General features: G+C 69.5%; 55 protein-coding genes (2 of these 55 cut by a window edge). 18 read left to right on the top strand and 37 right to left on the bottom strand.

The window, feature by feature from the left end; translation table 11 throughout:
• The 5 genes from K0H49_RS06785 to K0H49_RS06805 all read right to left on the bottom strand — a co-directional run.
• Window positions 1–513, bottom strand: partial view of a GspE/PulE family protein gene (locus tag K0H49_RS06785; protein ID WP_219210549.1) — the 5' end (the start) only. The gene continues 1,281 nt to the left of window position 1, outside the view; only the first 513 of its 1,794 coding nucleotides appear in the window; the start codon lies at window positions 511–513; the stop codon falls past the left edge of the window.
• On the bottom strand, window positions 510–1,262 hold the full coding sequence (locus K0H49_RS06790; RefSeq protein ID WP_219210552.1) for a spermidine synthase: 753 nt from the start codon (window positions 1,260–1,262) through the stop codon (window positions 510–512). Before K0H49_RS06790 ends, K0H49_RS06785 begins: the two co-directional genes overlap by 4 nt.
• Window positions 1,262–1,750 carry a DNA-deoxyinosine glycosylase gene (locus tag K0H49_RS06795; RefSeq protein WP_374122311.1) on the bottom strand — a complete coding sequence of 163 codons (489 nt, stop codon included), beginning with the start codon at window positions 1,748–1,750 and terminating at the stop codon, window positions 1,262–1,264. Before K0H49_RS06795 ends, K0H49_RS06790 begins: the two co-directional genes overlap by 1 nt.
• 106 nt (window positions 1,751–1,856) lie before the next feature.
• Window positions 1,857–2,207: a hypothetical protein gene (locus K0H49_RS06800; protein ID WP_183024619.1), complete on the bottom strand. Its 351-nt coding sequence runs from the start codon at window positions 2,205–2,207 to the stop codon at window positions 1,857–1,859.
• Between the two features lie 127 nt (window positions 2,208–2,334).
• Entirely contained in the window at window positions 2,335–3,195 is an 861-nt protein-coding gene (locus K0H49_RS06805; protein ID WP_219210556.1) for a TatD family hydrolase, read from the bottom strand.
• A gap of 87 nt (window positions 3,196–3,282) precedes the next feature.
• On the opposite strand from K0H49_RS06805, the gene K0H49_RS06810 reads away from it, so the two are divergent.
• The 4 genes from K0H49_RS06810 (at window position 3,283) to K0H49_RS06825 (ending at window position 7,568) form a co-directional block, all read left to right on the top strand.
• Window positions 3,283–4,248: a S1C family serine protease gene (locus K0H49_RS06810; protein WP_219210558.1), complete on the top strand. Its 966-nt coding sequence runs from the start codon at window positions 3,283–3,285 to the stop codon at window positions 4,246–4,248.
• A gap of 46 nt (window positions 4,249–4,294) precedes the next feature.
• The gene (locus K0H49_RS06815; protein ID WP_219210560.1) at window positions 4,295–5,311 is read left to right on the top strand and encodes an AAA family ATPase; all 1,017 of its coding nucleotides are present in this window, start codon (window positions 4,295–4,297) and stop codon (window positions 5,309–5,311) included.
• 189 nt (window positions 5,312–5,500) lie between these two features.
• On the top strand, window positions 5,501–6,502 hold the full coding sequence (locus K0H49_RS06820; RefSeq protein ID WP_219210561.1) for a DUF58 domain-containing protein: 1,002 nt from the start codon (window positions 5,501–5,503) through the stop codon (window positions 6,500–6,502).
• Window positions 6,503–6,527: 25 nt separating this feature from the next.
• Window positions 6,528–7,568, top strand: coding sequence for a VWA domain-containing protein (locus K0H49_RS06825; RefSeq protein ID WP_219210563.1), 1,041 nt, complete (start codon window positions 6,528–6,530; stop codon window positions 7,566–7,568).
• A gap of 43 nt (window positions 7,569–7,611) precedes the next feature.
• Here K0H49_RS06825 and K0H49_RS06830 read toward each other — a convergent pair whose 3' ends face one another.
• Window positions 7,612–8,355 carry a response regulator gene (locus K0H49_RS06830; protein ID WP_219210566.1) on the bottom strand — a complete coding sequence of 248 codons (744 nt, stop codon included), beginning with the start codon at window positions 8,353–8,355 and terminating at the stop codon, window positions 7,612–7,614.
• A gap of 150 nt (window positions 8,356–8,505) precedes the next feature.
• Between K0H49_RS06830 and K0H49_RS06835 the strand changes: the two genes are divergently transcribed.
• The 6 genes from K0H49_RS06835 to K0H49_RS06860 all read left to right on the top strand — a co-directional run bounded on the left by K0H49_RS06835 (window position 8,506) and on the right by K0H49_RS06860 (window position 15,904).
• Window positions 8,506–10,602: an MSCRAMM family protein gene (locus K0H49_RS06835; protein WP_219210567.1), complete on the top strand. Its 2,097-nt coding sequence runs from the start codon at window positions 8,506–8,508 to the stop codon at window positions 10,600–10,602.
• Window positions 10,603–10,706: 104 nt separating this feature from the next.
• Window positions 10,707–11,303 carry a YqiA/YcfP family alpha/beta fold hydrolase gene (locus K0H49_RS06840; protein ID WP_219210569.1) on the top strand — a complete coding sequence of 199 codons (597 nt, stop codon included), beginning with the start codon at window positions 10,707–10,709 and terminating at the stop codon, window positions 11,301–11,303.
• Between the two features lie 46 nt (window positions 11,304–11,349).
• Window positions 11,350–13,407, top strand: a complete 2,058-nt coding sequence (locus K0H49_RS06845; RefSeq protein ID WP_219210571.1) for a ribonuclease catalytic domain-containing protein — start codon at window positions 11,350–11,352, stop codon at window positions 13,405–13,407.
• Between the two features lie 26 nt (window positions 13,408–13,433).
• Window positions 13,434–14,294, top strand: coding sequence for an energy transducer TonB (locus K0H49_RS06850; RefSeq protein ID WP_219210572.1), 861 nt, complete (start codon window positions 13,434–13,436; stop codon window positions 14,292–14,294).
• A 4-nt stretch (window positions 14,295–14,298) separates the two neighbouring features.
• Window positions 14,299–15,138, top strand: coding sequence for a shikimate dehydrogenase (aroE, locus tag K0H49_RS06855; protein WP_219210574.1), 840 nt, complete (start codon window positions 14,299–14,301; stop codon window positions 15,136–15,138).
• A 4-nt stretch (window positions 15,139–15,142) separates the two neighbouring features.
• Complete coding sequence (locus K0H49_RS06860; protein WP_219210575.1) at window positions 15,143–15,904, top strand: transglycosylase domain-containing protein; 762 nt, start codon at window positions 15,143–15,145, stop codon at window positions 15,902–15,904.
• A 7-nt stretch (window positions 15,905–15,911) separates the two neighbouring features.
• Here K0H49_RS06860 and K0H49_RS06865 read toward each other — a convergent pair whose 3' ends face one another.
• Complete coding sequence (locus K0H49_RS06865; protein WP_219210577.1) at window positions 15,912–16,424, bottom strand: GNAT family N-acetyltransferase; 513 nt, start codon at window positions 16,422–16,424, stop codon at window positions 15,912–15,914.
• Window positions 16,421–16,834: a ribosomal maturation YjgA family protein gene (locus tag K0H49_RS06870; RefSeq protein ID WP_219210579.1), complete on the bottom strand. Its 414-nt coding sequence runs from the start codon at window positions 16,832–16,834 to the stop codon at window positions 16,421–16,423. The genes K0H49_RS06865 and K0H49_RS06870 overlap by 4 nt, the downstream gene beginning before the upstream one ends.
• Before the next feature lie 19 nt (window positions 16,835–16,853).
• Between K0H49_RS06870 and K0H49_RS06875 the strand changes: the two genes are divergently transcribed.
• From K0H49_RS06875 to ruvC, 3 genes are read left to right on the top strand one after another with little or no spacing between them, the layout of a single operon-like run.
• Entirely contained in the window at window positions 16,854–17,501 is a 648-nt protein-coding gene (locus tag K0H49_RS06875) for a lysophospholipid acyltransferase family protein (protein ID WP_219210581.1), read from the top strand.
• On the top strand, window positions 17,498–18,550 hold the full coding sequence (locus K0H49_RS06880; RefSeq protein WP_219210583.1) for a phosphatidate cytidylyltransferase: 1,053 nt from the start codon (window positions 17,498–17,500) through the stop codon (window positions 18,548–18,550). The genes K0H49_RS06875 and K0H49_RS06880 overlap by 4 nt, the downstream gene beginning before the upstream one ends.
• Window positions 18,551–18,554: 4 nt before the next feature.
• Complete coding sequence (gene ruvC, locus K0H49_RS06885; protein WP_219210585.1) at window positions 18,555–19,103, top strand: crossover junction endodeoxyribonuclease RuvC; 549 nt, start codon at window positions 18,555–18,557, stop codon at window positions 19,101–19,103.
• Between the two features lie 18 nt (window positions 19,104–19,121).
• Here ruvC and K0H49_RS06890 read toward each other — a convergent pair whose 3' ends face one another.
• The 28 genes from K0H49_RS06890 to K0H49_RS07025 form a co-directional block, all read right to left on the bottom strand.
• Window positions 19,122–19,298, bottom strand: a complete 177-nt coding sequence (locus tag K0H49_RS06890; RefSeq protein WP_183024637.1) for a hypothetical protein — start codon at window positions 19,296–19,298, stop codon at window positions 19,122–19,124.
• Between the two features lie 18 nt (window positions 19,299–19,316).
• Window positions 19,317–20,240 carry a UDP-3-O-acyl-N-acetylglucosamine deacetylase gene (gene lpxC / locus K0H49_RS06895; RefSeq protein WP_219210586.1) on the bottom strand — a complete coding sequence of 308 codons (924 nt, stop codon included), beginning with the start codon at window positions 20,238–20,240 and terminating at the stop codon, window positions 19,317–19,319.
• Between the two features lie 187 nt (window positions 20,241–20,427).
• Window positions 20,428–21,636: a cell division protein FtsZ gene (ftsZ, locus tag K0H49_RS06900; protein WP_219210588.1), complete on the bottom strand. Its 1,209-nt coding sequence runs from the start codon at window positions 21,634–21,636 to the stop codon at window positions 20,428–20,430.
• Window positions 21,637–21,799: 163 nt separating this feature from the next.
• Window positions 21,800–23,029, bottom strand: a complete 1,230-nt coding sequence (gene ftsA, locus K0H49_RS06905) for a cell division protein FtsA (RefSeq protein ID WP_183024640.1) — start codon at window positions 23,027–23,029, stop codon at window positions 21,800–21,802.
• A gap of 20 nt (window positions 23,030–23,049) precedes the next feature.
• Window positions 23,050–23,832: a cell division protein FtsQ/DivIB gene (locus K0H49_RS06910; RefSeq protein WP_219210589.1), complete on the bottom strand. Its 783-nt coding sequence runs from the start codon at window positions 23,830–23,832 to the stop codon at window positions 23,050–23,052.
• A gap of 4 nt (window positions 23,833–23,836) precedes the next feature.
• Window positions 23,837–24,820, bottom strand: coding sequence for a D-alanine--D-alanine ligase (locus tag K0H49_RS06915; RefSeq protein ID WP_374122312.1), 984 nt, complete (start codon window positions 24,818–24,820; stop codon window positions 23,837–23,839).
• On the bottom strand, window positions 24,817–26,274 hold the full coding sequence (gene murC, locus K0H49_RS06920; protein ID WP_219210591.1) for a UDP-N-acetylmuramate--L-alanine ligase: 1,458 nt from the start codon (window positions 26,272–26,274) through the stop codon (window positions 24,817–24,819). The genes K0H49_RS06915 and murC overlap by 4 nt, the downstream gene beginning before the upstream one ends.
• On the bottom strand, window positions 26,271–27,356 hold the full coding sequence (gene murG / locus K0H49_RS06925) for an undecaprenyldiphospho-muramoylpentapeptide beta-N-acetylglucosaminyltransferase (protein ID WP_219210593.1): 1,086 nt from the start codon (window positions 27,354–27,356) through the stop codon (window positions 26,271–26,273). Before murG ends, murC begins: the two co-directional genes overlap by 4 nt.
• Window positions 27,353–28,651: a putative lipid II flippase FtsW gene (gene ftsW, locus K0H49_RS06930; protein WP_219210594.1), complete on the bottom strand. Its 1,299-nt coding sequence runs from the start codon at window positions 28,649–28,651 to the stop codon at window positions 27,353–27,355. The genes murG and ftsW overlap by 4 nt, the downstream gene beginning before the upstream one ends.
• Window positions 28,648–30,798 carry a UDP-N-acetylmuramoyl-L-alanine--D-glutamate ligase gene (gene murD, locus K0H49_RS06935; protein ID WP_219210595.1) on the bottom strand — a complete coding sequence of 717 codons (2,151 nt, stop codon included), beginning with the start codon at window positions 30,796–30,798 and terminating at the stop codon, window positions 28,648–28,650. The genes ftsW and murD overlap by 4 nt, the downstream gene beginning before the upstream one ends.
• A gap of 7 nt (window positions 30,799–30,805) precedes the next feature.
• Window positions 30,806–31,984 carry a phospho-N-acetylmuramoyl-pentapeptide-transferase gene (mraY, locus tag K0H49_RS06940; RefSeq protein ID WP_219210596.1) on the bottom strand — a complete coding sequence of 393 codons (1,179 nt, stop codon included), beginning with the start codon at window positions 31,982–31,984 and terminating at the stop codon, window positions 30,806–30,808.
• A gap of 15 nt (window positions 31,985–31,999) precedes the next feature.
• The gene (locus tag K0H49_RS06945) at window positions 32,000–33,466 is read right to left on the bottom strand and encodes a UDP-N-acetylmuramoyl-tripeptide--D-alanyl-D-alanine ligase (protein WP_257624613.1); all 1,467 of its coding nucleotides are present in this window, start codon (window positions 33,464–33,466) and stop codon (window positions 32,000–32,002) included.
• Entirely contained in the window at window positions 33,463–34,965 is a 1,503-nt protein-coding gene (locus K0H49_RS06950; RefSeq protein ID WP_219210597.1) for a UDP-N-acetylmuramoyl-L-alanyl-D-glutamate--2,6-diaminopimelate ligase, read from the bottom strand. The genes K0H49_RS06945 and K0H49_RS06950 overlap by 4 nt, the downstream gene beginning before the upstream one ends.
• Window positions 34,965–36,719 carry a peptidoglycan D,D-transpeptidase FtsI family protein gene (locus tag K0H49_RS06955; RefSeq protein ID WP_183024649.1) on the bottom strand — a complete coding sequence of 585 codons (1,755 nt, stop codon included), beginning with the start codon at window positions 36,717–36,719 and terminating at the stop codon, window positions 34,965–34,967. Before K0H49_RS06955 ends, K0H49_RS06950 begins: the two co-directional genes overlap by 1 nt.
• Entirely contained in the window at window positions 36,719–37,045 is a 327-nt protein-coding gene (gene ftsL, locus K0H49_RS06960; protein WP_219210598.1) for a cell division protein FtsL, read from the bottom strand. Before ftsL ends, K0H49_RS06955 begins: the two co-directional genes overlap by 1 nt.
• A gap of 1 nt (window position 37,046) precedes the next feature.
• Window positions 37,047–37,970 carry a 16S rRNA (cytosine(1402)-N(4))-methyltransferase RsmH gene (gene rsmH / locus K0H49_RS06965; protein ID WP_219210599.1) on the bottom strand — a complete coding sequence of 308 codons (924 nt, stop codon included), beginning with the start codon at window positions 37,968–37,970 and terminating at the stop codon, window positions 37,047–37,049.
• A 14-nt stretch (window positions 37,971–37,984) separates the two neighbouring features.
• A complete protein-coding gene (mraZ, locus tag K0H49_RS06970; RefSeq protein WP_219213087.1) occupies window positions 37,985–38,416 on the bottom strand; it encodes a division/cell wall cluster transcriptional repressor MraZ in 432 nt (143 codons plus the stop codon).
• A 261-nt stretch (window positions 38,417–38,677) separates the two neighbouring features.
• Window positions 38,678–40,003 (bottom strand): ATP-dependent protease ATPase subunit HslU, encoded by a 1,326-nt coding sequence (gene hslU, locus K0H49_RS06975; protein WP_219210600.1) that lies wholly within the window; start codon window positions 40,001–40,003, stop codon window positions 38,678–38,680.
• Between the two features lies 1 nt (window position 40,004).
• A complete protein-coding gene (hslV, locus tag K0H49_RS06980) occupies window positions 40,005–40,550 on the bottom strand; it encodes an ATP-dependent protease subunit HslV (RefSeq protein ID WP_219210609.1) in 546 nt (181 codons plus the stop codon).
• 47 nt (window positions 40,551–40,597) lie between these two features.
• Entirely contained in the window at window positions 40,598–41,170 is a 573-nt protein-coding gene (locus K0H49_RS06985) for a DUF3841 domain-containing protein (protein WP_219210610.1), read from the bottom strand.
• A gap of 45 nt (window positions 41,171–41,215) precedes the next feature.
• The gene (locus K0H49_RS06990; RefSeq protein WP_219210611.1) at window positions 41,216–42,802 is read right to left on the bottom strand and encodes an STAS domain-containing protein; all 1,587 of its coding nucleotides are present in this window, start codon (window positions 42,800–42,802) and stop codon (window positions 41,216–41,218) included.
• Window positions 42,803–42,915: 113 nt separating this feature from the next.
• On the bottom strand, window positions 42,916–43,590 hold the full coding sequence (gene dksA / locus K0H49_RS06995) for an RNA polymerase-binding protein DksA (protein ID WP_257624614.1): 675 nt from the start codon (window positions 43,588–43,590) through the stop codon (window positions 42,916–42,918).
• A 799-nt stretch (window positions 43,591–44,389) separates the two neighbouring features.
• Window positions 44,390–45,448 (bottom strand): CobW family GTP-binding protein, encoded by a 1,059-nt coding sequence (locus K0H49_RS07000; protein WP_219210613.1) that lies wholly within the window; start codon window positions 45,446–45,448, stop codon window positions 44,390–44,392.
• Between the two features lie 82 nt (window positions 45,449–45,530).
• Window positions 45,531–46,733 carry a class I SAM-dependent rRNA methyltransferase gene (locus K0H49_RS07005; protein ID WP_219210615.1) on the bottom strand — a complete coding sequence of 401 codons (1,203 nt, stop codon included), beginning with the start codon at window positions 46,731–46,733 and terminating at the stop codon, window positions 45,531–45,533.
• A complete protein-coding gene (locus K0H49_RS07010) occupies window positions 46,730–47,737 on the bottom strand; it encodes a tyrosine recombinase XerC (RefSeq protein WP_219210621.1) in 1,008 nt (335 codons plus the stop codon). The genes K0H49_RS07005 and K0H49_RS07010 overlap by 4 nt, the downstream gene beginning before the upstream one ends.
• Window positions 47,738–47,775: 38 nt before the next feature.
• On the bottom strand, window positions 47,776–48,468 hold the full coding sequence (locus tag K0H49_RS07015; protein WP_219210622.1) for a DUF484 family protein: 693 nt from the start codon (window positions 48,466–48,468) through the stop codon (window positions 47,776–47,778).
• 72 nt (window positions 48,469–48,540) lie between these two features.
• Window positions 48,541–49,413: a diaminopimelate epimerase gene (gene dapF / locus K0H49_RS07020; protein ID WP_219210623.1), complete on the bottom strand. Its 873-nt coding sequence runs from the start codon at window positions 49,411–49,413 to the stop codon at window positions 48,541–48,543.
• Window positions 49,414–49,447: 34 nt separating this feature from the next.
• Window positions 49,448–50,338: a LysR substrate-binding domain-containing protein gene (locus K0H49_RS07025; protein WP_219210624.1), complete on the bottom strand. Its 891-nt coding sequence runs from the start codon at window positions 50,336–50,338 to the stop codon at window positions 49,448–49,450.
• A 123-nt stretch (window positions 50,339–50,461) separates the two neighbouring features.
• Between K0H49_RS07025 and K0H49_RS07030 the strand changes: the two genes are divergently transcribed.
• The 5 genes from K0H49_RS07030 to K0H49_RS07050 all read left to right on the top strand — a co-directional run bounded on the left by K0H49_RS07030 (window position 50,462) and on the right by K0H49_RS07050 (window position 54,634).
• Complete coding sequence (locus K0H49_RS07030; protein ID WP_219210625.1) at window positions 50,462–51,664, top strand: MFS transporter; 1,203 nt, start codon at window positions 50,462–50,464, stop codon at window positions 51,662–51,664.
• Between the two features lie 134 nt (window positions 51,665–51,798).
• Window positions 51,799–52,614: a 2,5-didehydrogluconate reductase DkgB gene (gene dkgB, locus K0H49_RS07035; protein ID WP_219210627.1), complete on the top strand. Its 816-nt coding sequence runs from the start codon at window positions 51,799–51,801 to the stop codon at window positions 52,612–52,614.
• 5 nt (window positions 52,615–52,619) lie between these two features.
• Window positions 52,620–52,955, top strand: a complete 336-nt coding sequence (locus K0H49_RS07040) for a MoaF-related domain-containing protein (RefSeq protein WP_219210630.1) — start codon at window positions 52,620–52,622, stop codon at window positions 52,953–52,955.
• Window positions 52,952–53,380 (top strand): PPC domain-containing DNA-binding protein, encoded by a 429-nt coding sequence (locus K0H49_RS07045; RefSeq protein WP_257624615.1) that lies wholly within the window; start codon window positions 52,952–52,954, stop codon window positions 53,378–53,380. The genes K0H49_RS07040 and K0H49_RS07045 overlap by 4 nt, the downstream gene beginning before the upstream one ends.
• 84 nt (window positions 53,381–53,464) lie before the next feature.
• On the top strand, window positions 53,465–54,634 hold the full coding sequence (locus tag K0H49_RS07050) for an MFS transporter (protein WP_219210631.1): 1,170 nt from the start codon (window positions 53,465–53,467) through the stop codon (window positions 54,632–54,634).
• Between the two features lie 13 nt (window positions 54,635–54,647).
• Here K0H49_RS07050 and K0H49_RS07055 read toward each other — a convergent pair whose 3' ends face one another.
• A protein-coding gene (locus K0H49_RS07055) for a LysR family transcriptional regulator (RefSeq protein WP_219210633.1) crosses the window boundary here: on the bottom strand, window positions 54,648–55,474 show its 3' portion. It continues 106 nt past the right edge of the window; only the last 827 of its 933 coding nucleotides appear in the window; the start codon falls outside the window, past its right edge; its stop codon occupies window positions 54,648–54,650.

Here is a 55,474-nt window from a genome sequence, read left to right on the forward strand (position 1 = left end):
CGCGAAGAACTCGGCGGTGTAGCGCTGGATGTCGGTCGGGTTGGCGACCACGCGGCGCACCGAGCGGCGCGACTGGCGCTCGACCTCGGACACCCAGTCGACCAGGAAGGGCTCGGCCGTGGCCACCACCACCTCGCTGGGCGTGACCTGCACCGGCAGCACCTTGTGGCGCTCGGCATAGGCCGCGCTCATGGTGTCGGCCACCTTGCCCACGTCGACCTTGAGCGGATCGATGCGCAGGTAGCTGAGCCCGGCGCGGCCGGCCAGCCATTCGGTGAGCATCTCGAGGTCGAGCGGCTTGCCGTCGCGCTCGCGCGTCATCGCCACATTGGCCAGGCGCACCAGCGGTGCCTGCCGGCTCTCGGCCTGCGCACAGCGCGCGATGGTGCGCTGCGCCTCGTGCGGCGAGATCACGCCGTCGGTGGCCAGCCAGCCGATCAGCAGCCGCAGGTCGAGCGGACCTTCGTGGCGCGAAGGCGCAGGCGCGGGCACGGGCGGCGAGACGGCATTCATGACATGGCTTTGAAGACCCGCAGCCACTTGGGGGCCGGCAGGCCCCAGCGAGTCTGGATGGTTTGCGCACGCTCGGCAAGCACGCCACGCGCCGGCCGGGCCGGCGTGCGCTGGGCCAGCACCACGGTGTTGCCCTCGCGCGTGGGCTTGAAGGCCCACACCGCGTCGGCACCGAAGACCGCGGCGATCTTCTCGAGGCTGCGCTCGTAGCTCGACGAGCGGCCGAACAAATTGACCGTCATCGCGCCGTCTTCCGTGAGCAGCGCGCGGCAGTCGGCATAGAAGCTTTCGCTGTCGAGCACCGGCGCCGCCGCCTCATGGTCGTACAGGTCGACCTGCAGCGCATCGACGGTGCCGTGCCACTGGGGCTTCTGGATCTCGAGGCCGGCGTCGGCCAGCACCACGCGGAGCTTGGCATCGTCGGCCGGCAGCTTGAACCAGCCGCGGCAGGCCGCGAGCACCTGCGGGTTGAGTTCGATCGCGGTGGTGCGCATGCGCAGCTGCTTGCGGCTGAACTTGGTCAGCGTGGCCGCGCCCAGGCCCAGCTGCATCGCATGGCGGCTCATCACGCTCGAGGGTTCGACGAACAGCAGCCAGGCCATCATGCGCTGCACGTACTCGAGCTCGATCTCGAAGGGCGCATCGATCTTCATCGAGCCCTGGACCCATTCGGTGCCCAGGTGCAGGTAGCGGATGTCGCCCCAATCGGAAAAGTTGACCTCGGGCAAGGCCGGTTTGCGCGCCGCCATCAGGCCACCAGCCCGTGCTGCGCGAACACCTCGCGCCAGGCGTCGCGCTTGCGCTCGAAGGACCAGGTGGCATGGGCCGGGCTGGTCGAGGGCAGCTTGTAGGCCGGCAGTTCGCCATGGCCGCCGGCGCGCAGCGCCTCGACCACCTTGGGCGCATGCCGGAAGCTCTCGGCGCCGTTGTGCGCCACCGCCGCCAGGCGCGGCAGTTCGAGGCCGGCGAAATCGTTGAGCACCGCGTCGCGGATCGAGGCGTCGAGGCTGCCTTCGCGGGCACAGGTGCCGTAGACGTCCCAGACGCCGAGACCGCGTTCGAGCAGCCAGTCGGCGCGTTGGGAGAAAGCCGTGCCGGGCGGCAGCGGGCTGGAGGGCCAGAGGGCTTGCAAGATCTTCCAGAATTGGTTTTGCGGGTGGGCATAGTAGCGCCCCTCCGCCAGCGAGCGCGCACCCGGGAAGCTGCCGAGCACCAGCAGCACCACATCCGGCGACACGATCGGCGCCAGCCCTTCGAGCGTCCGGCCTTCGGCGGGCCCACGAGAAAAAACCCGCCGAGGCGGGTTTTCGCTGGGGCCGTTGCGGCTGTCGCCGCCCGGACGATCAGGGCTTGGCGGCTGCATTCTCGGCGGTGCCGGGGATCTTCTCGCCGATCTTGTGGCCGGCGCTGCGCATGCCGTCGGCAGCCTTGTGGCCCACGCCGGCGACGGCGTGGCCGGTCTTCTTGGCGGCGTTGCTGGTCGCGTGGCCGGCCTTCTTGGCGGTGCGCTTGGTGGCCTTGTAGGCCTTCTTGGTGCCGGTCTTGGCCTTGTCGACCACGGTCGGCTCAGGTGCGGCGGCCGGTGCCATCGTGGTGGTCGCCGGTGCCGGCTGCTGCGCCATGGCGGAGAAACCGATGGACGCGATGCCCAGTGCGAGGATGGCGGGGACGGTACGGATGAAAGACGAGGTCATGAAGATTCTCCTTGAAGAGTTGTAGTCACGGACTGGGCCGCACTGATCGAACAACGGACGACATGGCGATCAGGATGACAGCAAAAACACAAGGAGTAAGGGTCGAAACACAAATCAGGCCGCGCGCCTACAGCCCAAGCTGACCGGAGGCTGACTCGGCTGTCAGCGCGCGCAGACGGGGCATCGCTTCCAACGCATTGCGGGTGGTGGCCTCGGCCAGTGTTTCCAGCGAGATCCCACGCAATTGGGCCAGTTCCCGCGCGATGCGCGGCAGCTCGCCCGGTTCGTTGCGGCCTTGTGGCGCACCGGCCTCGCGCTCCTCGCGCGTGCGGTAGAGCCAGTGCGGCTGGATGTCGGGCGCATCGGTCTCCATCACGATCGCCTCGAGCGGCAGCGTCGCGGCCAGCCGGCGCACCTGCAGCGCGCGGTCGAAGGTCAGCGTGCCGCCGAAGCCCAGCTTCAGCCCCAGGTCGAGGCAGGCCTGCGCCTGCTGCGCACTGCCGTTGAAGGCATGGGCGATGCCGCGCCAGGGCCGGCCCGCGCCGACCTGGCGCAGCTGCTTGAGCACCTTGTCGACCGAACGCCGCACATGGATCAGCACCGGCAGGTCGTGCCGGCGTGCGAGCTGCAGCTGTGCATGGAAGAAGTGCTCCTGCCTTGCCCAATCCAGACCGGGCACGAAACCGTCGAGGCCGATCTCGCCCAGCGCCACCAGCCGCGGGTCCGAGAGATGGTCCTGGAGCGCGGCATCGAGCGTCGCGAGGTCCGTGTCGTCGGCCTTGCCGGTGAACAAGGGATGGATGCCCAGGGCATAGGCATCGCCCTGCACATGCGCCAGTGCACGCACGGTTTCGAAGTTGAAGGCCGCCACCGCGGGAATGACGCACAGTGCCACGCCGGCCGCCGCGGCACGGGCGCGGACCGTCGGCATCTCGTCGCCGAATTCGGGGGCGTCCAGGTGACAGTGTGTATCGATGAAGGCGACCATCGCTTCATGATGCCCGAACGCATGCAAAGGGCCACAAAGCGTGCTACCGTGATTTCCTTCACAGGTCACTCTTTGCCGGAGGTGCCGATGCGCAGGACTGCACTCTACAGCCGCTCGCCGCAGGCGTCGAAGGACGCCCAGGCGCCTGTGGCCGACGCACCGGACGCCCTCGCCACGCCGACGGCGCCCCCCGTGCGATGGCAGCCCGGACGGCGTGCCTTCGGCGCCTTGCTGGTGCTGACCCTGGCGCTGGGCGCGGGCGGTGTCGCGCTCTGGCCCCGCCAGGCCGCCCACACGCTGACCCAGAAGGACATCGACGCCGCGGTGCTGCGCACGCTGCAGACCGCCACGCTGCCGTCGCCCGCGGCCCGGGCGGCGGCCCTTGTCCAGCCTTCGGTGGTGCGCGTGGTGAGCTACGGCCCCGAGCGCACCTCGCCCGAAGCCAAGACCGAAAAGCGCGGCCGCAACCTCGCGCGCGGCAAGCCGCCCGAGGCCGACGGGCCGCCCGGCGAGGTCGAGCGCGGCATCGGCACCGGCGTGGTGATCGTCGACAAGGGCGTGATCCTCACCAACCTGCACGTGGTGGCCGGGGCCCAGACCATCAAGGTGACCTTTGCCGACGGGCTGGAAGCGCTCGCCACCATCACCGGCGTCCAGCCCGAGAACGACCTGGCCGTGCTGCAGGCGCGCAAGATTCCCGACGACCTGATCCCCGCCACCCTGGCCTCCACCGCCAACCTCCAGTCGGGCGACCAGGTGGTCGCGGTCGGCTTCCCCTTCGGCATCGGCCCCTCGGTGTCGGCCGGCGTGGTGTCGGGCCTCAATCGCTCCTTCCGCTCGCCCGAGGGCAAGCAGGAGCTGGGCAACCTGATCCAGTTCGATGCCGCCGCCAACCCCGGCAACTCGGGCGGCCCGCTGGTGAACATGGAAGGCCAGGTGGTCGGCATCGTCACCGCCATCCTCAACCCGACCCAGCAGCGCACCTTCATCGGCATCGGTTTTGCCGTGCCGATCGAGAACGCCGCCTCGGCGATCGGCTCGCCGCCGTTCTGACGCGCTCGCCCTCCGTCCTCCTCACCCTCAACCCGAAAGCCGTCGCATGAGCCCAGAGACCACGCCGCCGTCGAATCCGCCCGCCACCGCCGAGCTGATGGAGCAGATCCTCTACCAGGTCAAGCGCGTCGTGGTCGGGCAGGACCGCTTTCTCGAACGCGTCATGGTGGCGATGCTCGCCGGCGGCCACCTGCTGGTCGAGGGCGTGCCCGGACTGGCCAAGACGCTCACCATCAAGACGCTGGCCGACACCATGCGCGGCCAGTTCAAGCGCATCCAGTTCACGCCCGACCTGGTGCCGGCCGACCTGGTGGGCACGCGCATCTACAACCAAAAGACCGGCGAGTTCAGCACCTCGCTGGGCCCGGTCTTCACCAACCTGCTGCTGGCCGACGAGATCAACCGCGCGCCGGCCAAGGTGCAGAGTGCGCTGCTGGAGGTGATGCAGGAACGGCAGGTCACGATCGCGGGCGAGACGCACAAGGTGCCACGCCCCTTCCTCGTGATGGCCACGCAGAACCCGATCGAGACCGAGGGCACCTACCCGCTGCCCGAGGCCCAGGTCGACCGCTTCATGATGAAGGTGCTGGTCGACTACCCGACGGACGAGGAGGAGTTCGTGATCGTGCAGCGCGTGATCGGCCCGCCGGTGGAGGCCGTGGCCGTGGCCAGCACCGAGCAGCTCGCGGCATTGCAGGCCGAGGCGCGCCGCGTCTACGTCGACCCCTCGCTGATCCAGTACGCGGTGAAGCTGGTGTCGGCCACGCGCAACCCGGAGAAGCACGGCCTCAAGGAGCTGCGCCGCTTCATCACCTTCGGCGCCAGCCCGCGCGCCACCATCAACCTCACCGAGGGCGCGCGCGCACTGGCGATGCTGCGCGGCCGCAGCTACGCGCTGCCCGAGGACATGACGGCGCTGGTGCCCGACGTGCTGCGCCATCGCGTCACGCTGTCGTACGAAGGCCTGTCGGAGGGCCTGACGCCCGACGGGCTGATCGACAAGATCATGCGGGCCATCCCCGCGCCACCGAAGCCGCTCGAACATGAAAAACTGGTGGCCTGAACATGACCCACCCCCGATGCAGCTCACTTCGTGTAGCCGCCTCCCCCTCGAGGGGGCGATACCAGTGGCCCGGCAAAGCCGGTTCCACGGTATCTCTGGCCCACCCCCGAAGCGCTGCAGCGCGTGTAGCCTCCTGTCCCTCGAGGGGGCAGCCCGGCAAGGCCGGTTCTGCGGTGTTCTGGAATGGACATGAAAAACTGGTGGCCTAGCAAGCGGGCGCGCGCAGCCAACGACGCGCACCTCGCAGCCGTCGCCGAGACGGCCGCGGGCGCTGCCGAGCGCCTGCTGCGCCGGCTCGAATGGACCGTGATCCGCCGGCTCGACGGCCTGCTGCAGGGCAACTACCGCACGCTGATGCGCGGCACCGGGCTGGACCTGGCCGACCTGCGTGAGTACCAGTTGCACGACGACGTGCGCCACATCGACTGGAACGTCACGGCGCGGCTGCAGACGCCCCACGTGCGGGTGTTCACCGAAGACCGCGAGATGGCCGCCTGGTTCGTGCTCGACCTGAGCCGCTCGGTCGACTTCGGCTCGGGCCTGCGGGCCAAGCGTGAGATCTCGGCCGGCTTCGTGGGCGTGCTGGCGCGCCTGCTCACGCGGCACGGCAACCGCGTGGGCGCCCTGGTCTACGGCAGCGACCTCGAGGCCGTGATCCCGCCGCGCAGCGGACGCCGCCATGTGCTGCACCTGCTGCATTCGATGGAACGCCGCGCGGTCGAAGGCCCGGCGGCGCAGGGCATGACGCGGCTGGCCGACCTGCTGCATTCGGCGGCCACGCTGATGCCGCGGCGCGCCACCGTGTTCGTGGTGTCCGACTTCCTCAGCGAGCCGGGGTGGGAGAAACCGCTGGCGCGCCTCGCACAGCGCCATGAGGTCATCGCGGTGCGCCTGTTCGACCCGCTCGAACTCGCGCTGCCCGACCTCGGCCTGGTGCCGCTGCGCGATGCCGAGACCGGCGAGCAGCTCTGGGTCGACACGCACGACGCGGGTTTTCGCCGACGCTTCGCGCGCATCGCGGCCGAACGCGAGGACACGCTGCGCGCGGCGCTGGCCAAGGCCGGCGTCGATGCGCTCGAGCTGTCGACCGACGACGACCTCGCCGAAGCCATCCTTCGTTTTGCCGACCTGCGCAAGCGCCGCGTGCGCGCCGGCAACGCGGCCCGACCCCTGAAGGCAGCCACCGCATGACCCCCCTGCCAACCCGGAGCACCCCATGAGCTTCCTGTGGCCCCAGTTCCTCTGGCTGCTGGCGGCATTGCCGCTGCTGGTGCTGCTCTATGTCTGGCTGATGCGCCGCAAGAAGAAGCTGGCACTGCGCTATGCCAGCCTCTCGATCGTGCGCGAGGCCATGGGCGCGGGCCAGACGGTGCGCCGCCACATTCCGCCGCTGCTGTTCCTGCTGGCCATGGCCGCGATGCTGATCGCCGCGGCCCGGCCGATGGCGGTGGTGGTGCTGCCTTCGAACCAGCAGACCATCATCCTGGCGATGGACGTGTCGGGCAGCATGCGCGCCACCGACGTGCAGCCCAACCGGCTGGTGGCCGCGCAGGACGCGGCCAAGGGCTTCATCAAGGACCTGCCGCGCACCGTGAAGGTCGGCATCGTGGCCTTCGCCGGCAGCGCGCAGGTGGCGCAGCTGCCGACCACCAACCGCGACGACCTCGTGACCGCCATCGACGCCTTCCAGCTGCAGCGCGCCACCGCGACCGGCAACGCCATCGTGGTCTCGCTCGCCACGCTGTTCCCCAACGAAGGCATCGACATCGCGAACTTCGACCCGCAGAGCCGGCAGCGCGGCGTGCCGATCGAGCTGGCCGGCAAGGCGCCGCCCAAGGACTTCGTGCCGGTGGCACCCGGCTCCTACACCTCGGCCGCGGTGATCATGCTGACCGATGGCCAGCGCACCACCGGCGTCGATCCGCTCGAGGCGGCCAAGGTGGCGGCGGACCGCGGTGTGCGCGTCTACACCGTGGGGATCGGCACCGTCGACGGCGAGACCATCGGCTTCGAAGGCTGGTCGATGCGCGTGCGGCTCGACGAGGAGACGCTCAAGGCCATCGCCAACAAGACCCAGGGCGAGTACTTCTACGCGGGCACGGCGGCCGACCTGAAGAAGGTCTACGACACGCTGAGTTCGCGCCTCACGGTAGAGAAGAAGGAAACCGAGATCTCCGCGCTGTTCGCACTGGGCGCGGCGCTGCTGGCCTTCCTGTCGGCCGGCCTGTCGCTGTTCTGGTTCAACCGGATTCTCTAGCGGCCGCCAGGGCGGCGGCGCGATCGGCGAGCGCAGCCGCGACTCAACCTCCGCCGGGATGGCGCAGCAGGCCCAGCCGCGTGGCTTCGAACACCGCCTCGTTCTTGGAGTGCACCGCCAGCTTGCCGTAGAGGCTCTTGATGTGCGTCTGCACGGTGTGCACGCTCAGGGACTTGAGGCGCGCGATCTCGGCGTACGAAAAACCCCGCGCGATCAGCGTCAGCACCTCCTGCTCGCGCCCGGACAGCAGCGAGGGCGATGCGGGCGTGACAGGGACCGGCAACGCGGCTCGCGCGGCGTCGGCCGCCTCGCTGGCTTCGGTCTGCAGGCTCCGGTACTTGGCCAGCACGCGGCGCGCGATCATGGGCGAGATCGGCGAGGCGCCGGCCTTCATCTCCAGGATGGTCTGGGCGATGTCTTCGGGCGGGGCGTCCTTGTGCAGGTAGCCGACGGCACCGGCCTCGATGCTGGCCAGCACATTGTCTTCGTCCCCGAACACCGAGATCACCAGCGGCTCGCATTGCGGGAAGCGCGCGACCGCGGCACGGATCACCTCCAGCCCGCTGCCGTCGGGCAGGCCCAGGTCCGACAGCAGCACATCGGGGGTCTCGGTCGTCGTCGCCAGCCAGGCCAGCGCCTCGCGCACCGTGCCCACCCCCGCCAGCCAGCGCAGCCGGGGGCTGGCGCGCACGCTGCGCTCGAAGAAGGCGCGCGTGCCTTCGTCGTCTTCCACCACCAGAACGCTGAACGGGCGCCCCACGTCCGACGCATCGACCTCGGTTTGCATAGGCACCGAGCATAAGCCGCGAAAGCGCGGGAAATCCGCTGGAACTCACCGATTCATGGGATGCGCGAGCGCGGGCACCGCTTCAGACTGCGCGGGCGCCGGTGTGTAACGCCGCCGTTACTCCCTCGATCCCCCAAGGAAGGACCTCCGATGAAGAACCCCACCCCCTCCAGAGCCCCCATTGCCTGGGCCGCCGCCCTGCTGCTCACCCTCGCCGCCTGCGGGGGCGGAGGCGGGGGCGATGGCGCCTCCGGTGGAGGTGGCTCCGCGGGCGGCGGAGGCGGCACCGAGCAACCGGTGGCGCTGGCGCAGCTGCACGGCGTCGCCGCCACCGGCGCGCCTTTCAGCAACGCCGAGGTGACCGTGACCGACCAGACCGGCGCCGTCGTCTGCACCCGTACCACCGATGCGAACGGCACCTACACCTGCGAGCTGCCCGCGGGCACCAAGGCCCCGCTGGTGATCCGCGCCAGCCGCGACGACCTGACCCTCTACAGCACCACCGCCAGCGCCACCGGCGGCATCGTCAACGTCACGCCCCTGACCACGATCATCGTTTCGCAGCTCTCGCCCGACGGCAACCCGGCCAGCCTGGCCGGTGCGATCCAGACCCGCCCCGACACCGTGACGGCCGCCACCATCCAGACCCAGGTGGCGGAACTCAGCGCCGCGCTCAAGCCGCTGTTCGATGCACTCGGCCAGAGCGGCCTGGACCTGATGAACGGCGACTTCGCCGCCGACGGCACCGGCCAGGACCGCCTGCTGGACTCGATCGCCGTCAGCGTGCAGCCCGACGGCACCGCCGCCAACATCCAGATCACGGTCAAGAGCGTGCCGTCCAGCGGCAGCCCCGAGCCCCTGTCGATCAGCTTCAGCACCGCCGACACGGGCACGCCGGTGCTCGCACCGGTCGATGCCAGCACGCTGGTGCAGCCGCCGACACCGGCACTGATCGCCTCCTTCCTGGCCCGCCTCAACGCCTGCTACGCCCTGCCACTCGCCCAGCGCGTCACGGCCGTGAACGATGGCGTGAACGCCACCGGCACCGCCGCCGACCTGGTGGCCCCGGCCTGCCGCACGCTGTTCGTCGGCGACGACCCGGCCACCTACCAGGCCAACGGCGCCAGCGTGGGCCGCAACGCCAGCGGCCGCGGCGCCTTCGAAAGCCTGTTCCGGTCGGGGCCGACCGGCCTGGTCAACGACCGCGGCAACTTCGAGTTCTTCCGCAACGCGACCGACGTGGTGATCACCTACCGCTGGACCGACACCCTCGGCAACACCGACAACGACACCTTCCTGCTGCGCACCGAGAACGGCGTGCTCAAGCTGACCGGCAACGGCAACACGTACCGCGTGTCGGTGCGCGCGATCTCCGAGAAGCGCGAGATGATCAACACGCCCAACTTCAGCTACAGCGCGACGGGCTACAACGTCAACATCGAGAACCGGCTCGACGAGAGCTTCCAGCCCGTGCTCGACAAGGTGGTGGTCACGCCGCCCTTCGGTGCGCCGCAGACCTACCGGCCCCAGCCGGGCTTCTCGTACCTCACGGTGGCGCGGCCGAACGGCAACGCCGCCAACGCCAGCGGCAGCGTGATCTACCTGGCAGGCCGCTTCGACAACCCGGCCACGGCCGGCACGCCGGCCGACAAGGAAGGCAACCTGAACTTCGTCAGCCCGGCCCTCGGCGATGCGGAACTGCGCGCGCTGAAGGACCAGAGCGTGTGGAAGCTCGAGTTCTATCGCGTCGGTGACACCGTGCCGTCGACCACCCAGAGCGCGCGCACCATCGCCCGGGCCCAGACCCTCGACGAGATCAGGCAGCTGGCCTTTGCCGCGATCACGCCCGCCCTGCGCGACGAACTGCGCGCCGAGACGGTGAACAACACGGACAACGTGCTGGTGTTCGGCACCAGCACGCCGCAGGAGCCGAACCTCATCGACTTCAGTGCCGACGGCAACAACCCGGGCTGGGCGGTGCCGACCGGTGCACTGGCGCCCACGCTGTTCACCGCCTACGGCCGGAACAACGGCACGCGCTGGGAAGACTCGGTGACGGTGCGCAACACCGCGCGCACGACGATCCTCAACTGCTCGCCCTATGCAGCCACGGATGCCCACTGCGTGACCCTCAACAACGCCCGCGAGTACCGGCCGGGCGCCAGCCTGAACACCTTCGACCTCTGGGCTCGCAGCGCGCGCCAGGTCGAGCTCAGCAGCAAGATCGGGCTCTACAGCATCCAGTAAGCCCCTTCGGCACCACGAAAGCCCCGCCCCGGCGGGGCTTTCTTCTTGCAGAATCGACACCCGCCCACCCTGGTTCCATCGCGATCGTCGACAGCTTCCCTCGCATGCCAAAGCGTCCCGCCACCCACCTGCTCTACCTGCACGGTTTCCGTTCTTCGCCGCAGTCCATGAAGGCACGGCTGGTGGCCGAGCACGTGCGGCAGCATCGCCCCGACATCCAGTGGTGGTGCCCGCAGTTGCCACCGTCGCCGCGCGAAGCCATGGACGGGGTGATGCGCGGCATCGCCGACTGGCCGCGCGAATCGATGGCGGTCATCGGCTCGTCGCTCGGCGGCTTCTATGCGACCTATGTGGCGGCCATGACGCGCTGCCGCGCGGCACTGCTGAACCCGGCCGTCAACCCGGCGCGCGACCTGGCCCGGTACATCGGCGAGCAGACGGCCTGGCACGATCCGCAGCAGCATTTCTTCTTCCGCCCCGAATTCATCGACGAACTGAGGGCACTCGAAGTCGGCGAGCTGTCGCGCCCGGAACGGGTGTTCGCCATCCTCGCCAAGGGCGACGAGGTGCTCGACTGGCGCGAGATGTCGGCCCGCTACCCGGGCAGCCGGATCCGGCTGCTCGAGGGCGGCGACCATGCGCTGTCGGACTTCGCCGCGAAGCACCTCGACGACGTGATGCGCTTCGTCGATCCGCGCTGAGGACGGCCTCGGCGTCGGTGCCGAGGCCCGTGGGACAATCCGCCCCATGTTTGTATTGTTCGAAGAAGCCGGAAAGTACCTCGGCGGCCGCGTTTTGTCGGAGGCCGAAGCGTCGGCGCAGGTCGAGCTCGACACCGGCAAGCGGCTCAAGGTCAAGAGCGCCCACATCGTGCTGCGTTTCGAGAAACCGGCCCCGGCCGAGCTGATCGTCGAGGCACGCGCGCTGGCCGCCACCATGGACCTCGACCTGGCGTGGGAATTCGCGGCCGAGGGGGAATTCGGCTTTGCCGACCTCGCGGCCGACTATTTCCAGGCCAACCCGACGCAGGCCCAGCAGGCGGCCGCGCTGTTCGCGCTGTTCGAGGCGCCCCACTACTTCCGGCGCGCCGGCAAGGGCCGCTTCAAGAAGGCCCCGGCCGAGATCGTCCAGCAGGCGCTGGCCGCGATCGAGAAGAAGAAGCAGGTGCTGGCCCAGATCGCCGAGTGGGCGACCCAGCTGGTGGCCGGCGAATGCCCGGCGCCGGTGCGCGAGCAGCTCTACAAGATCCTGTTCAAGCCCGACAAGAACGCCCCCGAATACAAGGCCGTGGTCGAGGCCTCGCGCACCGCGCAGCGCGCGCCGCTCGAGCTGCTCGAGCGCGCGGGCGCCATCGACTCGGCCTACCAGTTCCACTGGAAGCGCTTCCTGTTCGAGAACTTCCCCAAGGGCACGGCCTTCCCCGCGCTCGCGGCCCCGCCGATCGCCGACGACCTGCCGCTGGCCGAAGGCGTGCAGGCCTTCTCGATCGACGATTCGCAGACCACCGAGATCGACGATGCGCTGTCGGTGCAGGGCCTGGGCACGGGCACCGTCACGGTCGGCGTGCACATCGCGGCGCCCGGCTTGGCCTTCGCGCCCGGCACGCCGCTCGACCAGGTGGCGCGTGCGCGCATGTCCACCGTCTACATGCCGGGCCACAAGATCACCATGCTGCCCGACGCGGTGGTGCAGACCTACACGCTGCTCGACGGCGGCGACCGCCCGGCCGTGTCGCTCTATGCGCGCTACGACGAAGCCACGCTCGAGCTGCAAGGCACCGAGACGAAGATCGAGCGCGTGCCGATCGTCGCCAACCTGCGCCACGACCAGCTCGACAGCGTGATCACCCAGGCCTGGCTCGAGGACGCCTCGGTGCCCGGCGCCGACGCCCCCGCCATCGTCACGACGCTGCGCGACCCGCTGATGTTCCTGTTCCGCCTGGCCAAGACGCTGAAAGCGCAGCGCGAGGTGGTACGCGGCAAGCCGGAGAACTTCAACCGGCCGGACTACAACTTCCGCCTGGTCGGCAACGAGGGCGAGCCCGAGGGCAGCGAGCAGGTGCAGATCAGCACCCGCCAGCGCGGTGCGCCGCTCGACCTGATCGTCTCCGAGGCCATGATCCTGGCCAACAGCACCTGGGGCAGCTGGCTGGGTGAGCTGGGCGTGCCCGGCCTCTACCGCAGCCAGGCCAGCCTGGCGCCCGGCATCAAGGTGCGCATGGGCACGCGCGCGTTGCCGCATGCGGGCCTGGGCGTGAAGAGCTACGCCTGGAGCACCTCGCCGCTGCGCCGCTACACCGACCTGGTGAACCAGTGGCAGATCATCGCCGCGGCGCGCCACGGCAAGACCGCCGCGCTGGCCGCACCCTTCAAGCCCAAGGATGCCGACCTGTTCTCGATCCTCTCGGGTTTCGATGCGGCCTACAGCACCTACAACGCCTACCAGGGCGGCATGGAGCGCTTCTGGACGCTCAAGTACCTGGCGCAGCAGGGCATCACCGAGCTCACCGCGACGGTGATCAAGGACCTGCCCAACGGCGCGCTGGTGCGGGCCGACACGCTGCCGCTGGTGTTCCCGGTGGCCGGCCAGCAGGAACGCGGCGCCCACCTGCGCGTGAAGCTGGGCGAGATCGACGAGATCGCGCTCGACGTGCACGGCACCGTGCTCGAACGCCTCGACGCACTGGTCGATGACGCCGCGCTGGACGACGGCGCAGGTGAGGACGACGAGGAAGTGGCCGGTCCGATCGCCATCGCCGTGGACCTGAGCGACAGCGAGGCCGGCACGGAAAACACGCCGGGCTGAGCGCCACCGCCACCGACGCAAGCCCGATGAACCTGAAAGACCTGAGCACCCTGCAGATCGCGCTGGGCCTGTCGGTGGTGGCCCATGCCCTGCTGCTCACGGTGCGCTTCATCGACCCGGAGGCCATGAACCGCGTGTTCCGCGACACGCCGCTCGAGGTGATCCTGGTCAACGCCGCCACGCAGGAGCGGCCCGACAAGGCCCTGGCCATCGCGCAGAAATCGATGGCCGGCGGTGGCGACCTCGAGCGCGGTCGCGCCACCAGCCCCCTGCCCCCTTCGACCTTCACCGCCGTCGGCGACGCAATGGAAGACGCCGAGCGCAAGGTCGAGGCGATGCAGGCGCAGCAGCAGCTGTTGCTGGCGCAGATCAAGCAGCAGCTCGCGGCCATGCCGGCCCCCGATCCGCGCCAGACCGGCCAGCCGAACGACGCCGCGGCGCAGGAGCAGAAGCGCCGCCAGCTGCTCAACCTGCTGGCCGAGATCGAACGCCGCGTGAACGAGGAGAACGCGCGCCCCAAGAAGCGCTACATCAGCCCGTCGACGCGCGAGGAGGCCTACGCCGTGTACGTCGATGCGCTGCGCCGGCGCATCGAATCACGCGGCACCGAGAACTTTCCCGAAGTCGCGGGCCGCAAGCTCTACGGCGAACTCACGATGCTGGTCACCGTCAACTTCGACGGCAGCGTGCTCGGCACCGAGATCGTCCAGACCTCGGGCAACCTGGCGCTCGACCGCCGGGCCCAGGCCATCGTGCGCAGCGTCGGCAACTTCGGCCGCTTCAGCGACGCGATGCGGCGCCAGGCCGACCAGATCGTGCTGCCTTCGCGCTTCCGCTTCACCCGCGACGAGACGCTGGAAACGCAGCTGTCCGCGCGCCAACCCTGAGACCATGGACCTCTACTGCGTCATGGGCAACCCGGTCGCGCACAGCCGCTCGCCGTGGATCCACGCCCGCTTTGCCGAACTCACGGGCCAGGCCCTCAGCTACGGCCGCCGCCACATCGAGATCGACGGCTTTGCCCGGGGCATCGCGGCCTTTCGCGCCGACCCCGAGGGCACGGCCCGCGGCTGCAACGTGACCGTGCCCTTCAAGTTCGATGCAGGCGACATCGCCCAGCACGTGAGCCCGCGCGCGGCATTGGCCCAGGCCGTGAACACGCTGAGCTTTCGCGACGATGGCGTGCACGGCGACAACACCGACGGCGTGGGCCTGGTGAACGACATCCAGCGCAACGCGCACGTCGCGATCGCGGGCCGCGAGGTGCTGCTGATCGGTGCCGGCGGCGCGGCGGCCGGCGTGATCGGTCCGCTGCTCGAGGCCGGCGCGCAGCGCATCGTGCTGGCCAACCGCACGCTGGCCAAGGCCGTGGCGCTGGTGCAACGGCACGCGGTGCTCGCGCTGTCGCATGGCGCGGTGCTCGAGGCCCACGAACTGCACACGGTGCCCGGCGACTTCGACATCGTGGTCAACGCCACCGCTTCGAGCCTGTCGGGCGGCGCGGTGCCGGTGGCCGCCAGCGTGCTGCGCCCGGGGGCACTGGCCGTCGACATGATGTACGGGCCGGCAGCCGCGGGCTTCATGGACTGGGCCCGCGCCCACGGCGCGGTGCCGCGTGACGGGCTGGGCATGCTGGTCGAGCAGGCGGCCGAGTCCTTCGCGATCTGGCGCGCCGTGCGGCCGCCGTCGGCCCAGGTGCTGGCCGAGCTGCGCGCGCAGCTCGAGGGCTGAGTCCGTGCGCGCGCTGCTGCGCCTGATCGCCTGCCTCGCCGCCGCCGGTCTGGCGCTGCAGCTGTTCTTCATCGGCCGCATCGCGTTGATGATCGCCATCGATCCGCAATCGACCACCTTCCAGCGCTCCGAAGCCTGGCGCATCGCGACCGCGGGCCGCGACAACGCCACGCAGGGCGCGTCGCGCGCCTGGCAGCAGGAGTGGGTGCCCTACGACCGCATCGCCGACACCCTCAAGCGCGCGGTGATCGCCAGCGAGGATGCCGATTTCATCTCCCACGGCGGCGTCGAATGGGAGGCCATCGAGCGGGCGCGCCAGCGCAATGCCAAGGCCGAGGAGATCGCGGCCCGCCGCGCCGCCCAGGCCCGCGCGCGTGGCAAGGAACCCGCGCCGGCCAAGATCCGCGGCGGCTCGACCATCACGCAGCAACTGGCCAAGAACCTGCTGCTGTCGGGCGAGCGCACGCTGCTGCGCAAGGGCCAGGAGTTGATGCTTGCGACCACGCTCGAGTTCCTGCTGGGCAAGCGCCGCATCCTCGAGATCTACCTCAACAACGTCGAATGGGGCGAAGGCGTGTTCGGCGCCGAGGCCGCCGCGCAGCATTACTTCAACAAGCCGGCCGCGCGCCTGAGCGCCAACGAGGCGGCGCGGCTCGCGGTGATGCTGCCCAGCCCCAAGTTCTTCGAGCGCCGGCCGGGCTCGCCCTACGTCAGCGGCCGGGCCGCGACCATCATGGCGCGCATGCCGGCGGCCGAGCTGCCCTGAGCCTGCGTCAGGCGCGCTCGAACACGATGCGCGAGACCGCGGTGCGGCCCGAGCCATGCGGCCGGCGCGCCGGCTCGGCGAAGGTGTCGATCACGGTGAAGCCGGCCTTGCGCATCATTCCCGCGGAGGCTGCGTTCTCTTCGTGGCGGTCGATGTAGACCTCGCGCAGGCCCTGCGCTTCGAGCGCGCCCAATGCGGCCTTGAGCAAGGCCGCGCCGATGCCGCGGCCCGTGCCCTCGCGGTGCACCGCGGCCTCGCAGACGTAGCCATGCACCGCCTCGCGCCGGTCCTCGGTCTGGTAGCGCGCGAAGTGCGTCGTGCGGCAGAAGCTGACCACGCCCAGCAGGGCATCGTTCTCGCGTGCCACCACGGCGCCGACCTCGCCGGTCGCGATCTGCGCCAGGTGGGCCGCCACCTCCTCGGGCGGCAGCCAGTTCCAGACGTTGGGGCCGTGCGTGAGGATCAGCGCGGTCAGCACGGGAATGTCGGCGGCCGTCGCCGCATCGATCTGCCAGGTCATCGTTTTTTCCCCTTGGAGATGGCCGTGTCGATCATCCACACCGCCGCGCCGCCGAGCGCGTAGGCCAGCACGTCCAGCCAGTCCGGCGTGCTGCCCAGCAGGATGCGCAGCACCGGGTTCGGGATCTGCCATTGCCAGAGCCTCGCCAGGTACTGGCCGAGCTCCAGCAGGCAGCCGCAGCCGAAGGCCGCCAGCGCCAGCTGCCAGGGCCGCGCGGCCACCACGGTCTTGAAGACGAAGTAGAGCCACGCGACGGCCAGCACGTCGCCGAAGAAGCTGCGCAGCCAGCCGGCGCGCGCCCCCACGGTGGCCAGCAGTGCCAGCAGGATGAACAGGATCAGCGCCGCCAGGCCCGCGCGTGGATCGAAGCGCCAGGCCGCGGCGGGCCGGTCGAGGGAATGCCATGTCATGGCCCGTATCATCGCCTCCATGTTTGCTGCGAAGTTGCTGGGGTGGGTCTTGCTGGGCGTGGTGCGTTTGCTCACCGGGGCACAGGCACGCTGGTGGGGCTGTCCGCCCAAGGCCGAGCAGCGCATCTACTTCGCCAACCACCAGAGCCACCTCGACCTGGTGATGATCTGGGCTGCATTGCCCGAGGAGCTGCGCACCATCACGCGGCCGATCGCGGCGCGCGACTACTGGGCCAACACGCCGATGAAGCGCTGGATCACCACCGAGGTGTTCAACGCGATCTACGTGGAGCGCGGCGGCACGCCGGCGCCGGCCGAGGAAGGCGCCCCCGCCCCCGACCCGATGGCACCGCTCATGCCGCTGATCGAGGCGCTCAAGAGCGGCGACTCGATCATCATCTTTCCCGAAGGCACGCGCGGCCACACCGGCGAGCCGCAGAAGTTCAAGTCGGGCCTGTTCACGCTGGCCCAGATGTTCCCCGAGGTGGTGCTGGTGCCGGCCTGGATCGACAACGTGCAGCGCGTGATGCCCAAGGGCGAGATCGTGCCGGTGCCGATCCTGTGCTCGGTGACCTTCGGCGCGCCCATCGCGCTGGGCGCCGACGAGGAGCGCCGGGCCTTCCTGGACCGCGCGCGCGAAGCGGTGGTCGCACTGCGCAACGTATGAACGCCTTCCTGCGCAACCTCACGCCGACCCAGCAGGTGGCGGCCCTGTTCGTGATCGTGTTCGGCCTGCTGACCGTGGTCAGCATCGTGACGCTGCTGGTCGGCTTCCGCGAACGGCGCAATGCCGCGCACGGCGAAGGCTGGCTGCGCGAATTCAACGACTTCCGCGCGCTGCTGAACACCACCTGGTTCATGGTGGTCGTGTTCTGGATCGGCTGGGCGCTGGGCCCGAGCGTGGCGACCGTGCTGTTCGCGATCATCTCCTTCTTCGCGCTGCGCGAGTTCATCACGCTCTCGCCCACGCGCCGCGGCGACCACCGCAGCCTGATCCTGGCCTTCTTCGTGGTGCTGCCGATCCAGTTCCTGCTGGTGGGCACGGCGCGCTTCGACCTGTTCACGGTCTTCATCCCGGTCTATGTCTTCATCGCCATCCCGGTGGTGAGCGCGCTGGCCAACGACCCGAGCCACTTCCTCGAACGCAACGCCAAGCTGCAGTGGGGCATCACGGTCTGTGTCTACGGCATGAGCCATGTGCCGGCGCTGCTGCTGCTGAGCTTTCCGGGCTACGAGGGCAAGAGCGCCTTCCTGGTCTTCTTCCTGGTGTTCGTGGTGCAGACCTGCATGGTGGTGCAGCACCTGATCGCGCGCCAGTTCGCCCATCTGCCGGCCGACGCGCCGCAACCCGCCGGCCTGCGCGGCCGGCTCCAGCGCCTGCTGGGCCGCGCGCCCTTCGCACCCAACGTGAGCCGCAGCTTCAACTGGGCCAGCTGGGGCGTGGGCATGGCGATCGCGAGCGTGGTGGGGGCGCTGATGTCCTTCATCACGCCCTTCAAGTTCGGCCAGGCCCTGGCCATGGCGCTGATCGCCTGCGTCGCGGGCTCGATGGGCCACCTGGTGATGAAGGCCCTCAAGCGCGACCGCGGCATCCCCAACTGGGGGCCGAAGGGCGTGGGCGTGACGGGCGCCAACGGCCTGCTCGACCGGGTCGATGCGCTGTGCTTCGCGGCGCCGATCTTCTTCCATTCGGTGCGCTGGTACTTCGGCGTCTGATCGCGTGCGCATCCTCGGCATCGACCCCGGCCTGCAGACCACCGGCTTCGGCGTGGTGGACCTCGATGGCCACGCGCTGCGCTACGTGGCCAGCGGCACCATCAGCACGAGCAAGCTCGAGCGCGGCAACCTGCCGGCGCGGCTCAAGGTGCTGTTCGACGGCATCGGCGAGATCGTGACGCGCTACCAGCCGACCACCTCGGCGGTCGAGATCGTGTTCGTCAACGTGAACCCGCAGTCCACGCTGCTGCTGGGCCAGGCCCGCGGCGCCTGCCTGACCGCGCTGGTCTCGCACGACCTGCCCGTGGCCGAGTACACGGCGCTGCAGATGAAGCGCGCGGTCGCGGGCCACGGCCAGGCGGCCAAGGCGCAGGTGCAGGAAATGGTCAAGCGCCTGCTCGACCTGCCCGGCTTGCCCGGCAGCGACGCGGCCGACGCGCTGGGCATCGCGATCACGCATGCCCACGTGGGCAGCTCGATGGCGCGGCTGGGCGAGGCCTCGGCACTGGCGCGCAGCACCAGCGGGATGTACCGGCAGGGACGAACCCGCTAGGCGACGCCTGGACGACGCCTAAGCGACGCGTTCGGCGATCAGCACCGCGAAGAAGCCGAAGGCCGCGAGCAGCGTCCACTTGAGCACGATCCAGCCGAAGCGGCGGTACTTCATCTGGCCCGTGCCCGCGTAGAACGCGAAAGACACGCCGGCGATCAGCAACAGCAGCAGGATGGCCCAGCGGAACAGCAGCATCGGTCGTCGGCGCCTGCGTTACCAGGCGCGCGCGACTTCGGCGAAACCGACCGGCGCGCGCTTCTCGTCGTCGAAGGTGACGATCTCGAAGGCATCGGGATGCGCCAGCAGCTCGCGCAGCAGCTGGTTGTTCATCGCATGGCCCGAGCGGAAGGCGCTGTAGGCGGCCAGCAGCGGTCGGCCGACCACGTAGAGGTCGCCCATCGCATCGAGGATCTTGTGCTTCACGAACTCGTCGTCATAGCGCAGGCCGCCGACGTTCAGCACCTTGGTGTCGTCCATCACGATCGCGTTGTCGAGCCCGCCGCCCAGGGCCAGGCCCTTGCTGCGCATGTACTCGACTTCCTTGGTGAAGCCGAAGGTGCGCGCGCGCGCGATGTCGCGGCTGTAGGAGTCGTGCCCCAGATCGAACTCGACGCGCTGGCCGGTGGAATCGACCACCCGGTGGTCGAAGTCGATCTCGAAGCTCAGCTTGAAGCCGTGGTAGGGCTCCAGCCGTGCCCACTTGGCGTTGGCACCCTCGCCTTCGCGCACTTCCACGGGCTTGAGCAGCTTGATGAAGCGCCGCGGTGCGTTCTGCAGCGCGATGCCCGCGCTCTGCAGCAGGAACACGAAGGAAGAGGCGGAGCCGTCGAGGATCGGCACCTCGTCGGCCGTGATGTCGATCAGCAGGTTGTCGATGCCCAGGCCCGCGCAGGCCGACATCAGGTGCTCGATGGTCTGCACCTTGGCGCCGCCGTTGGAGACGGTCGACGCCAGGCGCGTGTCGGTGACGGCCTCGGCCGTCATCGGAATGGAAACGGGTTCGGGCAGATCGACGCGGCGGAACACGATGCCCGTGTCCGGCGCCGAAGGCCGCAGCGTGAGCTCCACCCGCTGCCCGCTGTGCAGCCCCACGCCGACGGCGCGGGTGATGGATTTGAGGGTTCTTTGTTGCAGCACGGACGTGATTTTAAGAGCGCGCCGTTCCCCGCGGGCCACGCTCCAGACTATCTTGCCCATAGTGCACGGGATTGATGGGATGGGAAGCGTCGCGAGCGGCCCGAGCTCACGCCGAGCAGCGCAGCCGTACGCAGGTACGGCGAGCAGCACAGGTGCGAGATCGGGTCGCGCAGCAGCTTCACACCCATCAATCCGCTTGGCGGCGCAGGAAGGCGGGGATCTCGAAATCGTCCATGCCGCCCGAAGACAGCGCGTCGACCTTGGCCGCGGCCATCGTGCGGTTGGTGCGCCACACGCTGGGCACCGCCATGCCTTCGTAGTTGGGCTGGCCGTGCGCGCCGGCGTGGCCCATGCCACCCATGGTCGGCACATTGAACGGGATGTTGTCGGTGCCGGTGCGGATGACTTCGAGCAGCGGTGCCTGGCGACGTGCGTCGGCGCGCGACAGGCCGGTGGCGACCACCGTCACGCGCATCTCGTCGCCCAGGGCCTCGTCGTAGGCTGCGCCGTAGATCACGTGCGCGTCGGGCGAAGCGTAGGCGCGGATGGTGTTCATCGCCAGCTTCGATTCCGACAGCTTCAGCGAGCCCTTCGAGGCCGTCACCAGCACCAGCACGCCCTTGGCGCCCGACAGGTCGATGCCTTCGAGCAGCGGGCAGGCCACGGCCTGCTCGGCGGCGATGCGCGCGCGGTCCGGGCCGCTGGCCGCGGCCGTGCCCATCATGGCCTTGCCGGGCTCGCCCATCACGGTGCGCACGTCTTCGAAGTCGACGTTCACGCCGCCGTACTCGTTGATGATTTCCGAGATGCCGCCCACAGCGTTCTTCAGCACGTCGTTGGCATGCGCGAAGGCCTCGGCCTGCGTCACGTCCTCGCCCAGCACTTCGAGCAGCTTCTCGTTCAGGATCACGATCAGCGAGTCGACGTTGGCTTCGAGCTCGGCCAGGCCGCTGTCGGCGTTGGTCATGCGCTTGCCGCCTTCCCAGTCGAAGGGCTTGGTCACCACGCCCACGGTCAGGATGCCCATTTCCTTGGCGATGCGCGCGATCACGGGGGCCGCGCCGGTGCCGGTGCCGCCGCCCATGCCGGCGGTGATGAACAGCATGTGCGCGCCGTCGATGGCCGCGCGGATCTCGTCGACCGCCAGTTCGGCCGCTTCACGGCCCTTGTCCGGCTTGCCGCCAGCGCCCAGGCCGTTGTTGCCCAGCTGGATCAGCTTGGGCGCGTTGCTGCGCGACAGCGCCTGCGCGTCGGTGTTCGCGCAGGAAAACTGCACGCCCTGCACGCCGCGCTCGATCATGTGCGCGACCGCGTTGCCGCCGCCGCCGCCCACGCCGATCACCTTGATCTGGGTGCCTTGGTTGAACTCTTCCATTTCGATCATTTCGATGGCCATTTGGAACTCCTAATTTCTTGCTACTGCAGTTGCTGTTGTTTCAATGAATTTTTCTTGTCTGTCGCCGGATGCATGTCATGAGGGCGGGCCGGTTCGTCGCCATCGCTCATTGAAATGCCGGGGGGGACTTCCGCGCGCCAGCCAGAGGGGGTAATGGGTCATCTCAGAAGTTCCCCACGATGAAGTCCTTGAAGCGGCCGAAGGCCGTTTTCACGGAACCGTTTTTCTGGGCCACCTTGTAGCCGCGCATGCGGGCAAAGCGGGCTTCCTCGAGCAGACCCATCACCGTCGCGGCACGGGGCTGGGCCACCATGTCGGACAGCGCGCTCGCATATTTGGGGATGCCGCGGCGCACCGGCTTGAGGAAGATGTCCTCGCCCAGTTCGACCATGCCCGGCATCACGGCGCTGCCGCCGGTCAGCACGATGCCCGACGACAGCACTTCCTCGTAGCCGGATTCGCGGATGACCTGCTGCACCAGCGAGAAGATCTCCTCGATGCGCGGCTCGATCACGCCGGCCAGCGCCTGCTTGCTCAGCATGCGCGGGCCGCGGTCGCCCAGGCCCGGCACTTCGACCTGCGTGTCGGGGTCGGCCAGCAGCTGCTTGGCGTAGCCGTTCTCGACCTTGATGTCCTCGGCGTCCTTGGTCGGAGTGCGCAGCGCCATCGCGATGTCGCTGGTGATCAGGTCGCCCGCGATCGGGATCACCGCGGTGTGGCGGATCGCGCCGTTGGTGAAGATCGCCACGTCGGTGGTGCCGGCGCCGATGTCCACCAGGCACACGCCCAGTTCGCGCTCGTCCTCGGTCAGCACCGCCTGGCTCGAGGCCAGCGGGTTGAGCATCAGCTGGTCGACCTCGAGGCCGCAGCGGCGCACGCACTTGATGATGTTCTCGGCCGCGCTCTGGGCGCCGGTCACGATGTGCACCTTGGCCTCCAGGCGCATGCCGCTCATGCCGATCGGTTCCTTGACGTCCTGGCCGTCGATCACGAATTCCTGCGGCTCGACCAGCAGCAGGCGCTGGTCGCTGGAGATGTTGATCGCGCGCGCGGTCTCGACCACGCGGGCCACGTCGGCCGGCGTGACTTCCTTGTCCTTGACCGCCACCATGCCGCTGGAGTTGATGCCGCGGATGTGACTGCCGGTGATGCCGGTGTAGACCCGGCCGATCTTGCAGTCGGCCATCAGCTCGGCCTCCTTCAGGGCCTGCTGGATGCTCTGCACCGTGGCGTCGATGTTGACCACCACGCCGCGCTTCAGGCCATTGCTCGGCGCCACCCCCAGGCCGGCGAGCTTGAGTTCGCCGTTGGGCAGCACCTCGGCCACCACCACCATCACCTTGGCGGTGCCGATGTCGAGGCCGACAACCAGGTCTTTGTATTCTTTGGGCATGAAATGTCCTCGGTATTCGCTTATTTCTTCTTGGGGTCGTTGACGACCGTGGTGACGCCGCGCATGCGCAGCGCATAACCCTCGTTGTGACGCAGGTCCGCGCCCTCCACCGAGGCCACGGTGCGCCCGTACTGCGCGGCCACCTGCTTCACGGTGCGCAGGAAACGCTCGGTGCGCACCACCACCTCTTCGCTGCGCCCGCGGCCGAGTTCGACCGTGGCGCCGTTGTCCAGCAGCACATGCCAGCTGCCGCGGCTCGACAGGCCCAGTTCCTCGACCGCCAGGTCGTAGGGCTTGAACAGCGGCGCCAGCAGCCGGTACATGCCCAGCACCTGGCCGGCCTGTTCGATCGGGCCGTCGAGGCGCGGCAGGTCGTCGTCGACCTCGGCCGTGTTGGCTTCGAACACCTCGCCGAAGCCGTTGACCATCTTCGAGGCCGTCTCGTCGCCCCAGTGCGCGACCGGCACGTGCTCGGTCAGCGTGGCGCGCAGCCGGTTCGGGAACTCGCGCCGCACCACCGCCTTGCGCACCCAGGGCACCGACTCGAAGGCGCTGCGCGCGCGTGCCAGGTCGACCGTGAAGAAGTTGCCGGCCAGCTGCGGCGCCACGTTGGCGCGCAAGGTGACCGCGTTGTTGTGCGTGACCTCGCCGTCGACCTTGAGGCCGGCGATCGGGAAGAAAGGCTGCCGCAGCACCCACCACGCGCCCGCCGCCAGCAACACCAGCGCGAACGACACGAACACCAGCGTGGCCGTGAAGTTCATCAGCTTGACGTCGAAGGGGACGGGGGCGGTGGTGGCCATGGGGTTAGACCTTGCCTTCCGAATCCAGGGCCGCGGAAGCGAGCACGCGCACGCACAGGTCCTCGTAGGCGATGCCCACCGCGCGCGCCGACATAGGCACCAGCGAATGGGTGGTCATGCCGGGCGAGGTGTTCATCTCGAGCAGGAAGGGCTTGCGGTCGCTGGCGCGGATCATCACGTCGGCGCGGCCCCAGCCGCGGCAGCCCAGCGTGCGGTAGGCGGCCAGCGCGATGCGCTGGATCTCGCGCTCCTCGGCCTCGGGCAGGCCGCTCGGGCAGTGGTACTTCACGTCGTCGGTGAAGTACTTGTTCTGGTAGTCGTAGGCGCCCTCGGGGGCGGCGATGCGCACCACCGGCAGCGCCTGCGCGTCGAAGCCGTGGCCCAGCACCGCGCAGGTGACTTCCTCGCCCTCGATGAATTCCTCGCACAGCACGTCGGCGTCGTACTTCGCCGACAGCGTGACCGCGTCCTGCATCTCGGAGTAGCCCTGCACCTTGGTCACGCCGATCGACGATCCCTCACGCGGCGGCTTGACGATCAGCGGCAGCCCCAGCACATCGGGCACCACGCGGACCTGCTCGCGGCTCTGCTGGTCGGCGGCCAGGCGCACGTACTTGGGCGTGGGCAATCCGTCGGCCACCCAGATGCGCTTGGTCATGACCTTGTCCATCGCCACGCTCGAGGCCATCACGCCCGAGCCGGTGTAGGGAATGCCCAGCAGTTCGAGCGCGCCCTGCACCGTGCCGTCTTCGCCGTGGCGGCCGTGCAGCGCGATGAAGCAGCGCGCGAAGCCTTCGCGCTTGAGCTCGACCAGCTCGCGCTCGGCCGGGTCGAAGGCATGGGCGTCGACGCCGCGCGCGCGCAGCGCCTCCAGCACGCCGGTGCCCGAGAGGATGGAGATGTCGCGCTCGGCCGAGGTGCCGCCGAACAGCACGGCAACCTTGCCCAGGGAGGAAACGGAAGAAGTGGAAATGGATGGTGTGCTCACAGTGCACGCCCCTCGGAGGTGAAAGAAACCGTCTTCGGCGAGGCGGCCGCGCCGCCCAGCTCGACCACCCGGCCCGGCACCGCGCCGATCGAACCGGCGCCCATGCAGACCACGACATCGCCCGCACGGGCGTTGTCCAGGATGGCCTGCGCCATCGCGCCGATCTCGTCGACGAACACCGGCTCGACCTTGCCGGCCACGCGCAGCGCACGCGTCAAGGCCCGGCCGTCGGCCGCCACGATCGGCGCTTCGCCGGCCGCATAGACCTCGCTCAGCAGCACGGCGTCGGCGGTGCCCAGCACCTTGACGAAGTCCTCGAAGCAGTCGCGCGTGCGGGTGTAGCGGTGCGGCTGGAAGGCCAGCATCAGCCGGCGGCCCGGGAAGGCGCCGCGCGCGGCGGCGATGGTGGCCGCCATCTCGACCGGATGGTGGCCGTAGTCCTCGATCAGGGTGAAGGCACCCGCGGCCGCTGCGTCCTTCGCCGGCACGTCGCCGTAGCTCTGGAAGCGCCGGCCCACGCCCTTGAAGTCGGCCAGGCCGCGCTGCACGGCTTCGTCCGGCACGCCGAGCTCGACCGCCATCGCGATTACCGACAGCGCGTTGAGCACGTTGTGTTCGCCCGCCAGGTTGAGCACGATGTCCAGGTCGGGCAAGGTCACGCCGTTGCGGCGCTGCGCGGTGAAATGCATCTGCGCGCCCACCGCGCGCACATTGACCGCGCGCACCTGGGCTTCGTCGTTGAAACCGTAGCTGGTCACCGGGCAGGTCACCTGGGGCACGATGTCCCGCACCGCGGCGTCGTCGGTGCACAGGATCGCCACGCCGTAGAAGGGCATGCGGTGCAGGAAATCGACGAAAGCCTTCTTGAGGTTGCCGAAGTCGTGCCCGTAGGTCTCCATGTGGTCGGCGTCGATGTTCGTGACCACCGCCATCACCGGCAGCAGGTTCAGGAAGGACGCATCCGACTCGTCGGCCTCGACCACGATGTAGTCGCCGCTGCCCAGCTGCGCATTGGCGCCGGCGCTGTTGAGCCGGCCGCCGATCACGAAGGTCGGGTCCAGCCCGGCCGCGGCCAGCACGCTGGCCGCCAGGCTGGTGGTGGTGGTCTTGCCGTGCGTGCCGGCGATCGCGATGCCCTGCTTGAGGCGCATCAGCTCGGCCAGCATCATGGCGCGCGGCACCACGGGAATGCGCTTCTCGCGCGCGGCCAGCACTTCGGGGTTCTCGGACTGCACCGCGGTCGAGGTGACGACCGCGTCGGCACCCGCGATGTTCGCCGCGCCGTGGCCCACGTAGGTGGTGATGCCCAGGCCGGCGAGCCGGCGCAGCGTGGCGCTGTCGCTCAGGTCGGAGCCGGAGATCTGGTAGCCCAGGTTGAACAGCACCTCGGCGATGCCGCTCATGCCGGCGCCGCCCAGGCCGACGAAGTGGATGTGGCGGATGGCGTGCTTCATGCGCGGCTCCCCTTGTTCTTTTTGTCGGCGAGTTCCTCGCAGGCGCGGACCATGAGGTCGACGGCCTCGGTCTTCTGCATCGTCTTGGCCTTTGAGGCCTTGTCCACCAATGTGGTTCGTTCGGTTTTCTGTAGCAAGTCAGCCAGCAATTCGGGAGTGAGTTCGGTCTGCTGGACGAGCCAGCCGCCACCCGCGTCGACCAGGAATCGCGCGTTGGTGGTCTGGTGGTCGTCCACCGCCGAGGGGAAAGGCACGAACAGCGCTGCTGCGCCGACGGCCGCGATTTCGGTGACGGTGCTGGCACCGGCGCGCGCGACGATCAGGTCGGCCATGGCATAGGCCTCGGCCGTGTCGTCGATGAAGGGCGTGAGCTCGGCGTCGACGCCGGCGGCCGCGTAGTTGGCGCGCAGTTCGTCGATCTGCTTGGCGCCGCTCTGGTGCAGCACGATCGGGCGTTCGCCGGGCGCGATGCGCGCCAGGGCCTGCGGCACGATGGTGTTGAGCGCCCGCGCACCCAGGCTGCCCCCCACGACCAGCAGCTTCAGCGGACCGCTGCGGCCCAGGAAGCGGGTAGCCGGATCGGGCTGCGAAGTGAAGGCCGCGCGCAGCGGGTTGCCGACCCATTCGGCGTTCTTCAGCACGTTCGGGAAGGCGGTGAAGACCCGGTTCGCGACGCTGGCCAGCACCTTGTTGGCCAGGCCCGCCACCGAGTTCTGCTCGTGCAGCACCAGCGGGCTGCCCAGCAGCACGCTCATCAGGCCGCCGGGGAAGGTGATGTAGCCGCCCAGGCCGATGACCACGTCGGGCTTGACGCGGCGCAGCACGCCGACGCTCTGCGCGAAGGCGCGCAGCAGGCGCACCGGCAGCATCAGCACCGTGAGCGGGCCCTTGCCGCGCAGGCCACCGAACTGCACCGGCTCGAAGGCGAAGCCGCGCGGCGGCACCAGCTGCTGCTCCATGCTGCCGGGCGCGCCCAGCCAGTGCACGGCCCAGCCGCGCGCGCGCAGCGCCTCGGCCACGGCCAGGCCGGGGAAGATGTGGCCGCCGGTGCCGCCGGCCATGACCAGTGCGGTGCGGCTCATATGCGGCCTCCGCGCATGAGGACGCGGTTTTCATAGTCGACGCGCAACACCACGGCCAGCGCGATCGAGATCATCAGGATCGCCGAGCCGCCAAAGCTCATCAGCGGCAGGCCCAGGCCCTTGGTCGGCAGCGCGCCCAGGTTCACGCCCATGTTGATGAAGGACTGGAAGCCGATCCAGATGCCGATGCCCTGCGCCACCAGGCCGGAGAACACGCGGTCGAGCGCGATCGCCTGGCGGCCGATGTGCATGATGCGGCGCGTGAGCCAGAGGAACAGGCCGATCACCAGCAGCACGCCGATCAGGCCGAATTCCTCGCCCAGCACGGCCAGCAGGAAGTCGGTGTGGGCCTCGGGCAGCCAGTGCAGCTTCTCGACGCTGCCGCCCAGCCCCACGCCAAAGATCTCGCCGCGGCCGATCGCGATCAGCGAGTGCGAGAGCTGGTAGCCCTTGCCCAGCGCGTGCGCTTCGCTGAAGGGGTCGAGGTAGGCGAAGATCCGCTCGCGCCGCCATTCGCTGGTCATCACGATCAGCGCGAAGGCCGCCACCACCAGCGTGGCGATCACGAAGAACATGCGCGCATTGACGCCGCCCAGGAACAGGATGCCCATGGCGATGACCGCGATCACCATGAAGGCGCCCATGTCGGGTTCGGCCAGCAGCAGCATGCCGACCACCACCACCGCCACGCCCATCGGCAGCACGGCGCGGAAGAAGCGTTCCTTGATCTCCATCTTGCGCACCATGTAGCTGGCGGCATAGAGCACCATCGCGAGCTTGGCGAGCTCGGAGGGCTGGAAGTTCATGATGCCCAGCGGCAGCCAGCGGCGCGCGCCGTTGACCACGCGCCCGACGTGCGGGATCAGCACCGCCACCAGCAGCAGCAGCGACACGACGAACAGCCAGGGCGCGATGCGCTCCCAGGTCTGCATCGGGATCTGGAAGGCCAGCAGCGCCGCCACGAAGGCGATCGCGATGAACAGCACATGCCGCAGGAAGAAGAACATCGGCCCGTAGCCGGCACGCGCGAAGCGCGGGTTGTCCGGCAGCGCGATCGAGGCCGAATAGACCATCACCGCGCCCCAGGCCAGAAGCGCCAGCGTGACCCACAGCAGCGCTTGGTCGAAGCCCAGCACGCGCATCGGTGCGGCCTTGGTCTGCGACATGGTGCCGCCGCTCAGCCGCACCGGCAGGTGCATCGGCAGCGCATCGATGCCGGTCTTGGCGGCACGCGTGAACCAGCCCTTGAGGCGGCCCGGCGTTTCGTTGGGGGTGGCGGCGCTGGCGTTGCTCATGCCGAATGCCCCTCGTCGATGCCGTCGTAGGACGACTCTGGCAAGGCCTGCACCGCCTCGCAGAACACCGCGGCGCGGTGGCCATAGTCCCTGAACATGTCGAAGCTCGCGCAGGCCGGCGACAGCAGCACCGCGTCGCCCGGGTGGGCGCGGCGCGCGGCCAGTTGCACGGCCTGTTCCATCGAGTCGGCATGCACGATCGTGACGCCGGTGTCGGCCAGCGCGGCCTCGATCACCGGCGCGTCGCGTCCGATCAGCACCACCGCACGCGCGAACTGGCGCACCGGCGCGGCCAGCGGCGCGAAGTCCTGGCCCTTGCCGTCGCCGCCCAGGATCGCGACCACGCGGCGCTCGGCACCGAGGCCGCCCAGCGCGGCCACGGTGGCGCCCACGTTGGTGCCCTTGCTGTCGTCGAAATACTCGACCTGGTCGAGGATCGCGACCGACTCGACGCGGTGCGGCTCGCCCTGGTATTCGCGCAGGCCGTAGAGCATCGGGCCCAGCTGGCAGCCGGCCGCGCTGGCCAGCGCGAGCGCGGCCAGGGCGTTGAGCGCGTTGTGCTGGCCGCGGATGCGCAGTGCATCGGCTGGCATCAGGCGCTGCAGGATGATGTCCTCTTCCTGCGCCGCCGCGCCACGCTTGCGCTTGATGGTTTCGTCGGCCTCGAGCGCACGCACCAGCCAGCTCATGCCGTTGATGCGCTCGATGCCGAAGTCGGAAGGCCGCATCGGCAGGCCGGCGCCGAAAGTGATGTGGGTGCGGATCTGCGGGCGCTGCAGCTTGACGCGCACCGGCGGCGGCAGCATCGCCATCACGCCGGCGTCGTCGCGGTTGAGGATCATCAGCCCGCGCGCGCCGAAGATGCGCTGCTTGGCGGCGCTGTAGGCCGCCATGTCGCCATGCCAGTCCAGATGGTCCTGCGTGAGGTTGAGCACCGTCGCGGCCGTGGGCTCGAAGCCCTGCACACTGTCGAGCTGGAAGCTGGAGAGTTCGAGCACCCAGACCTCGGGCAGCGTGTCGGCATCCATGTGCGCGCTCAGCGTGTCGAGCAAGGTCGGGCCGATGTTGCCGGCCACGGCCACGGTCTTGCCGGCGCGCTCGACCAGCTGGCCGGTGAGCGCGGTGACGGTGGTCTTGCCGTTGGTGCCGGTGATGGCCAGCACCGCGGGCTCGTAGCCCTTGGGCGGTGCGATCTCGGCGACCGGCAGCGGCGCGGGCGCGGAGGCGGCTTCCTCGACCGCGGCCGAGGCCGGATTCGAGACCGCCAGTTCGGCGATGCGCGCGACGAACTCGGCCGCTTCCTTAGCGGCGCTGGGGACGTAGGGCTGGCCGGCGATGGGCTGGCGGGGGACGGCTGCAACGGGCGTTGCAGGCGTCGCGGGTGCGACGGACTCGGCCGGTGCGTTGGTCCCCTCGGCTTCCGCATCCACATCGGCATCGGCATCGGCCGGCGCAGCGTCCTCGGGCGGGGTCACCGCCACATGGGTCGACGGGTCACGCGGCATGGCCTCGGCCATCGCGCTCGGCGTGGCGGCGGGTTCGGGCTCGACGACTTCCGCTTCGGTCGTGGCGGCTGCTTCGATGGCTTCGATGGTTTCAGTCGCTTCGGCCGGCACAGGGGCGTCGCTTGCCGGAAGTTCCGCCGAAGGCAGGTCGTCGGTCGGCTGCGCTTCGACCGCCGCTGGCGCTTCGGGCACCTCCGTGGTCTGTGGCGGCATCTCGATCTGCAGCTGGACTTCGAGTCCAGGCGCGGCCTCGGCCTGCACCGCCACCTCGGCCTCCACCGACGGCGGCAGCTCGACCGTGCGCAGGTCGCTCAGCGCATGTGCGAACAGGTCGAGCTCACCGCCGACCGGCAGGCCGACCGCGCGTGCCGCATCGACCACCGGTGCCAGCGTGGCGGGCGTCAGGCCCGGCGAGCAGTAGACCGCGCGCACCGGCGTGCCCTCGATCAGCGCGGCGCTCAGCGGCCCGCCGACGAAGACGACCTCGGGCCATTCGGCCTGCAGCCTGCCGAGCAGTGCCGGCGCTTCGCGCGTGTCGGCGACCGTGACCTGTGCACCGTGGCGCGCGCACCAGCGCGCCATCGCCAGCCCGGACGCACCGAGGCCGAGGACGAGGACGGGGAGGTCTTTCAAGTGCCGCATGGTTCCGTTACCGCAGCTTCAGCGTCGACAGGCCCACGAGGCACAGCAGCATCGTGATGATCCAGAAACGCACCACGACCTGGGTCTCGCGCCAGCCGCTCTTCTCGAAGTGATGATGCAGCGGCGCCATCTTGAGGATGCGCCGGCCTTCGCCGAAGCGCTTCTTGGTGTACTTGAAGTACGCGACCTGGGCCATCACCGAGATCGCCTCGACCACGAAGATGCCGCCCATCACGAAGAACACGATCTCCTGGCGCACGATGACCGCGATGGTGCCCAGCGCGCCGCCCAGCGCCAGCGCGCCGACGTCGCCCATGAAGACCTGCGCCGGGTGGGTGTTGAACCACAGGAAGGCCAGGCCCGCGCCGGCCATGGCCGAGCAGAACACCAGCAACTCGCCCGAGCCGGGGATGTGCGGGAACAGCAAGTACTTCGAATACACCGAGCTGCCGGTGACATAGGCGAACACGCCCAGCGCCGAGCCGACCATCACCACCGGCATGATCGCCAGGCCGTCGAGCCCGTCGGTGAGGTTCACCGCGTTGCTCGCGCCCACGATCACCAGGTAGGTCAGGATCACGAAGCCGATGCCGCCCAGCGGGTAGCTGACTTCCTTGAAGAAGGGCACCAGCAGGTTGATCTTGGGCGAGAACTCGAGCGCGAAGCCCGAACGCACCCAGGCCGCGAACAGTTCCAGCACGCGCCAATTGGAGCTCTCGGAAATGCTGAACAGCAGGTAGAAGCCGGCCACCAGGCCGACCAGCGACTGCCACAAATACTTCTCGCGCGAACGCATGCCCTCGGGGTCCTTGCGCACCACCTTGCGCCAGTCGTCGACCCAGCCGATGGCGCCGAAGCCCAGCGTGACCCACAGCACGATCCAGACGAAGCGGTTGCTCAGGTCGAACCACATCACGGTCGAGAACGCGATCGAGAACAGCACCAGCACACCGCCCATGGTGGGCGTGCCGCTCTTGCTCAGGTGCGTTTCCATGCCGTAGCCGCGCACCGGCTGGCCGATCTTGAGCGCGGTCAGGCGGCGGATCGCGTAGGGGCCGACCGCCAGGCCGATCAGCAGCGCGGTGGTCGCGGCCATCAGCGCGCGGAAGGTCAGGTACTGGAAGACACGCAGGAACCCGAGTTCGGGCGACAGCGTCTGCAGCCATTGGGCCAGGCTCATCAGCATGGGGTGTTGCGCGGCTCATGCAGCATGACCGGCCTCCTTGTTGTTGTTGTCGTCGTTCGACGCGAGATTCACGGCGGCGGCCGTCACGGCCTGCACCACCCGCTCCATGCGCATGGAGCGCGAGCCCTTGACCAGCACGCTGGCGGTACGGGGCAGTTGTTCGCGCACCGCGGCCTGCAGCGCGTCGATGTCGCCGAAGTGCCGGCCGTCACGGCGCTGGCGCGCGTCGTCGAAGGCCGCGACGCTGTGCGCCGTGGCGTCGCCCAGCGCGAACAGCACGTCGATGCCCTGCTCGCGCGCCCAGGTGCCGACTTCGGCATGGAAGCCCTCGGACTGGTCACCCACCTCGGCCATGTCGCCCAGCACCAGCAGGCGCGGCCCGGGCAGCGCGGCCAGCACGTCGATGGCGGCGCGCACGGAGTCGGGGTTGGCGTTGTAGCTGTCGTCGATCAGCACCAGCGTGCGGTCGTCGGCCATCTGCAGTTCGAGCGCGCGCGAGCGGCCCTTGACCGGCTCGAAGGCCGCCAGGCCCTCGGCGATCTTCTCGACCGACACGCCGGTGGCCAGCGCGCAGGCCGTGGCGGCCAGCGCGTTGATCACGTTGTGGCGTCCGGCGATGCGCAATGTCGTGTGGAAGGCGCCGAGCGGCGTGCGCACCTCGACCTGCCAGGCGCCATGCGCCCAGGTCGCGCTGCCCAGCGAAATGTCGGCATCGGGCGTGTCGCCGAAGGTCATGCAGCGGCGCGTCGCGCCTTCGCGCGCGATCTCGTTCCACAGCGGGGTGAAGGCGTCATCGGCCGGGAACACCGCGGTGCCGTTGTCGGGCAGCGCCGAGAACACGGCCGCGTTCTCCAGCGCCACCGCCTCGACGGTGCGCATGAATTCCTGGTGCTCGCGCTGCGCGTTGTTGACCAGGGCGATGGTCGGCTTGGCGATGGCCGCCAGCCGCGCGATCTCGCCCGGATGGTTCATGCCCAGTTCGACCACCGCGAGCTGGTGCTGCGGGCGCAGCCGCAGCAGCGTGAGCGGCAGGCCGATCTCGTTGTTGAAGTTGCCGACCGTGGCGAACGCGCGCTCGCCCCAGGCGGCCTGCAGGATCGTCGCGATCATCTGCGTGACGGTGGTCTTGCCGTTGCTGCCGGTCACGGCCACCAGCGGCAGCGCGAACTGCGCGCGCCATCCGGCCGCCAGCGCGCCCAGGGCCTGCAGGGTGTCGGGCACCTCGAGGCCCGCCAGGCCGGCTTCGCGCAGGCCGCCGTGGGCGATGGCCGCGACGGCGCCGCTGGCGCGGGCCTCGGCCAGGAAGGCGTTGGCATCGAAGCGTTCGCCCTTGAGCGCGACGAACAGGTCGCCGGGCTGCAGCGTGCGGCTGTCGGAGTGCACGCGCGCGATCGGCGTGGCGGGGTCGCCCACCAGGCGGGCGCCGGGCACCCAGGCCAGCACCTGGCCCAGCGTCGTCATGGTGGCGTTGGCTTGCGTCATGCGGCGCCCCTTGCCGTCAACGCGTCGATGGCATGCACACGGTCGGAGAACACGATGCGCTCGCCCGCGATCTCCTGCCAGGCCTCGTGACCCTTGCCGGCGATCAGCACCACGTCTTCGGGCGCGGCCTGGGCTAGCGTGGCCGCGATGGCGGCGGCACGGTCGGGCTCGACCTGGGCCGCCTCGGGCCGGGACAGGCCCAGCAAGATCTGGCTCAGGATGGCGGCCGGCTTCTCGCTGCGCGGGTTGTCGCTGGTCAGCACCACGCGGTCGGCCTGGCGCTCGGCCACGGCGGCCATCATCGGGCGCTTGGTCGCATCGCGGTCGCCACCGCAGCCGAACACGCACCACAGCTTGCCGCCGCGTTGGTCGGCCAGCGGGCGCAGGCCGGCCAGCGCCTTGTCGAGCGCATCGGGCGTGTGGGCGTAGTCGACCACCGCCAGCGGCCGACCGGGCAGCGCGACGCGCTCCATGCGGCCGGGCACGCTGTGCAGGCCGCGGCAGGCGTCGACCGCCTGCACCAGCGTCATGCCCAGCGCGCGCAGCGCACCGATCACGCCCAGCAGGTTGGCCACGTTGTACTGGCCGATGAGCTGCGTGGCGAGCGGCTGCGGCGCTGCGCCCTGCTCGACCACCTCGAAGGACAGGCCTTCGGCGCCGTAGTGGATGTTCTGGGCCATCAGCCGCGCCGCGCCGCCGTTGGCGGAGGTGGTCCAGATGTCGAGCGCGCCGGTGCCGCGGTCGATCAGCTGGGCCACCAGGCTCGCGCCGTGCAGGTCGTCGATGTTGACCACCGCCGCGCCCAGGCCCGGCCAGCGGAACAGCTCGGCCTTGGCTTCCCAGTAGGCGTCCATGTCGCCGTGGTAGTCGAGGTGGTCCTGCGTGAAGTTGGTGAACACCGCCACGCGGATCTCGCAGCCGTCGAGCCGGCGCTCGGCGATGCCGATCGACGAGGCCTCGATGGCGCAGGCGCTGAAGCCGCGCGCCACGAAACCGCGCAGCTCGCGCTGCAGCATCACCGGGTCGGGCGTGGTCAGGCCGGTGTGGACCATGTCGGGCGGCACGCCGATGCCCAGCGTGCCGACCAGCGCGCAGGGTCCCTGGCCGGGCCGCTGCGACAGCGCCTCGGCCAGCCACCAGGCGGTCGAGGTCTTGCCGTTGGTGCCGGTGACGGCGATCAGCGGGATCTGGCTCGAGGGCTGGCCGTAGAAGGAGGATGCGATCGGGCCGGTGGCGGCCTTGAGGCCGGGGAAGGATGCGATGCCCTCGTGTTCGAAGCCGAAGGCCTCGACGCCCTCGCGCTCGACTAGGCAGGCGACCGCGCCCTGCGCCAGCGCCGCGGCCACATGGGCGCGGCCGTCGGTGGCGGCGCCGGGCCAGGCGATGAAGGCGTCGCCGTCGCCGACGCGGCGGCTGTCTGCATGCAGGTCGCCCGGCACGCACGAACGCAGCCAGTGCGCGGCTTCGTTGGGGCTGGAAAGGAGGCGTTCGTCGTCCATTAGAAACTCTCGTCGACGCCCTTGGTCAGGACCAGCGGCTTCACCGCCAGGTCGGGCGCCACATTCATCATGCGCAGCGTCTGCTGCACCACTTCGCTGAACACCGGGGCGGCGGCGATGCCGCCGAAGTAGCGGCCGTCACCGGGCTCGTCGATCATCACGCCCACGATGATGCGCGGCGTCTCGATCGGCGCCATGCCGGTGAACCAGGCGCGGTACTTGTTGCTGGCGTAGCCCTTGCCGACCTGCTTGTGCGCGGTGCCGGACTTGCCGCCGACGGAATAGCCCACGGTCTGCGCCAGCTGGCCGGTGCCGCCGGGGCCCGCGGCCATCTGCAGCATCTTGCGCACCGCGTGCGCGTTCTCGGCCGAGAACACGCGCACGCCGACGGCCGGCTCCGAACTCTTCAGCATGGTCACCGGGATGATGCTGCCGTCGTGCGCGAAGGAGGTGTACGAATGTGCCATCTGAAACAGCGAGGCCGACAGGCCGTAGCCGTAGGCCATGGTGGCCTGCTCGACCGGCTTCCAGTTCTTCCAGGGCCGCAGCCGGCCGGTGACCGCGCCGGGGAACTGGATCTGCGGCTTCTGGCCGTAGCCGAGCGCGGTGTAGGTGTCCCACATCTCGTGGGGCGTCATCTTCTGCGCGATCTTGAGCGCGCCGACGTTGCTGGACTTCTGGATCACGCCCTCGACCGTCAGCGCGCCGTAGTTGTGCGTGTCGCTGATGGTGAAGCCGCCGATCTGGTAGCGGCCGGGGGCGGTGTCGATGATGGTCGACGGCTTGACGCGGCCCGCCTCGAGCGCCATCCCGACGGTGATCGGCTTCATGGTCGAGCCGGGCTCGAAGGTGTCGGTGATGGCGCGGTTGCGCAGCTGTTCGCCGGTCAGGTTCTGGCGCTTGTCGGGCACGTAGCTCGGGTAGTTGGCCAGCGCCAGCACTTCGCCGGTGATGGCGTCGAGCACCACCACGCTGCCGGCCTTGGCCTTGCGTGCGATCACCGCGTCGCGCAGCTTCTGGTAGGCGAAGAACTGCACCTTGCTGTCGACGCTGAGCTGGATGTCCTTGCCGTCGAGCGGCGGCACGGTCTCGCCCACGCCCTCGACCACGCGGCCCAGCCGGTCCTTGATCACGCGGCGCGAGCCGGCCTTGCCGGCCAGCTCCTTGTCGAACGCGAGCTCGATGCCTTCCTGGCCGTGGTCTTCCACGTTGGTGAAGCCGACCACGTGCGCGGCGGCCTCGCCTTCGGGGTACTGGCGCTTGTATTCCTTGCGCTGGTAGATGCCCTTGAGGTTGAGGTCGGCGATCTGCTTGGCGATGGGCGCATCGACCTGGCGCTGGATCCAGACGAAGGTCTTGTCCTCGTCCTCGAGCTTCTTGTCGAAATCCTTCTGCGCCATGCCCAGCAGCTTGGCCACCTGCCTGAGCTTGGCCCGCACCTCGGGGTCGTTGCGCTCGACGTCTTCCGGGATGGCCCAGATGCTGGGCGCGACCACGCTCGACGCCAGCAGCAGGCCGTTGCGGTCGAGGATGCGGCCGCGGTTGGCCGGGAGCTCGAGCGTGCGCGCGAAGCGCACCTCGCCCTGGCGCTGGAAGAAGTCGTTGCCGATCACCTGCACATAGGTGGCGCGGGCGGCCAGCACCACGAAGCCGAGCGCGATCGCGGCCACGATGAACTTGCTGCGCCAGACCGGCGTCTTGCTCGCGAGCAAGGGGCTGGTCGTGTACTGGACGCTGCGGCTGTTGCGGGCCATCAACCGCCCCTTCGCGCTGCCGGCGGCGCCGGGGGCGGCGCCGGGATCGGCGGGATCACCGTGCCGTCGGGGCGCACGTACTGCGTGATCGCCGGCGTGGTGGTGCGCATCTTGAGCTGCTCCTTGGCCAGCCGCTCGACGCGCAGCGGCGTGGCCTGGGCCCGCTTCTCGACCTGCAGCCGATCGCCGTCGACCTCGAGCCGGCGCGCTTCGGTGTTGGCGCGGTCGAGCTCGGTGAAGAGCAGACGCGAGCGGTACTGCGTGTGGACCAGGAACAGCGCGGTCGCCATCACGGCCATCAGCAGGAGCACGTTGAGGCGCGCCATGTCAGCTCTCGGTGCGCTCCGCGATGCGCAGGATCGCGCTGCGCGAGCGGGGGTTGCCCGCCACCTCGGCCGCCGACGGGCGGACCCGGCCGAGCGCGCGCAGCTTCATCACCTTGGGCGCCGCGAAGGGCGCGCGGCGGTCGTAGACCTCCTTCGAGTGGGTCGCGATGAACTGCTTGACGATCCGGTCTTCGAGCGAGTGGAACGCGATCACCGCGAGCCGCCCGCCGGGTTCGAGCACCGAGAGGCTGGCCTCTAGCGCTTGTTGCAGCTCTTCAAGCTCGGCGTTGATGAAAATCCGAAGAGCCTGAAATGTGCGCGTTGCAGGGTTCTGGCCCTGCTCGCGGGTTTTGACCGCGCCAGCCACGAGCTCGGCCAGCTCGGTGGTGGTTGAAATTGGGCCCCGTTCTTGTCGGCGAGCATCAATCGCCTTTGCAATCTGAACAGCAAACCGTTCTTCGCCATAGTCACGAATCACCTCTGCAATCTGCTGAGTTTCGGCCGTCGCCAGCCAGTCGGCCACGCTTTCGCCGCGCGTGGTGTCCATGCGCATGTCGAGCGGGCCGTCGAAACGAAAAGAAAAACCCCGTGCGGGGTTGTCGATCTGCGGAGAGCTGATGCCCAAGTCCATGAGCAAGCCGGTCACGCTGCGTGGCGGCAGCTCCCCCAGATTCTTGAAACCCTGGTGCCGAATCGAAAAACGCGCATCGGTGATGCGCGCTGCTTCGGCCACCGCTTCCGCGTCCTTGTCGAACGCGATGAGCCGGGCCTCCGGCGCCAGTTTTTCCAGCAGCCGCCGGGTGTGTCCCCCGCGGCCGAAGGTGGCATCGACAAAGGTGCCACCGAGCGCGTCCGGCCGGTCGGCGGTCAGTGCGTCGACCGCTTCCTCCAGCAAGACGGTGGTGTGGGTCCATGAAGTGTCCAAGGCAGCACTCGTCATCAGAAAGCGAGGTCCTGGAAGGACTCCGAAGCAAGGCCGGCCTGCAGGGCCTCGGCCTCCTTGGCGTCGTGCGTGGCCTTGTCCCACAGCTCGAAGTGACTGCCCATGCCCAGCAGCAGCGCGTCACGCGAGATGTTGGCCGCGGCCCGCAGTTCGGGCGACACCAGCACGCGGCCGGTGCCGTCCATGTCGACGTCCATCGCGTTGCCGAGGAACAGGCGCTTGAGCCACTGGTCCTTGAGCGACATCGCGGCGATGCGTTCGCGGAACTCTTCCCAGGCCGGGCGCGGGAAGACCATCAGGCAGCCGTGCGGATGACGGGTGATCGTGAGTTGACCGCCGGCCGTTGCGGCCAGCACGTCACGATGCCGGGTCGGCACTGAAAGGCGACCCTTGGCATCCAGACTCAGCGATGAAGCGCCTTGAAACACGGCCACGAAACCCTTGTGATGGGACAGCGCGGGCACCTCGACGAGGCACTAACCGACACTTTTTCCCACTTAACTGCACTTTTTTCCACTGTAGCAGCAAAGTTCAGGCGTGCAATCAGGCGTCGCGAGTATTTTTTGTAATGGAATCAACGACTTAGCGCGGTTTCCGAACCTTCGGAAACCGCGAATTCCGTTGCAAATGAAGCACTTAGCTCACGCAGTGAATGTGTTGCGTGAACCGACAGGCCGTTGCAGTCCGCCTCAAAGGATGAAACGCGACAGGTCCTCGTCGTGACTTAGTGCCGCAAGCCGCTGATCGACGTAGGCCGCGTCGATGCGGACCGTCTGACCGGACAGCTTGGTGGCGTCGAAGCTGATCTCGTCGAGCAGCCGCTCCATCACCGTCGACAGCCGCCGTGCGCCGATGTTCTCGGTGCGCTCGTTGACCTCGAAGGCGATGCTCGCCAGCCGCGTGATGCCTTCGGGCGCGAACTCGATGGTCACGCCTTCGGTGGCCAGCAGGGCCTGGTACTGCTTGACCAGCGAAGCACGGGTCTGCGTGAGGATGGCCTCGAAATCGGCCACCGACAGCGACTGCAGCTCGACGCGGATCGGGAAGCGGCCCTGCAGCTCGGGGATCAGGTCGCTGGGCTTGCTCACATGGAACGCGCCGCTGGCGATGAACAGGATGTGGTCGGTGCGCACCACGCCGTACTTGGTGCTCACGGCCGTGCCCTCGACCAGCGGCAGCAGGTCGCGCTGCACGCCCTGGCGCGACACGTCGCTGCCCTGCGCCTCGGCGCGGGTGGCGACCTTGTCGATCTCGTCGATGAACACGATGCCGTTCTGCTCGGCGTTGGCGATGGCCTGGGCGCGGATCTCTTCCTCGTTGACCAGCTTGCCGGCCTCCTCGTCGATCAGCAGGCGCATCGCCTCGGCGATCTTGAGCTTGCGCGTCTTGCGCTTGGCGCCGCCCATCTGGCCAAACATGCCGCGCAATTGCTCGGTCATCTCCTCCATGCCGGCGGGGCCCATGATCTCGAGCGGCGTGCGGGTCTCGGCCAGGTCGAGCTCGATCTCCTTGTCGTCGAGCTCGTGCTCGCGCAGCTTCTTGCGGAAGGCCTGGCGGGTGGGGTTGGGCGCGTCCAGCACCGCGGCGCCGTCGGCACCGCGCGCGGGCGGCAGCAGCACGTCGAGGATGCGCTCCTCGGCCGCGTCCTCGGCGCGCATGCGCACCTTGGTGCTTTCCTTCTCGCGGGTCTGCTTGACCGCGATCTCGGCCAGGTCGCGGATGATCGCGTCGACGTCCTTGCCGACGTAGCCGACCTCGGTGAACTTGGTGGCCTCGACCTTGATGAAGGGCGCATCGGCCAGCCGCGCCAGGCGGCGTGCGATCTCGGTCTTGCCGACACCCGTCGGGCCGATCATCAGGATGTTCTTGGGCGTGATCTCGTGGCGCAGCGTGCCTTCGACCTGCTGGCGGCGCCAGCGGTTGCGCAGCGCAATGGCCACGGCGCGCTTGGCGTCCGGCTGGCCGACGATGTGGTTGTCGAGTTCGGAGACGATCTCCTGCGGGGTCATGGACATGTCAGAGCGTCTCAATCGTGTGGTGCATGTTGGTGTAGATGCAGAGGTCGGCGGCGATCTCGAGCGACTTCTTGACGATCTCCGCGGCCGAGAGCTCGGTGTTCTCGAGCAATGCCTTGGCAGCCGACTGGGCATAGGCACCGCCCGAACCGATGGCCACGATGCCGTCTTCGGGCTCGAGCACGTCGCCGTTGCCGGTGATGATCAGCGAGGTGGTGGCGTCGGCCACGGCCAGCATGGCCTCGAGGCGGCGCAGCACGCGGTCGGTGCGCCAGTCCTTGGTCAGCTCGACCGCGGCGCGGGCCAGCTGGCCCTGGTGCTTCTCGAGCTTGGCCTCGAAACGCTCGAACAGAGTGAAGGCATCGGCCGTGGCACCGGCAAAGCCCGCGATGACCTTGCCGTGGTGCAGCCGGCGCACCTTGCGCGCCGAGCCCTTGATGACGATGTTGCCGAGCGTGACCTGCCCGTCGCCGCCGATGGCGACCTGGTCGCCCCCGGGGCCCTTGCGGCGCACGCTGATGATCGTGGTTCCGTGAAATTGTTCCATCGGAGCCACTTGGGGTCACCCGGCCCCAATGCAAGAGCGGGCGGGCGTCAGAAGCCCTGCGGAGGACATGGCGCATCGAGGATGCGTACCCCGCCCTGCGCGTCCAGCGCGAGCTGCCGCGCCTGGACAAGCCAATCGCGGCGAATGCAGGGCAGCGTCGCCTGGATCAGCGCATCCGGCGTCAGGGCCGCACTGTCGGTCTCGAACAGTCGGCGCGCCTTTTGCGGGGTGTCCGACCAGCGCGCCGCCGCCTCTGCGAAGTAGACGCTGTCGCACCAGGCGCCATAGTCGGAAAGCAGCACCTGGTCGGCAGGACAGTCGAGTTCGAGCAGCACCATCCGGCCATCTTCCAGCTGGTCGTCGCTCAGCAGCATGCGCGCCACCTCAGCACCGGGCGGCCGCTGGTGTGCGCCGCAGGAATGCCAACCCCAGACCGGCGGATGGACGCCGCACGACAACCCGCGTTCCGCCATGGCCAGACACATGAAGCGGTACGCCGCCGTCTCATCCGGAGACACATGCGTCCAGTGCCCCGTCAGCAGGCTGTCGCGCAGCAGGGCATGCAGTTGAGCCTCGGCCTGGAAGGACCACACCTTGACCGTAGAGGCCCCGCTCTTCATGGGTGCCGCGGTGACCCCGGATCGCGGGACCGGACGCCCACCACCCTAGTTCTCGCGCACCCGCACCAGCGCGTGGTCGGCGATGCCCACCACCTTGAAGAAGGCCGCGATCAGCCGGTGCGCATCGACGAACTGCACGCGCTGGCCGCTGGCGTCGCGTTCGGTGACCCAGTTCAGCAGCGTGCCCGCGGCCGCGAGATCGAGCCGCACCAGCGCGGCGCAGGAAATGGTGGCGGCGCCCGCCGGATGGCTGGTGCCGGCCTCGGCAATCTCGGCATCGAGCCGGCGCCAGGTCGAGACCGAATCACCGCTCAGGTCGCCGGCCAGCGTGGCTCGCATCGAGTCCGGTCCGGCGTTCGCCGCGGGCAGGGCAGCGGCCGAGAGGCCCATCGGGCCGGAACGGGGCGCGGCCGAGGCATCCGATGCCAGGCAACGGCCGCGCGGGTCTTCCCAGGGCGGCGGCGACACCTCGTAGGTGATGCAGTAGTTGAGCGCGGCCAGCTCGAAGGGGTCGACCAGGTTCAGCAGCCGCAGCGCCGCCATGCGCAACTGCCACCATCCCTGTTCGGTGTTTCGTTCGTTGACCGGCGTGGCCTTTTCGAGCACCGCCAGCAGGCGCCCGGCGCCCAGGAAACGCATGTCGACCGGCGACGCCGCCCAGTGGGCGAACAGCGCGCGCAAGGGCCCGGCCGCATTGGGCTCGATGCCGCTCAACAGCCGCCAGTCGAGCGTCCAGACATTGCCGGCCGCGGACAGCGCCCGCGTGAGCTCGGCCAGGCTTTCGCGCGTGACCTGGGCCGGGCTGCGCCAGTCGGCCTCGTGGCTGCCACCGACGGCCGCCTGGGTCTTCACGTTGCGCGCGAGCGCGCGCAGCGACACCCAGGCGGGGCCGTTGCGCTTGAGGCGCTGGGCGTAGCGGGTGCTGGCGGCCGCGAATTTCTCGGCATCGCCGGTCGCGCGGTAGAGGTCGAGCAGCGCCAGCCAGTTCTCGTTGTGATCGACCTGGCCTTCGACCACCAGGCTCTGCAGCAGGATCGATTCGGCACCGGCATCGTCGCCATGCGCAAAGCGGATCGCGGCCTCGTCGAGCGCGCTGTCGTAGACCAGCAACGGCGACGGCACGCTGGACGGCGCGTGGTCGACGGCCATGGGGGACGACGCGGCAGGCACCGCGTGTTCGGGCGGCAGGCCGGGCGTGGTGTCGGCGTAGGCGCGGGCACGCTGCGCGGCCAGTTCCTCGGGATTGACCGACGAGACCGATTCCTCGGCCGGGCCGCCCTTCCACCACTGTTGGGACATCTGCTCTTCGATCTCGTCGATCTTCTTGAGCGTCAGGGCCCGCCCCTCGGTCTTGCCCGAGGAGTTGCCGACGTTGAGCGAGGACGGCTGGTCGGGGTCGTGTGCGCCGGCGGCCTCGCGCTGGCGCAGCTTGCGCAGCACGTCGAACTCGCGGCGGCGCACGAAGTCGTTGCGCTGGCGCCGCTCGATCATCTCCTTGAGCATCTCGCGGCTGTAGCCGTTCTCGTCGGTGCCGGTCTCCTGCGCATCGAGCTCGGTCCAGTCCTTGAGCGGATTGCGCACGAACTTGGCCACTTTCGAGAGCAGGCGGCCGGACGGTTCTTCCTTGGACATGGCCTTCCCGTCAGGAACCCGAAGCCGCGTCGTGGCCAGCGCCACGCACGCCCATGCAAGGCTGCGCCCGAACCGGAAGCCGGGTCAGCCACAGCACGGGACACGCACGCAGGCTAGTCACCGAACATCTTCTGCTTGAGTTCGCGGCGTTGCTGCGCTTCGAGCGACAGCGTGGCGGTCGGGCGGGCCAGCAGGCGGCCGACGCCGATCGGCTCGCCGGTCTCGTCGCAGTAGCCGTAGTCGCCGGCATCGATGCGCTGGATCGATTGCTCGATCTTCTTGAGCAGCTTGCGTTCGCGGTCGCGCGTGCGCAGTTCCAGCGCATGCTCTTCCTCGATGGTCGCGCGGTCGGCCGGGTCCGGCACGACGACGGTGTCTTCGCGCAGGTGCTCGGTGGTCTCGCCGGCGTTCTCGAGGATGCCGCGCTTGAGCTCGACCAGCTTCAGGCGGAAGAACGCCATCTGCTTGTCGTTCATGTACTCGGCGTCGGGCATGGCGATGACCTCGGCATCGACCAGTTCCTCGGCGGTCTTGGTCTTCCAGTTGTTGGCGAGCTTCGGGTCTTTCTTCACGGCCACATGCGGCGGCGGCACCAGGGCGGTCGACACGATCTGGGTGAAGCTGGACTTGGCGGCGGTCGAAGCGACCGACTGGGCCATCGAAGGCACGGTCAGTTGCGACAGGCGCGAGACCCGTCCGCCGCGTGCGGCGGGCGCTGGAGGCGTGGCGATGGTCGCGGTCGAAGTTGTCGCCGGGGCGGAAGTGGAGGCGGCAGCCGTCTTTTTCATGGGGGTCGGGGGAGCTGGAAGAACGGCAGCGGAACTGCCGACAGGTTTGGATGACGATGGGCCCACGCCTGCAGTCTTGGTTGCAGCAGCGACAAGCTTGGCGGATTTTTTCGCAGCGGGCGCGGCCTTGGCCGGTGACGCTGCGGACTTTTTGGAAGCGCTCTTCTCCTTCGGGGCAGAAGCCGGCGCGGTGGCGGAAACCTTCTTCACCGCAGGGGACGCCTGCTTGGCCGCCGCCGCATGCTTTGCTGCGGCGGGCCGGGTGGCGGGCGTTGCCTTGGCGGCGGGTTTCTTCACGGTGACTGGCTCCTTGAACGAACTGGAACGCGCTTTCACTGGGTGTCTCCTCCCATGGGAGCCCTGCGGGCTCCACGTTGTCGAGGTGCTCGCCTGTCGGCGAACCCCGGGGTTATACCCCTTAAAGCTCTCCAGAAACACGCGGCACCCCGTGCCGACAGCCACATCCCGTCGTGGGGGACCGGTCTGGCTCTCGGAACAGGCGCGCGATTGTATAGAGAACTCGGGGGCGCGGGCGAGGTCTTGGCGCGCTGCCTGTCCCCGCCGGCACGGCCGCGCCGCGCACGGGAGGGCGACGCCTTGCGCCGTCCGGGCGCAGGCGTCGGCGGCCTTCCGTCCCTCGACCCGGAATGGAAGACCTTGAATAAAAAGGCAGTATGGGTGCCCGGATCGGCACGGCCCGCGCGCTCGGCCGGTGCCATGCCCCCACCCGGCCCCATGAAAAAACGGCGCGCCTCCTGGCGAAAGCGCGCCGTGCTTCAGGGCCGAAGCCGCAATCGCGTCAGACCAGGCACTGGTCCAGGCCCTGCACCAGGATGTCGCGCGGCAGTTCGATGCCGATGAACACCATCCGGCTGTTGCGCGCTTCGTCCTTGCCCCATTCCGGGCCCAGGTCGCTGCCCATGAGCTGGTGCACGCCCTGGAAGATCACCTTGCGGTCGGTGCCCTTCATGTGGAGCACGCCCTTGTAGCGCAGCATGCGCGGCCCGTAGATGTTGACGATGGCGCCCAGGAAGTCCTCGAGCTTGGCCGGGTCGAAGGCGCGGTCGGCCTTGTAGACGAAGCTCTTGACGTCGTCGTCATGGTGGTGGTGATGGCCGTGGCCTTCTTTCGCATGCGAGGGATGGTCGCAATGCTCGCCGTGTTCATGGTCGTGGCCTGCGTGGTCGTGATCGTGGTCGTCTTCCTTGAGGAAGTCGGGGTCGATGTCCAGCTTGGCGTTGAGGTTGAAGCCGCGCAGGTCGAACACGCTGGTCAGCGGCACTTCGCCGAAATGCACCTTCTGCTGGGGCGCGCGCGGGTTCATGTGCTTGAGGCGGTGGATCAGCGCGTCGGTCTCCTCGGCCGACACCAGCTCGCTCTTGCTGATGAAGATCTGGTCGGCGAAGCCCACCTGGCGGCGCGCTTCCTGGCGGTCGTTGAGCTGCTGCGGCGCGTGCTTGGCGTCGACCAGCGTCAGGATCGAGTCGAGCAGGTAGCTCTCGGCGATCTCGTCGTCCATGAAGAAGGTCTGGGCCACCGGGCCGGGGTCGGCCAGGCCGGTGGTCTCGATCACCACGCGGTCGAAGTCCAGCAGGCCCTGGCGCTTCTTGGCGGCCAGCAGCTGCAGCGCCTCGCGCAGGTCTTCGCGGATGGTGCAGCAGACGCAGCCGTTGCTCATCTGCACGATCTGCTCCTTGGACTCGGTCACCAGGATGTCGCTGTCGATGTTCTCCTCGCCGAACTCGTTCTCGATCACGGCGATCTTCTGGCCGTGGGCCTCGGTGAGGATGCGCTTGAGCAGCGTGGTCTTGCCGGAGCCGAGGAAGCCGGTGAGGATGGTGGCGGGGATGAGGGCCATGGGATGCTCCGGAGGGTCGAAAACGGGAAAGGGCAGAAAGTTTAACGAGGCGGGCCAACGCCCGCTCGTGCAAGGGCAAAGCCTATTTGCGCACCACCACCAGGCCCTTGAGGTACTCGCCTTCGGGGAATTCGATGGTCATCGGGTGGTCGGGCGCCGCGCCCAGGCGCTCGCTGATGTAGCCGTCGACGCCGGCGTCGATGCCGGCCGAGGCCACGATCTTGTGGAACAGGTCGGCGCCGATGCCGCCCGAGCAGCTGAAGGTCAGCAGCACGCCACCGGGCGCCAGCAGCTTGAGCCCGAGCCGGTTGATGTCCTTGTAGGCGCGCGCGGCGCGCTCGGCATGGGCCACGGTGGGCGCGAACTTGGGCGGATCGAGCACGATCGCGTCGAAAGTCCGGCCTTCCTCGATGAAGCGGCGCAGCGAGGCGTTGACGTCGGCGTCGAGGAACTGCGCGTTGGCGCCCTCGAAGCCGTTGAGCGCCAGGTTGGCGCGCGCGCGGTCGAGCGCGGGCAGCGAGGAGTCGATGGAGGTCAGTTCGGCGCCCTCGAGGGCACCGGCCGCCTTCAGCCCGGCCAGCGCAGCCACGGTGAAGCCGCCCGTGTAGCAGAAGCAGTTGAGCACGCGGCGGAACTTGCGGTGCTGCGCCATCTCGGCGAAGCGTTGCCGGCTGTCGCGCTGGTCGAGGTAGAAGCCGGTCTTGTGGCCGGTCGCGATGTCCAGCGACAGCCGCCAGGCGTGCTCGCGGATCACCTGGGCGGTGTCGCCCTCCCCGCGCAGCCAGCCCGTGACGGGCTTGAGGCCCTCGCGCTCGCGCCCGCTGGCGTCGGAGCGTTCATAGAGCTTCGACAGACCCGTGGCGGCCAGCAGCGCGTCGGCCAGCACCGGCTTCCAGCGCTCGACGCCGGCCGACAGGAACTGCGCAACCAGCGTGTCGCCATAACGGTCGACGATCAGGCCCGGCAGGCCGTCGGCCTCGCCGTGCACCAGGCGCACGCCGTCGCTCTGCAGGTCGAACAGGCCGCGGGCGTCGACGGCCTTCTTCACGCGCTCGTGGAAGAAGGCCGCGTCGATGCGCTGCGTCTCCACGAAGCTCCAGGCCCGCGCCCGGATCTTCGAGGCCGGGCTGGTCGAGGCCCAGGCCAGGAACTGGCCCTCGCTGGATTCGATGCGCACCGTCTCGCCTGCGTCGCCGCTGCCCTTGGCGATGGCCGAATCGAATACCCAGGGATGGCGCCGCAGCAGCGAGCGCTCCTTGCCAGGCCGTAGCCGCAATGCCTTCATTTGGTGTCTTTTTCTTTAGTCGCAGGAAAATCGTCGGTGCGCGCCTGGGCGCGCGGATGGGCGGCGTCGTAGGCCCTGGCCAGGTGCTGGAAGTCCAGCCGGGTGTAGACCTGCGTGGTCGTGATGCTGGCGTGGCCCAGCAGCTCCTGCACCGCGCGCAGGTCGCTGCTCGATTGCAGCACATGGCTGGCGAAGGAGTGGCGCAGCATGTGCGGATGCACGGGCGCGGCCAGCCCGGCCTTGAGGCTGCGCGTGCGGACCTGCTTCCAGGCCGCCTGCGGCGTCAGGCGCAGGCCGGTGCGGCCCAGGAACAGCGCGGCGGCGCTGGCCGGATCGCGCAGCGTCGCGGCAGCCAGCGCGGGCGCATCGGCGCGCACCGCCAGCCAGGCGCGCAGCGCCTCGGCCGCCTTGCTGCCGACCGGCACGCTGCGGCGCTTGCCGCCCTTGCCCAGCACGTGCGCCTCGCCCGCGGCCAGGTCGACCCAGCCCGCGGCGTCGCGGCTGGCGTGCAGGTCGAGGCCGGTGAGCTCGCTCACGCGCAGGCCGCAGCCGTAGAGCATCTCGACCACCGCGCGGTCGCGCGCCTCGGTCCAGGGGTCGGCCTCGGCGTCATGCCATTCGGCCAGCCGCACCGCGTCGTCGACCGCCAGCGCCTTGGGCAGCGGCCGGCCGGCCTTGGGCGCGCGCACGTCCTGCACCGGGTTCGATGCCACCAGGCCCTCGTGGCCGAGCCAGCGGTAGAAGCTGCGCCAGCACGACAGCACCAGCGCGATACCGCGCGGCTCGCGGCCGGCGCCGTGCAGTTGCGCCATCCAGCGGCGGATGTGGGCCGCGGTGACGCGGTCGGCACCGAGCCCGGCCTCGGCGATCTTCGCGGCCAGCAGCCGCAGGTGTTCGGCGTAGATGTCGAGCGTGCGCGCGGCCAGCCGGCGCTCTACGCGCGCGTGTTCGAGGTAGCGCGCGATCAGTGCCTCGTCCGTGGGGTGGGGTTCAGCAGTGGCCATGCGCAGCGGGGTTCACGGTGGCAAGGCCCTGCAGGCCCTCAGGGCTGCAGGCGCGACAGCGCGGCCGAGGCGAGTTCGGCGATGCGCTCGAGGAAGTCGGTGCCCATGTCGGGGTTGAAGCGCTGCGAATCGGGCGATGCCAGCACCAGCATGCCGAAGGCAGGAGACTCGGCGTCGGGGCGCAGCGGGATCAGCGCGATCGAGACGGCGGCGCGCGCGTCCTCGAGCCAGCCTGAGGCCTCGAAGCCCGAGTTGAGGCCGCAATAGGGCGCGCTCAGCGAGGTGGCCAGCGCCTTGACGTCGTCGCTCACCCACTGGGCATAGGCCTCGCTCTGGTAGGCGGCGTCGCAGTCCCAGAGTTTGATCGCGGCCTGCGGCACCATGAAGAAGGACTGGAGTTCGTCGGTCAGGCGGTAGGGCAGCCCGCGCGGGTCGCGCGTGGTCAGCAGGCCGCGGGTCCAGCGCTGCATGCGGTCGGCCGTCATGGCGTTCTCGGTGCCGTGGCGCACCATGTCCATCAGCCGGTGCTCGAGCGCCTTGATCTTCTCGCGCAGCATCTCGGCCTGGCGTTCCTGCAGGCTCACGGCCCGGTTGCCGTGCGGGCTGGTGAGCTGCACCTGGGCCAGCAGCTGCGCATGGCGCTCGAAAAAGTCGGGCGTGTTCGCCAGGTAATTGGCGATGTCGTCCTCGGTGATCGGGTTCATGGCGGCGTCGTTGTAGGAGGGGGTCATTCAGGGTTCCATGAGGACGGGTCAACCGGCTGCATCAGCCGAGGTGGGCAGACGACACGCAGTGCGCGCGGCTCAAATTTCCGGGATCTCGATCTCGCCGGCGAACACCGTCACGGCCGGCCCGGTCATGCGCACCGGCTGGCCCAGGCCCTGCCATTCGATCGTGAGGAGGCCGCCGCGCGTCTCGACATCGACCCGCGCGTCGAGCCGACCGAGCCGGATGCCCGCCACCACCGCCGCACAGGCGCCGGTGCCGCAGGCCAGGGTCTCGCCCGCGCCGCGTTCGTACACGCGCAGCCGCACATGCGTGCGGTCGACGATCTGCAGGAAGCCCGCGTTCACGCGCTGCGGAAAGCGCGGATGGTGCTCGATCAGCGGGCCCTGGGTGGCCACGGGCGCGGTCTCGACGTCGTCGACGATCTGCACCGCATGCGGGTTGCCCATCGACAGCACCGCCAGCGCGACGATCGCGCCCTCGGCGTGGGTCGACAGCGCCAGGTGCCAGTTCTCCCAGCCGCCGTCGGCCTGCGGCGAGAGGCCGGCCGCGTCGAAGGGCACGCGCGCCAGCTCGAAGACCGGCGCGCCCATGTCGACCGTGACGCGGCCGTCGGCATTCATGCGCGGCTCGATCACGCCCGACAGCGTCTGCACGCGCACCGCATCCTTCGTCGTCAGGCCCTGCTCGCGCACGAAGCGCATGAAGCAGCGCGCGCCGTTGCCGCATTGCTCCACCTCGCCGCCGTCGGCGTTGTGGATCACGTACTGGAAATCGACGCCCGCCGCGGGCGAGGGCCGCACCGAGAGGATCTGGTCGGCGCCCACGCCGAAGTGGCGGTCGGCCAGGAAGTGGTACTGCGCGGTCGACAGGCCGAGCGGCGCACGGGTCTCGTCGAGCACGACGAAGTCGTTGCCGGCACCCTGCATCTTGGTAAAGCGGATTCGCATCGGCGGATTATCCGCCGCGCGCGCTTGCCCCTGCTCAGGCCTCGCCCAGGCGCGCCCCCAGGAAATCGAGGAAGCAGGCGATGCGCGCCGCCAGCTGGGTGTTGCGGTAGTACACGGCGTTGATCGGCTGGCGCACGTCGACCGTGTCCTTCGCCAGCACCTGCACCAGCTCGCCGCGCTCGCGGTCGGGCCCGGTCATGAAGTCCGACAGGCAGGCAATGCCCACGCCCTGCAGCGCGAGCTGGCGCAGCGTCTCGCCGTTCGACACCGTGATGTCGGGCGTGATCGGCCACTCGTCGCCGTGCGCGCCGCGCAGCGGCCAGCGGTTGAGCGACTCGGGCTGGGTGAAGCCCAGCAGCGTGTGCGGCGCCAGGCCAAGCACGCCCTTGGGCTTGCCGTGCTCGGCGATGTAGGCCGGGCTCGCGAGCAGCCGCAGCCGGCTGGTGCACAGCGGGCGCGCGTGCAGCGTGGAATCGCGCAGCACGCCGATGCGGATCGCGATGTCGGTGCGGCGCTCGAGCAGGTCGATGTTGAGCTCGTCGGTGTCGAGCTCCAGCGTGATCTCGGGGTAGCTGCGCCGGAACTCGGGCACCAGCGGCACGATGGCATGCAGCATGAAGGGCGTGGCCGCATTCACCCGCAGCCGCCCGGCCGGCTTCTGGCGCCGCGCTGCCATCTGCTCCTCGGCATCGTCGATCGAGGCCAGGATCGCGCGCGTGCGGCCCAGGAACAGCGCGCCCTCCTCCGTGAGCTCGATCCGGCGCGTGGTCCGGCGCAGCAGCGTGGTGTCGAGCTTCTTCTCCAGCCGACCCAGCGCGCGGCTGACGCCGGAGACGGTCTGCTCCAGCTGGTCGGCCGCAGCGGTCAGGGAGCCGGTGGCGACGACGGCGGCGAAGGCCTGGAGTTCTTCGAGGGTGGTTTTCATGGCTGATTCCTTTCGACGCGGCGGATATTATTGATCTCACCGCAAGTATCTTTGGAGAAAAACCCACTTTTTCTGCAAGGACCCCAGCCTCAGACTCCAGCCCATTCCCAAGGAGTCCCTTCCATGCCCATCGCCCTGCTCGCGCTGACGCTCAGCGCCTACGCCATCGGCACGACAGAGTTCGTGATCGTCGGCCTGTTACCCACCGTGGCCGCCGACCTCGGCATCGGCCTGCCCTCGGCCGGCCTGCTGGTCAGCCTTTATGCACTGGGCGTCGCCATCGGCGCGCCGGTGCTCACCGCCCTCACGGGCAAGCTGCCGCGCAAGGCACTGCTGCTCGGCCTGATGGCGCTGTTCACGGTCGGCAACCTGCTGGCCTGGCAGGCGCCCAGCTACGAAACGCTGGTCGCCGCGCGCATCCTGACCGGGCTCGCGCACGGCGTGTTCTTCTCGATCGGCTCGACCATCGCCACCGGCCTGGTGCCCAAGGAGAAGGCGGCCAGCGCGATCGCGATCATGTTCACCGGCCTGACGGTGGCGCTGGTCACGGGCGTGCCGCTGGGCACCTTCATCGGTCAGCACTTCGGCTGGCGCGAGACCTTCCTGGCCGTGTCCGCGCTCGGCGTGATCGCCTTCATCGGCAGCTGGATCTTCGTGCCCCGCAACATCCGCCACACCGCGCCCGCCTCGCTGGCGGAGCAGGCCAAGGTGCTGGCCGAACCGCGCCTGCTGCTGGTCTACGCCAAGACGGCCATCGGCTATGGCGGCACCTTCATCCCCTTCACCTTCCTGGCATCGATCCTGACCGAGGTCTCGGGCTTCAGCGCCGGCGCCGTGGGCTGGGTGATGCTGGTCTACGGCATCTCGGTGGCCGCGGGCAACATCTGGGGCGGCAAGCTGGCCGACCGCCTGGGCCCGATCCCCGCGCTGAAGATCATCTTCGCGCTGCTGGCGGCCGTGCTGCTGTTGCTGCAGTTCACCGCGCCGCACAAGTGGCTGGCGCTGGCCACGGTGCTGGCCTGGGGCGCGGTCGCCTTCGGCAACGTGCCGGGCCTGCAGGTCTACGTGGTGATGCAGGCCGAACGCTTCACGCCGCAGGCGGTGGACGTGGCCTCGGGCCTGAACATCGCGGCCTTCAACCTCGGCATCGCCGGCGCGGCCTGGGCAGGCGGCCTGATCGTCACCCACCTGGGGCTGATGCACACGCCCTGGATCGGCGCCGCGGTGGTGCTGGTCTCGCTGGCCCTGACGCTGTGGAGCGGCAAGCTCGACCGGCGTGCCGGCATCCCGCTGCGCTCCAGCGGCCCGGTCCCCGTGGGCCACTGAAGCCTTTGCCACACCGGCGGGTTGCGCTTCGCGACACCCGCTTTTTCCCGGCCCCCTGAAGGGGCCAAATCCGATCCCCCGGCATCCGCACAGGCGATCCGCCGGATCATCCACGCAAGAGAAAGAACCTCACCATGCGCACGCACAACACCATCCCCGCCTTCGGCCTCGGCACCTTCCGCCTGAAGGACCAGGTCGTGATCGACTCGGTCAAGACCGGCCTCGAACTCGGCTACCGCGCGATCGACACCGCGCAGATCTACGGCAACGAAGCCGAGGTCGGCCAGGCCATCGCCGAGAGCGGCGTGGCCCGCCAGGACCTGTTCATCACCACCAAGATCTGGACCGACAACTACGCGCAGGACAAGCTGGTGCCCAGCCTCAAGGACAGCCTGGCCAAGCTGCGCACCGACCAGGTCGACCTGACGCTGATCCACTGGCCCTCGCCCGGCAACGCCGTGCCGGTGGCCCAGTTCATGGGCGCGCTGGCCGAAGCCAAGGCGCAGGGCCTGACGAAGCGCATCGGCGTGTCGAACTTCAACATCGCGCTGATGAAGGAAGCCATCGCGGCCGTGGGCGCCGAAGCCATCGCGACGAACCAGATCGAACTCTCCCCCTTCCTGCAGAACCGCAAGGTGGTCGACTTCGCGAAAAGCCAGGGCATCCACATCACCTCCTACATGACGCTGGCCTACGGCAAGGCGCTGCAGGACCCGGTGATCGGCGCCATCGCCAAGGCGCACGACGCGACGCCCGCGCAGGTGATCCTGGCCTGGGCGATGCAGCTGGGCTACGCGGTGATCCCCTCGTCCACGAAGCGCGAAAACCTGGCGAGCAACCTGCTGGCGCAGCAGCTCCAGCTGAGCGACGCCGACATGGCGCAGATCGCCGCGCTCGAGCGCAACGGCCGGCTGGTCAACCCCGACGGCCTGGCGCCGGCCTGGGATTGAGCGCCATGGCCCAAGACACCCTGCCCTTCGTGGGCCACGCCTTCGAGATCCGCTACGGCACGGCGATGACGGTGCGCAACAGCTACGCCGACGACGGCCGCACCATGACCTACGAGGTCACCGAGGGCGAGTTCGCCGGGGCCACGGCCACGGTGCAGTACGAGGCGGTGGCGCTGTCGCCGGGCCTGTTCGCCCTGTCGTGGCAGGAAGCCGACCGCGGCGTGGTGGTGCACCTCGACGACTTCTCGGCCGGCAGCTCGCGCAGCTTCTACACGACCGCCGGGCTCGAACTGTTCCGCATGGCCGGCACGCTGACGCGCATCGAACAGCCCGCGCCATGAGCACCGCGCCCGAGTACATCCGCACGCCGACCGGCTACCTGATGGTGCTGCGCCAGGGCGCGGACGTGTTCGCGCGGCTCGAGCAGCTGGCGATCGCGGAAGCGATCCCCTCGGCCAGCTTCACCGGGCTGGGCTTCGCGCACGCCACCTTCGGCTTCTGGGACGCGGCGAAGAAGGTGTTCGAGCCGCAGACCTTCCGCGACGTCGAGCTGGGCAGCCTGGTCGGCAGCCTGGCGTGGAAGGAGGGCCGGCCCTCGGTCCATGCCCACGGCGTGGCCGCCGGGCGCGACTTCCGCGCCTACGGCGGGCACCTGCTGGGGCTGGAGGTCGGCACCGGCTCGCTCGAAATCACGCTGCTGCTGCACGACAAGCGCCTCGAGCGCGCCATCGACGAGTGCATCGGCGCCAACGTGCTGGGCCTCTGACACACGGCGCAGGCAGGATGCCGTCGCCCCACGCGGCGGCATCGTTCCTGCTTGCGCATCCTTCACTCAACGAACGATCTCCCCATGAAATCCACCTGGTCCCTGCTGGCGCTCGCCGTCGGCGCCTTCGGCATCGGCACCACCGAGTTCGCGCCCATGGGCCTGCTGCCCGTGATCGCCGACGGCGTGCAGGTGTCGATCCCCTCCGCCGGCCTGCTGATCAGCGCCTACGCCATCGGCGTGATGGTGGGCGCGCCGCTGATGACGCTGGCGCTCGGGCGCATCCGCGTGAAGGCGGCGCTGATCACGCTGATGAGCATCTTCGTGCTCGGCAACCTGTTGTCGGCGCTGGCGCCCGGCTACTGGACGCTGCTGGCCGCGCGGCTGGTCACCAGCCTCAACCACGGTGCCTTCTTCGGGCTCGGCTCGGTGGTGGCGGCCAGCCTGGTGCCCAAGGACAAGCAGGCCAGCGCGGTGGCGACCATGTTCATGGGCCTGACCATCGCCAACATCGGCGGCGTGCCCGCCGCCACCTGGATCGGCCAGCAGATCGGCTGGCGGATGGCCTTCGCCGCCACGGCCGGGCTGGGCCTGCTGGCCATCGCGGCCCTGGCCTGGGCGCTGCCACGCGGCGAGGCCGGCCAGATGCCCGAGGTCCGCAAGGAACTGCGCGTGCTCGGCCAACCCGAGGTGCTGATGGCCATGGCCACCACCGTGATGGGCGCGGGCGCGATGTTCACGCTCTACACCTACATCGCGCCGGTGCTGCAGAGCCTGACGCACGCCTCCACCGGCTTCGTCACGCTGGCGCTGGTGCTGATCGGCATCGGCTTCACGATCGGCAATGCACTGGGCGGCCGGCTCGCCGACTGGTCGCTCGACGGCGCCACCCGGCTGTTCCTGGCCGCGCTGGCGGTGATCATGCTGGCGCTGCCCTGGCTGCTGCCCAGCCAGGCCGGCGCGCTGGTCGGCCTGCTGGTGTGGGGCATCGCCACCTTCGCGATCGTGCCGCCGGTGCAGATGCGCGTGATGCAGGCCGCGGCCGGCGCACCGGGGCTGGCCTCGTCGGTCAACGTCGGTGCATTCAACCTCGGCAACGCGCTGGGCGCGGCCGTGGGCGGCGGCGTGATCTCGGCCGGCCTGGGCTATGCCGCGGTGCCGATCGCGGGCGCGGTGCTGGCCGGTGGCGGCCTGTTGCTGGTGCTGGGCGGTGCGGCCCTGCGCCGACGGCAGGCGGCGGCGACGGCGGCTTGAGCGCCGGGCCGGCTCAGTCGAGCGCCACCGCCGCGTCGCTGACCCAGCTGGCCGAGCGGCCGATGCTGTCGAGCAGGTGCTGCGTGAAGGCGCGCACCTTGACGCTGGCGCGCGCACCGGCACGCAGCAGGTAGATGCCGCTGGCTTCCTGCCGCGGCGCGCCTTCGAGGTCGAGCTCGACGATGCGGCCCGCCGCCAGATCCTCCCCGATCGCCCAGTTGGGCATCAGCGCGATGCCCAGGCCCTGCGAGGCGCACATGCGGCGCGCGTCGCAGTCGTTGCTCTCGAGCGCGAATTGCGGCGGCCGGCTCCAGTCGAAGCCCGCGAGCTCGCGCCAGCCGCGCGCGCTGGTGCTGTGCTGGCGGTCGATCAGCCGGTGATGCGCCAGCTCCTCGAAGCGCGTGGGGTGGCCGTGCCGGCGCAGGTAGGCCGGCGAGGCACCCATGATGTAGCGCTGGCTGCCGATGCGCTGGCAGACCAGGCTGCTGTCGGGCTGGTCGCCAATGCGGATCACGATGTCGAAACGCTCGAGCACCGGGTCGACCACGCGCTCGGTGAGTTCCAGCTCCACGCGCAGCGCCGGGTGCTTGTCGAACAGCGAGGCCAGGTGCGGCGTGACATGGCGCCGCCCGAAGGCGGGCACGCAGCTCACGCGCAGCAGGCCCTGCACGCTGCCGTCGAGCGACACCACCTCGCTGCGCGCGTCGGTCATGTCATGGAGGATCTTGAGCGCGCGCTCGTACAGCAGCGTGCCGGCCTCGGTCATGACCAGCGCACGGGTCGAGCGCGTGAACAGCGGCACCTGGAGGTCGTCCTCCAGCGCATCGATCTGGCGCGCCA

This window comes from Variovorax boronicumulans (genome assembly GCF_019352895.1).
GTDB classification, from domain to species: Bacteria; Pseudomonadota; Gammaproteobacteria; order Burkholderiales; family Burkholderiaceae_C; genus Variovorax; species Variovorax boronicumulans_A.

Bases quoted from the DNA above. Each gene is read 5' to 3' on its own strand.
- K0H49_RS06790 (WP_219210552.1), bottom strand. From the start codon at position 1,262: ATGGCGGCGCGCAAACCGGCCTTGCCCGAGGTCAACTTTTCCGATTGG.
- K0H49_RS06800 (WP_183024619.1), bottom strand. From the start codon at position 2,207: ATGACCTCGTCTTTCATCCGTACCGTCCCCGCCATCCTCGCACTGGGC.
- K0H49_RS06805 (WP_219210556.1), bottom strand. From the start codon at position 3,195: ATGGTCGCCTTCATCGATACACACTGTCACCTGGACGCCCCCGAATTC.
- K0H49_RS06810 (WP_219210558.1), top strand. From the start codon at position 3,283: ATGCGCAGGACTGCACTCTACAGCCGCTCGCCGCAGGCGTCGAAGGAC.
- K0H49_RS06815 (WP_219210560.1), top strand. From the start codon at position 4,295: ATGAGCCCAGAGACCACGCCGCCGTCGAATCCGCCCGCCACCGCCGAG.
- K0H49_RS06820 (WP_219210561.1), top strand. From the start codon at position 5,501: ATGAAAAACTGGTGGCCTAGCAAGCGGGCGCGCGCAGCCAACGACGCG.
- K0H49_RS06825 (WP_219210563.1), top strand. From the start codon at position 6,528: ATGAGCTTCCTGTGGCCCCAGTTCCTCTGGCTGCTGGCGGCATTGCCG.
- K0H49_RS06830 (WP_219210566.1), bottom strand. From the start codon at position 8,355: ATGCAAACCGAGGTCGATGCGTCGGACGTGGGGCGCCCGTTCAGCGTT.
- K0H49_RS06835 (WP_219210567.1), top strand. From the start codon at position 8,506: ATGAAGAACCCCACCCCCTCCAGAGCCCCCATTGCCTGGGCCGCCGCC.
- K0H49_RS06840 (WP_219210569.1), top strand. From the start codon at position 10,707: ATGCCAAAGCGTCCCGCCACCCACCTGCTCTACCTGCACGGTTTCCGT.
- K0H49_RS06845 (WP_219210571.1), top strand. From the start codon at position 11,350: ATGTTTGTATTGTTCGAAGAAGCCGGAAAGTACCTCGGCGGCCGCGTT.
- K0H49_RS06850 (WP_219210572.1), top strand. From the start codon at position 13,434: ATGAACCTGAAAGACCTGAGCACCCTGCAGATCGCGCTGGGCCTGTCG.
- aroE (WP_219210574.1), top strand. From the start codon at position 14,299: ATGGACCTCTACTGCGTCATGGGCAACCCGGTCGCGCACAGCCGCTCG.
- K0H49_RS06865 (WP_219210577.1), bottom strand. From the start codon at position 16,424: ATGACCTGGCAGATCGATGCGGCGACGGCCGCCGACATTCCCGTGCTG.
- K0H49_RS06870 (WP_219210579.1), bottom strand. From the start codon at position 16,834: ATGACATGGCATTCCCTCGACCGGCCCGCCGCGGCCTGGCGCTTCGAT.
- K0H49_RS06875 (WP_219210581.1), top strand. From the start codon at position 16,854: ATGTTTGCTGCGAAGTTGCTGGGGTGGGTCTTGCTGGGCGTGGTGCGT.
- K0H49_RS06880 (WP_219210583.1), top strand. From the start codon at position 17,498: ATGAACGCCTTCCTGCGCAACCTCACGCCGACCCAGCAGGTGGCGGCC.
- K0H49_RS06890 (WP_183024637.1), bottom strand. From the start codon at position 19,298: ATGCTGCTGTTCCGCTGGGCCATCCTGCTGCTGTTGCTGATCGCCGGC.
- ftsZ (WP_219210588.1), bottom strand. From the start codon at position 21,636: ATGGCCATCGAAATGATCGAAATGGAAGAGTTCAACCAAGGCACCCAG.
- ftsA (WP_183024640.1), bottom strand. From the start codon at position 23,029: ATGCCCAAAGAATACAAAGACCTGGTTGTCGGCCTCGACATCGGCACC.
- K0H49_RS06910 (WP_219210589.1), bottom strand. From the start codon at position 23,832: ATGGCCACCACCGCCCCCGTCCCCTTCGACGTCAAGCTGATGAACTTC.
- murC (WP_219210591.1), bottom strand. From the start codon at position 26,274: ATGAAGCACGCCATCCGCCACATCCACTTCGTCGGCCTGGGCGGCGCC.
- murG (WP_219210593.1), bottom strand. From the start codon at position 27,356: ATGAGCCGCACCGCACTGGTCATGGCCGGCGGCACCGGCGGCCACATC.
- ftsW (WP_219210594.1), bottom strand. From the start codon at position 28,651: ATGAGCAACGCCAGCGCCGCCACCCCCAACGAAACGCCGGGCCGCCTC.
- murD (WP_219210595.1), bottom strand. From the start codon at position 30,798: ATGCGGCACTTGAAAGACCTCCCCGTCCTCGTCCTCGGCCTCGGTGCG.
- mraY (WP_219210596.1), bottom strand. From the start codon at position 31,984: ATGCTGATGAGCCTGGCCCAATGGCTGCAGACGCTGTCGCCCGAACTC.
- K0H49_RS06945 (WP_257624613.1), bottom strand. From the start codon at position 33,466: ATGACGCAAGCCAACGCCACCATGACGACGCTGGGCCAGGTGCTGGCC.
- K0H49_RS06950 (WP_219210597.1), bottom strand. From the start codon at position 34,965: ATGGACGACGAACGCCTCCTTTCCAGCCCCAACGAAGCCGCGCACTGG.
- K0H49_RS06955 (WP_183024649.1), bottom strand. From the start codon at position 36,719: ATGGCCCGCAACAGCCGCAGCGTCCAGTACACGACCAGCCCCTTGCTC.
- ftsL (WP_219210598.1), bottom strand. From the start codon at position 37,045: ATGGCGCGCCTCAACGTGCTCCTGCTGATGGCCGTGATGGCGACCGCG.
- hslU (WP_219210600.1), bottom strand. From the start codon at position 40,003: ATGTCCATGACCCCGCAGGAGATCGTCTCCGAACTCGACAACCACATC.
- hslV (WP_219210609.1), bottom strand. From the start codon at position 40,550: ATGGAACAATTTCACGGAACCACGATCATCAGCGTGCGCCGCAAGGGC.
- K0H49_RS06985 (WP_219210610.1), bottom strand. From the start codon at position 41,170: ATGAAGAGCGGGGCCTCTACGGTCAAGGTGTGGTCCTTCCAGGCCGAG.
- K0H49_RS06990 (WP_219210611.1), bottom strand. From the start codon at position 42,802: ATGTCCAAGGAAGAACCGTCCGGCCGCCTGCTCTCGAAAGTGGCCAAG.
- dksA (WP_257624614.1), bottom strand. From the start codon at position 43,590: ATGAAAAAGACGGCTGCCGCCTCCACTTCCGCCCCGGCGACAACTTCG.
- K0H49_RS07000 (WP_219210613.1), bottom strand. From the start codon at position 45,448: ATGGCCCTCATCCCCGCCACCATCCTCACCGGCTTCCTCGGCTCCGGC.
- K0H49_RS07005 (WP_219210615.1), bottom strand. From the start codon at position 46,733: ATGAAGGCATTGCGGCTACGGCCTGGCAAGGAGCGCTCGCTGCTGCGG.
- K0H49_RS07010 (WP_219210621.1), bottom strand. From the start codon at position 47,737: ATGGCCACTGCTGAACCCCACCCCACGGACGAGGCACTGATCGCGCGC.
- K0H49_RS07015 (WP_219210622.1), bottom strand. From the start codon at position 48,468: ATGACCCCCTCCTACAACGACGCCGCCATGAACCCGATCACCGAGGAC.
- dapF (WP_219210623.1), bottom strand. From the start codon at position 49,413: ATGCGAATCCGCTTTACCAAGATGCAGGGTGCCGGCAACGACTTCGTC.
- K0H49_RS07025 (WP_219210624.1), bottom strand. From the start codon at position 50,338: ATGAAAACCACCCTCGAAGAACTCCAGGCCTTCGCCGCCGTCGTCGCC.
- K0H49_RS07030 (WP_219210625.1), top strand. From the start codon at position 50,462: ATGCCCATCGCCCTGCTCGCGCTGACGCTCAGCGCCTACGCCATCGGC.
- dkgB (WP_219210627.1), top strand. From the start codon at position 51,799: ATGCGCACGCACAACACCATCCCCGCCTTCGGCCTCGGCACCTTCCGC.
- K0H49_RS07040 (WP_219210630.1), top strand. From the start codon at position 52,620: ATGGCCCAAGACACCCTGCCCTTCGTGGGCCACGCCTTCGAGATCCGC.
- K0H49_RS07045 (WP_257624615.1), top strand. From the start codon at position 52,952: ATGAGCACCGCGCCCGAGTACATCCGCACGCCGACCGGCTACCTGATG.
- K0H49_RS07050 (WP_219210631.1), top strand. From the start codon at position 53,465: ATGAAATCCACCTGGTCCCTGCTGGCGCTCGCCGTCGGCGCCTTCGGC.